Here is a 57,671-nt window from a genome sequence, read left to right on the forward strand (position 1 = left end):
GGTCGTACCGCAGGGAGATGATCTCCGCTGCGGTCAGATTCCACGTAACTGATAGGTGGGTGGTGGAACGGAGTAACTCGTGGACGATGCGGGCCCGGCGCAATGCAAGGGACTACGAACGTCTGATGACCCACGCGGAAGCTCACATCCAGTGGGCGTTCATCACGCTCATGTCCCGCCGCCTGTCCCGCCCCCAGCGCCGCTCCGAGACGGCCCCGGCCGGCCTCGCGTCAGCCGCCTGAGCTTGAAGTGCCCGGTGTGTGATCGTGTCCTCCGGCATACATTGGAGCACCGGCGAAACGGCGTTCTGAGCAGCGATGAAACGGTCGTCATTGTGATCACGGTGGCGGCCGCCGAGGATAACGTGGGCAATACTGCCGATCAACGGCCTTCGTCGGTACACCTGAGACGACCAAGAACCGAGTTCTGGCTCGTAAACGTCTACCGGCTACAACACAACCCCGACTACGCTCGCGCGACGCTCACGGAGAGGGACACATGAACTCGCGAGAGATCGTACATGTGCTGGGGCGGCGCCAGACGGTCAAGTACTTGGCGCTCGGCGCCGTGGCGGCGGTGGTATCCGCCTGCGCCGGCAAGAACAACACAGGCGAAAACGGCCCCAGCCCAGCCCCCATCATATCCCCCTCACTGCAGGAACCTGAAAGGAGCACAGCAACGACGCCAGGCACGGACGGCGGACTGAAAGGGCATGCGCTCAAGGCGTTCGTTGCCGGCTCATGGGACGTGCGGATGTTCCGCAATGACGGACGGGAAGACGCGCACAGGAGCACTGTCGAGGTGCTGAAGGACGGCACCTGGACCCTGACACCGCCGTCGGCCGATCCGGGCAGCATCTGGCATGGCACCTGGTCCTACCGACAGAAGACCCTGCAGATCGACTACAACATGGGAAACGGTGAAGGACCGTTCCGTATTCAGGATGCTCCGGACATGCTCGAGGACACCTTCTCCTACGCATTGCAGTCATCGCAGGATCCGCGCGGTGAGTTCTCCCGGATGACGTACGAGTGGGACAGCAAAACCCTCGTCATCAGCCAGTCCTCCGGCGGCACGTCCTTTCACTGCACACGCGCTTGATACGCCTCGCTCTCTCTGCGTGGAGCGCTGGTCGCAGCCCGCGACTGGACAGTGAGCTCTATGCCAACGGCCACCGCGCTGACCGAGACGGGCGGAGTGTCTGCGGCAACCTGAGGCCGAGACCCACCGGGCGGAGTGACGCGGCTCCCCGTCAGCGGAAGAGGAAGAAACTCCCCCGGGCCGAGCGGCCTCCTTCATGGCCGTAATCGCGCGGCGAATGCGTTCGGCGCCCACCCCCGCTCTCAGCGCGGTGATGTGGAAGGCACGAGGCAGGCTCTTGGCCAGGCGGAAGCGTCCGTCATCGGGACTATGCAGGGCGTCCACGGCCTGCGCATCATCATCGGCGACGCCCAGGAAGAGCCGGAGAACTGACTTGCCGTTCGGGCCACCGTCCATCGACGCCGAACCGAACGGCAAGTAGGATCACCGCCGGACCTCATGACGTCGTGACCTGCGGAAAGAGGTTGTGACACAGCTTCTGAGCCGCCTTCGGGATTCGAACCCGAGACCTACGCATTACGAGGGCCTGCAAGATCGTGACGGGTGGTGTTGGGTGGTCACGCAAGATCCTGTTTGGCCTGGTCAGGGGTTTTCCGGCCTCCTGGACGTGACACCCGATCCAACGGGTGCTCCGTCGTCCGCTCACGCATCGCTCACGCACACGCTGTTCGGCTGGGGCCGTCAGGCACCCGGCGTCAGCTGCTTTGGGGTTCCCTCGAAGCGGCTCGCGTCGCGCTCACAACCTGCCACCGCGCCGCGTGGGGTGCTCCCCCGAGCCATCCGCGCCGTCAGCGACGAGATGACCCGTCCGGACCGCGAAGCCATAGACATCGAACTCCCCCTCCCATGAGCCGGACCTCCAGCTCAGCACAGCGATAGCCGCCGCCCCAGATGCTCGGAAGGCCGCTATCACCATCCCTGCGGGTGAAGATCACCAACAGCAGCCGGGATTGCGCCAGACCCGGATTCAGCCGACGCCGGAAGCTGGGCTGCTTCCACGGAGACGGCTGTCTGCGGCTGGACCGCCGAAGCTTGGTCGTCCCCTGCGCCTCGTCGCGGCTGCGGGACGTAGGGGCACCTGCGGCACCTGGGGAAAGCGCTTCCAAATCTACTGGCGTATAGGGAAGATGGAGCTGACCGCCCCCCACGGGCTCTGTGTCGGCTCGCTGCTGTAGCGGGCCTGGACCGTGCAGGAGGAGTGGTCTTGGGCATACGTATCTGGAACAGCAGCGCGTCGAAGAAGACGGTCCGAGACACCCAGGGGCGATGCTCCTGGTGCGGGAATCGCGTCGAGTGGCGCGACTCCTTCGAATCTACAAGGGTTCCACTCATACCCGTCGAATTCCCAACGTCAGCTGTACCTCCCCGCTACCGATGGCACTTGGACAACGGCATTGCGATGTTGGGAGCGAATCCCCGCGACTACGGGCGCTGCCGGATCAAACATTCCTCGGTCTGCCCGGCAATGACTCATGACGACCTTGATCCAGCTATGGAAAGCATCGTTCGCGCGCTGGGTATCCGGATGCGGAAAATGATCGATTCTGGGTCCTTTGCCCCTGCTGCTGTGGCTCCCCGCAGTGAGGCTGAGATCCAGGAACCCGACCCCCCGACGGCCGCCGACGAGGGCGGTATCCGTCACGTGCTCCACCACAGTGGTGTGCTGAAGATTGCTCCAGGGGCCCTGGAAGCACTTGAGTGCGTGGCCGCCGCAGACGACGGAAGTCGATGCGCGAACTCCGTCATGGACGTCACCGAAGGCAAGTGGACACAGGTCGAGATCCCGTACGCCCCAGGAAGGGCCCACCAACAGATCCTCAACTCGACCGGAGGCTTAATGTGGGTGTGGGCTCTCAACTGTCCGGACTTCACTGACCTGTTGCGGTGGCTTCGCCAGCGCTGCCCGGCCCACAACCACGCATCAGCGCGCGAGGCGTGCGACATCGAACTCGTCACCTTCGACCCCTTGCGACACAGCGACTTCATCCTCGCCCGTCCACCGGAGGGCTACGAAGCCGCACATGAGGCTGCACATCAACCCTTCGAGGTTCCTGCGCCTACTCGGGTCATCTGCGCCGACGACGGGTGCACGAACGGAACTGTCTTATGTGTGGAACCAGGGTGGAAGTGCTACAAGTGCGCTCGACGGGCGCAGCGACGGCAAGCGACGCACGAACGCTGGTTGGGGAAGGGCTCCTAGGGGCAACGCCAAGTAGACCGCCTCGCAGGTGGCCTACAACTTCCCTACCTCGTCACGGACATGCACCCCCGGCTCGGCCGGAAGCGCAACCTCGGTACCGCTATCGCTCATGACGAGCGAGCTGCTCACTACTCCAACTCGACCTCGCCCAAGCCCCTGTTGCGGACAAGCCAGTCGCAGTTCTTCAGCGCGATGGCGTCTCTTCAGTCACGAAATCGAGGCTACTGGAAGCGGAGATTGCCCGGGGGCTTTCACAGCGCTCCATGAGCTTCCAACTACAGGCGTACTTCGCCGTGGTGGCTGAGTGGAGCGCGAAGAGAGGGACGAGGCGTGCCGGATCGGCGGTCTGGGCGGGTCTCGTCGAGGCACTATAGGCGGTGCCCTGTCCCCCCACAAGCCGCGGGCATCGCACACAGGGCGGTGAAGCAACGCAAGCAGCCGGGTAAGGAGCAGAGCACATGGCCGAGCGAACTATCCACCTCGACTCAGACCCACGGGACTGGAGCTCCCGGAAGATCCACGTCCATGCCTCTCGCTGGTATGCCACGGTCCGCCTAGACCGCGATGGGTACGTCGACGCTGCGAACTCGCGAGGACACATTCCCGAGCTGCCCGCCGCCTACACGGAAGCCGTCGACAGGGCATGCGACGCGTTCACCGACCGCATCTGGTACGACGGCTACCCAGGCAGCTTCTCGTTAGGGAGGGGCCCACGCTGGGTCGAACTGGCCGTCCAGTTCTCACACGTCGAAGCGACAGTGGAGGCGCTGCGTGCAGCCGAGCTCGACGGCGACTTCAGCGGGCTCCATGTGCTCGCCGACCGGCTGGCGCTGCCCGTCGATGACTGGCTTGGTCCCGGTGAACGGGAGCTGGTTCGCGGTATCGACTTCGGCTCGCCGCCCCGCGCATTCCTGAGGTTCCTGCGCGGTAAGGCCAGGGAACGGGGGGTTCGCCTCAACGGTCGGGCAACAGCGGGGAGTGTGTGGGTTCGGCCGACGCTGTCGTCCGCTGAGAAGCAGCTCCGTGAGATGTTCCCCGACCGGTACCCCGGGTGGGTGGACCGCTGGACCGGGTACGTCGAGTCGGACGATGCGCCCATCCGACCCTGGGTAGGCGGCAGGAATCAGAACCTCAGTTACGGCGCCATCCCCGTCCAGTTCCGCACTGCGGAGACGCCGAGCAACGGCCATTGCCCCTGTGGCATGAGCCTGCGGGAGCCTTGGGGCGAAGGCGAGCAGCACACCGCTCACCACGCGGCGTGGGCGTTAGGCATCCGGGCACCCAAAAACTTGGAGTGGTGGGGCGACCTGGCCATCGTGACGACACAGTCGCCCGTCACGTGGCGGAAGTTGGCCTACCAGGTGGCTTGGATGCCGCAAAAGGAGAACGGCTACGACTTTCGCTCGTGGTCCCACCTTGGTGAGCCTGAGGTGACCTCGGACAACATGCGGGCATACCTGTTGAAGGCGAATGGGTACGCCGTCGGCTATCTCGCCGCCCATGACACCAGTCAGCACCTCCGCTGGGATCTGATCGACGGGTCACGGTACGGCAACCAGGACGACACCCTGCGGCCGCGCATCATTCTGATCTGGGTGGCGGGCTCCTATCGCCGCCGAGGGGTCGGCGCCACACTCGTTCGGGCACTCGCCGACGACTTCGGGTGCCAAGTCGCCGATGTGTCCTGGTCGACCCCGATCAGTGACGCGGGCCGACGCCTCGCACGCCGGGTCTCACCCGGGGGCGTCTGGGTCAGCTGACCCGTCGACAGGCTTCCGTGTCGCCGATCAGCGGGCACCGGCGGGCAAGACCGAAGGTCCTTTACTCCAGATACCCGTCCTCCAAAACCACCGACGCCGCCTCCGCGAACAGTGAGATCATCAACCTCTCTGAAGGTCTTCCACAACCAGTGCGGCCATCCAGCGTGTGGGTTCAAGGCGAGGGCCTTCGGGATGGGTGGCCGGAGTCAGGATCTCCGCGCAGACGAACAAGGTTATTAGCCGCCCGTCCCGACACTCCAGATCGTTGCGCCGTTCACGACGGACGCGCTCAGCCAGAGCCGGGACAGCAAGGGAGTTGCCCCACAACGGCACAGCATCCAGTCCTTGAGGTGCCATGCCCCCGTCCTCTCAGTCGAACAGGCAGAAGTCCGGCCTGGTCACGTCGCCCAATTGAGATCCGCGTGCGCCGGCCGCCACTGTTTCACCGCCATGTCGACACCATCCGGGAGAAAGCGGGGTATCGCTTCAGCGACACAGCTCTGCGTGATTACCGCTGCGCCCGGGGTGGCGACACGCCTCGTGTGCTACTCGGCCAACGCATTCAGCGACCTATTGAATGCCTGCCGCCAGTCGTCGGTCCGACAGAGCGGGTTCGGCGGCCAGAACGCTGCTGCCGACGGGCGCACTGGGCAGAAGGTCCGTCTCATCAGCCCGTCACCTGAGTCCACAGGCGTCCCTCCCCGGGCAGATCCATCGTGCTGGCCTCCACGATGGCAGAGGTCGCTGACAACGCCGCCGAGCCGACTCCCGTCCTGGATCAGTGCGGCATGGGGCCCAGCGCGTCCCATCCGGAGGGCGGTTTGGGGTCCTGGGGCAGTCGTTTGCCGCCGGGGTTGCCGTCCGGATGCTGATTGATCCACGACAGGCCGCCCAGGTCGAGGCTGTGCCGGGCTCGGGTGACAGCGACGTAGGCAAGGCGGGCCTCAGCGTCATCGATGTCACCGGGCAAGGGATCGCCGTTCTCGTCGGTCTCTTCCGGGTCGAGCGGTTCCTCGAAGTCCTCGCCGATCCGTACGGAGGCCCATTCGCGGCCCTTGGCCTTGTGGGCGGTGGACACGACTATCTCGGCCCCTTGCTCGACCGCTAGCCGGTCCACTGCCTCCAGGATGACGTCTACCCCGTGTTCGTCAACCAGGTCGACCAGCGGCAGCAGGTCGCGTCCAGACGGGTCGTACTCGGCGTACTCCTGGAGTTCGCCCCAGGTCTCGAAGAGTATGAGTTCGGGGTGGGTGCTGCGTCTGCCGGCCTTCAGGTCGCGGGCGGCCCGGGCAAGGGCCCGAAGGGCGTCACCGCCACCTACCAGAGCGACGCGACGGCCGGCTTCGAGCTGACGCATGACTTCGAGCATGGCCCCGACGTTGGACCGGCACAAGATCGCGTCCGGCTCCTCAATGCGTTCGAGCCGGGTGTTGATGACCGGTGTGCCGGTCAGGCGGATCGGGGAGTTAACGATGTGCAGCCATCGGTTGGCTTCATCGGCCAAGGCGGCACCGAAGCGGAACGACTGGGACAGAGCCAGCTGGGTGCCATCAAAGTCGCTCATCACGTCCCTAGCCCCGCGCCAGCCGTAGATGGCCTGGGCGGAGTCACCCACCATCACCAGCTGGCAGTGGTCTCGCTGGGCGTTGAAGATCTGCTCGACCACAGGGTTGGTGTCCTGGGCCTCGTCCAACAGCAGGAAATCCGCTTCGATCCTCGGCTCGGTCAGTGCCCAGATCTTTAGGTAGTGGTCGTGATCGAAGCGGACAACGCCTTCCTGCGGGTTCTGGAGGTCGTCCCATGCCTTGGCTGCGTACGGCAAGACGATGTCTACGAGTTGGGCGTGCAGGCCTTCAGCCTCGACGCCTCGCAGGCGGGGAACGTGGTGGCGTTTGAAGGTGCGGTCCGCGGACTGGCAGAAGCGGGTGACGGTCCGAAGCACGGTGTAGGAGAGTGCCTTGTTGGTGACATTGCGTTCGCCGATCCGGACCTTCATGTTCATGGCGATGCCCAGAGAGGCGCCGGTCTTCCAGCCCGGCACCCGGGGCGCGTTCATCCGGGGGCCGTACTTGTGACCCACGGCTGCGAATGCAAGCGAGTGCGCGGTCTTACACAGCACATTGCCAGGGAACTTGCGAGCTGCGTCGTTCGCGATCGACTTGTTGAACGCTACGTACCTGCCGTGTCTGGTAGTGCTGGCCGCGAGCATCGCTAGCGTCGTCGTCTTCCCGGTTCCCGCGCCGGCCTGCAGGACCAAGTTGTCGCCACGTTGGAAGGTATCGACGGCTGCGCTCTGCTCAGGGGTAGGTGCGGGCATTGTGCTCCTCACAAGGGCGGGTGCGGCTTCATAGCGCAATCGCACGGTGACACGTGGAGAGGGCGTATGTCTGGCGATCCCGAAATCCGCTACATCTTCTGCCGTACCAGCCTCAGGAGCGCGGGGCAGCCAGGACGGCCGCGGCACCGCCGGCACTCTCGCTATTGGTCGTAAGACGTGCTCTTGAGCGCTGGGATGACATTGGCGCACCGCACTCGAAGCGCTGGCAAAATTATGACGGGTAGTGACACGCGATCAAGTTCGAACCCACTTTTACCTGGTCAGCGCCCCAGGGCGGCTTCGCCGCCCGCCGTGCGGCGGACAAATCGAAGACGCCAGGGGCTTGATGACCTTGGAACTGATCTATTTGCGCGTCAGAGACTTGTCTACCTCAGTGGCGTAACCCTCTCTGACAGTCTCGGCTGAGACACCCGGTTTGTCGGGTTAGTCTGGATGGGCGAGACAGGAGATCCGCATGCTGTCCCGTCCGCTCCGGCAATCCCGCCCTTCGCACAAGGTCAGGAGTCGGGCTTGAGCTGCTGCTGCATCTCCTCAATGCGGCGTCGCGTTGCCTCCGCCTTTCGCTCTTCGCGTCGGAGCTTCTCTTGCGCGGCAGCCAACTCCCCCGCTAAGCGCTCTCGATCCGCCTCCGCACGTTCAGCCTGGACTACCTCGTCGCTGTACGCCGGTCCCACGCGAACGCTCTGCACGACACCGCGGCGCTCGCCGCACTCCGGGCAGTCGACGACGCGAGCTGACACGTGATCGTGCTCACGGTGCTGGATGTGCTGGGCAACGTGGTCGCACGTCAGCGTCAGATCCCAGGTGTCAAGATCCTTCTTACGCTCCTCCTTCGAGGGCAAGGTGGCGCAGAAGTCCGCGAGTTTTCTGAGCGTTTGGGGGCTCAGTGGAGGCGGCGGGCAGCAGCTAAAGCAGTGGGTGACCCGAGACCCGCTGTAGCTCCAGCGCGAACTTGCACAGTTCCGATGCTTCTCTTTGAAGCGCGCTTCAGCGGCGTCGTATTCCCGCCGCCCTTCCTCTGACAGCTTCATCAACGGAGGCCAATCGCCCAGGCTGTCGTGCATCGGCTCCCCACAGCCCCTACAGGGTTCGCCGGCCATAACCTCTTCCCAGGGCAGGCGCATCCCTTCCCGTGCCCACCTCTCGCGTCGCTCATTGTCCCGCTGGTCTTCTTGCTCAGCTGCAAGAGCCTTCTGTCGGGCACGGGCGGCGGCGCGCTGCTGGCGCTGTTCCTCGGTCAGTTTGGTCACGGCTCCCCTCCGCGCATGGACAACTCCGTCGTCACACAAGTCCACGACGTCATCCTGCGGCGAGCCGCCGCTGGATATGCCCAGCTTGCGTTTTCGGAAGGGAGCCTGACCAAGTCAGATCAGATGCGCTCACTGCCGACCGGTTCCGTCCGCACCTTCAACTGTGCAGCCGCAGAGTGCCTCCTGCTGCCCCAGGCCCGTCCCCTGCGGGGGCAATGGCACGGCTATGGCGCCTGTGCCGGGACTCACCCCGCGCCATACGCTTCCGACGCCGCCGACTGCTTCCACGTCCCGTCCGCCAAGGCCGCCAGGACGCGACGCTTGATCTCGGCGCGCTGCGGGCTGGTGACGAGCGAGCTGGGCAGAAAGCCATCGCGCGCTTCGTGGGACCGCAGCACGGCGCGGACGTAGGCGTACTCGGACGGGTACCCCTCGATAAGAAACTGGCTGGCCGCGGCCCTTGCTTCGGCCGAAGCGATGACGTGGGGGCTTTCACGTTCCCGCTCGCTCAGCGCCTGGGTGATCTGACGGACGTACCGCTTGTACTCAAGACGCCGCTGCTGGATGGCTGCGAGGAATCGGCGGGCGTTGAGCACCGCCATCGCTTCCTCCATGGGGAGGGTGTAGAAGTCGTCCGGGAGGGTTCCCAACCCATGAGGAGTTTCCACGCGCGCTCGCCCTGCTGTGCTCTCCCCAAGTTCTCTCAGAGCGTTCTCCCACCGTCCCAGCATCAGGGGATGGCGCAGTGCCATGTTGCGTTCTTCTTGGTCCTTGGCGTCTTCGGCAGCAGCGAGCCGTACGGCAGCGTCATCGGCACCGAGCAGCGCCTCGGCTTCCGGAGTGCGCGGCGCGGCGATCTGACCTTGCTCATAGGCATACTTGATCTGCTCGTGCACGTTGCGGAACGAGGGTCCCTCGGCTTCGTCGCCGACGTTCCGGCGGGCGCGCTCCTGCTGAAGAAGCTCCGCATACTCACCCGGGAACGCATTCCGTAACCAGCTCAGAGCGGTGAGGTGGGAATTCGTGCCGCTCTTACGTTCGGCGCTCTTGTTGAAATCGTTGCTGCGTAACTTCTTGGCCAGCACACCGGCCTCGTGTGCGCGGTTGCGGACACGGCGCAGCCGGTGCTCGGTGCGTTCCAGACGAGGGTCACCGGTGTAGCGCATCCGTTCGACGGCGACCTGGAGTTCTCCGCAGGCACAGAGCAGGGCGTCCTGCCAGTCCAGCCGCCATTCTGCCTTGCGCAATAGGCGACGGGTGCGTTGTGGGATGTAGCCGTTGGTGGCTTCCGCAATGGCTACTGTGACGAGGTTGTCGAAGCTATCGGTGATCAGCGGTACAAGCTCGTCCGTCGGCACGTGCTCGACGTCGGCAAGCCTCAGCCTCTCCCCCAACCAACCTTCCCTCGGCACCCCTTGAATCCGGCGCGGCCGCACCGCCACCACCCCCCTCCAGCCAAAGCAGCCTATCGAGAAGGACGTTGGACGGGGGCGTAATAGCTCCACGGACAGCGATCTGACGGATAGGCCAGCCACATGCGGGTGCGCCCGTGGCCAGCGAGGCTCTCGACGACGGTTGAACTCTGACCCTTTGACGGTCTGCTGGGCTGGGACGCAGCGTGAACCTGCCATCAGCGCAGGAACCCCGCTGCTGGCTCGGTGAACCTCACTGGTGCCGGAACGGCCATCCACCGCGGCGATGACGGCCGGGCCGCCTACGGCCGGCCCGGCGATCCTCCTCGTCGGCCGGAGACAGGGCCGGACGATACGGTTCGTCACCGAGGAGGATCGAGTGCCAGACCCGCTCCTGGAGTTCCCGGATGCAGGGTCCGCAGGCGTACATCGGCGCCTGGGCGCCGGCCACGGTCGCGGGACCGATCCATAGAACGCGGGTCCACTGCTGGCCGCAGTACAGCCAGCAGAAGCCGTCGACCCAGTGGTTGCCGTCGTCCGTGGCGACCGGGGCAGGCCGGCCGCCACGGACGAACTCGGCGATACCCGGTATCACCATGTGCGGCACAGCCCCGGTCAGCATGAGCCCACATCCTCGGTCGGCTTCGGGAGACTCGGTGTGCATTCCAGGGCGATGCTGACTGCGGAGGCGACTCGTTCTCGCAGCGGCTCCGATGTGACCAAGGGGGCGGCCTTGTCGAAGGCGGGTACGGCTGCTTGCAGGAGGCGGCCCTGTTCGGCGAGGTAGTCGGCCAGGAAGGCGCGGACGGGTGGCGCGGTGCCGTCGAGGACGGCGGCGCTGTAGATCGCGGTAAGGGAGAAGGCCCAGCAGGCGTGGAGGAACCCGAAGGCGGGCCGCGTCGTCTCGCGCCACGGTGAGTAGAAGGTGACGTCATCCGGCAGCGAGACCGACGCCATGGCGAGGGCTTCGTTGAACCAGTGATGGCCAGCCTCGTGGATGAGGTCACGCGCGACAACTTCCGCGGCGTCAACGTCGACATAGTCGGTGAATACGGTGCCAGGGAGTCGCGTAATGCTCCAGCTGAAGAGTGTGTCACGCAGCTCCCGTCGCTCGAGCAGGCAGACGATCGGCGCGTGCTGATCTACCAGGTCACCGAAGCCGTGCTTGCGGGCAGAGTCCAGAGCCGCCTCGAACAGCGTGTGTAAATCCGCCGGGGCGGGCGCGGTCTCCGGCGCGACAAGGTAGTAGGCCGTCTCCGAAAGTGGCGACTGCAGGAGCTGCCCGCGTTCCGGGTTCAGCAACAGGTGTGCCCCATTGGGGGAGTTCGCGGTCGTCAGGTACGCGAGGTCGCGTAGTTCGGTGCGCCGGTACCAGGACAGCAGCTCGCCGTCACGGTCGATGGCGGCCTGCTCGGCTCCCTCAAGAAGGTGATGCGCGACCGCGTGGGCGATGGCTCCGCCGGTTGGAGCGTGGCCGTCGAGCTTGCTGCCGAGAAGCTCCGCGATGCGCCGCGTTCGCTGCGCCTTGCGCTCCTGAAGGCCGGGCAGATGGAAGAGCTTGCCAATCAAGGGTTCGGGCATCCGCGTCTCCTCGAGAAGCGATGGGTCCGGCGCGGACCGTATGATCCACGCCGGACCCACCAGTTGCTGTGATGGGTTACTGCTCGGTGTTGTCAGTGGGCGCCTCAGCGGTCCGGCTCGGCCGGGAGGCGTTCCAGCCGTGTGGCGAGGCGTTCGAGGTGTGGGCGGTGATCCGCACCGGAGCGTCATCGCGCAGGGCTTCCACGGCTTCGACGAACTCGCTGAACTGGTCGGTGTTCTCCATGGGTCCTCCTCGCAAGTGGATTGATCGAGAGGGAGTCGGGGCGGTAGCGGAGGACCGCGGCTCCAGTGCATGGCTGGCTCACCGAGTCCCATGGGGTGCTGGGGTTTCGGCGGTCAGAAGGGTGAGGAACTTGCGCACCCGGCCGGCGGTTACGGGTTCGGTGCCGTGGATGAGCTGGCTGCCGAAGATGAGCAGGGTGCCGCTGGCAGGCCGCGCGGTCCAGCGGGTGCGCTTCACTGAGCTGAACCAAGCGGAGGAGCCGTCGGTGCCTTCCGAGATGAACCGCATGCCGGGTGCGTAGTCGGCGTGGGGCTCCGGGGACGGCGGAGTCCAAGGGGCCTCGCTCCCACTGGTCTCGACGTAGAAGTCGCCGCTGCCGTCGGGCGCGAGTTCGATGGTGACGCTTGCCGCGGCGATCTGGCGGGGCCAGGCGCCGGGATCGGGGGCGATGCCGTCGGCGTGAGCGCTGATGTACTGACCGGCCTGGTACTCCAGGAAGATCCAGGGACGGTGGCCTTCCACAGACGGCATGTTCCGCCTGATCGAGGCGTGGCTGCGTTCCAGTGCGGTGTCCAGGATGGCCAGGGCGGCGGCCGGAACGTCGGTCATCTCCACACGGCCGACCGGTTCGTACAGAGCGCGGGCCTGGTCCGAAGTGAGTCCGGGGACCTCGTGAATGGTGGAGGTGCGGGCGTCGTCGAAGGAGTCGCGTCCGTGCTGGGCGAGGACAAGGTCCATGATCTCGTTGAGCCGCCTCACCTCGTGGGCGTCGAGGAAGTCCTCAACGGTGTGGATGCTCAGTGTCTCGGCGATGTGGATCACCGACGGACCTCCGTGAGATCGAGGAAGTGCGGGTGGGGGATCGGGGGCGGGCAGGCGCACCGGAATGGATCGTCGTCAGGCAAGTGGTGGTCGAGGCGGTCGACGAGCTCGGCGAGGAGCTGGCCGCCGATGGGGAGCGCGGCGAGGTAGTCGTTCGGGAAGCTGTCGGGCGTGGGTACGAGGCGTAGGTCCAGGACGGGGTAACGGTTTCCGGTGGCGGCGCAGGTCAGCAGGGCGCGTCCGAGGTCGATCGCGCAAGAAGGAGGTAGGGCGCCGTCGGCTCGCTCGGCGAGTCGGCACAGCCGAGCGGCAATCTCGGCGGCCTCGGTCCGGTTGCGCGGCAGGATGCCGACGGACAGTTCACGCTGCGGCGCACCAGAGGTGGCGGGGTGCCCCTGGCAGCTGTCGTAGGTGATGTAGCCCCAGCGCTCGGTGACAGCCTGTACAAGTGGGAAGATCCCCGGCTCGATGCCGTCGCGCCACTGAGGGTGCCTGGGGTCGAGGTCGTCCGCCTCGTGGACGCCGGGGAGGCCCGCAGTGTTGATGTTGCCGAGCGCGCTGGTGCGCAGGCGGGCTCGCTGCCGGGGTGTGAGTGGATCGTCCCAGCGGCGGAGGAACGCGCCGACGTCGTGCATCTGGTTCGGGTGGCGCGGGCGCCAGCGGAGTCGGGTGCACCAGACCGCTTCGGGGTGCTCCGGTTGCGCGAGCAGGGCAGCGACGCCGTCGACCAGTCGCATGCGGTGGTCGCAGTAGGCGTCGCCCAGGTCGGCGTGCGCATAGCGGAGGCGTACGGCCATGCAGCCGCCTCCGCAGGTGTCCCGGTAGTCACACGAGACGCACGGCGCGATGAGGGCGTGGGCGTCGGCGAGCAGCCGGGAGCGGTCCTGGGCTTGCCGCACGTCCTGCTGCGAGGTGAGGAGCGGGAGATGGGCCAACTGGGCGCTGGGCCATGGAAGTTCGTCACAGCCGCCGAATCGCCCGTCGGGGTACAGCGTGAAGATGTGGTCGCACTTGAGGTCGTCGTAGTGGCAGGAGCCGGTGCGCAGGCCCCGTAGACGGCGGAGCACGGATACGACTGGGTCCAGTTTAATCTTGCGGAACCAGCCAGCGCGAACCCAGTGGACAGCTGCGGCGAGGGTGAAGTCGGCGTACTGGGCAGGAGTGATGGCCCAGGCCGGACCAGCGGGTCCGATCGCCGCCGCCTGCATAGCCCTGCTGGTACCGACGCGCCTGGATAGTGCTCGTGTCGGCGAGACCACTGCGCTGTCGAAGCAGGGGACGAGGCTGATCGCCGTCACGGCCGGGAAGGAGGCCAGGTGGTCGATGATCTCGTCAGCCCGGCCGAGTACCTGCGGTGTGACGGCACAGATGACTGAGGCGGTCCGGTCGCGGCGTTCCAGCAGCCGCAGCGTCTCGACAACCCTGGGGTAGACGGGGGCTCCGTCGTAGCCGACTCGCCAGCTGTTCCCTCGGGCGTCGCCGTCGAGGGAGATGCCGATCTCCAACGAAGGCAGGTGCTCGTCGAAGAGGTCGAGCCAGGCGTCGTCGAGGAGCAGACCGTTGGTTTGGAGGCTGACTCGGATCACATTCGGGTTCGCCGCAAGAGCGCGCAGTACGTTGGCGACCGCGTCCTTGCCAGCGGTGAGAGGCTCGCCCCCGTGCAGTTCAACCGCGAGTGGCCGGCCTGCGAAGAGCGCCGCCAGGCGGTGCACCTGGGCGGCATCGACACGGCGTCCGCCGGGAGCTTCCTTGCGCTTCTCGAAGCAGTACAGGCAGTCGATGTCGCAGGTCTCGCCGCGCAGCTTGAGGATCACGGAAACGGCCCCGGTGCTGTCGGCGGGGTCGAGGCGTGCGTACAGGTTGTCGAGCTCGTTCGAGGGCGGGACGGTGGACAATGCTCACCTCCAGGTCGAGCGCCTCGGCGGTCAGGCTGTCGCGGGCTCCAAGCGCTTGGCCCAAGCGGTCAGGGCCGCGTCGGTGAGCGGTACGCGGTCGTCCGCGCGGCGAAGGAACCAGCCGTCGCTGTAGCACTGCGGCAGCCATCCCGGGCCGTCGACCGGCACCTGGATCCACTCGCCGCTGCTGTCGTTGACGGGGTGACAGGACAAAAGGGCACGGGTCAGCCGCCGCTGGACCGAGTGGAACCACTTCCAGGCCGGGTCGTGCCACAGCCCGGTCAGCGGAATGGAGCTCCATGGCCGCGTGACCGTGAGCGGGAGCCACTTCTCCCCGAGCAGGGGCTGTCCGGCGGCGGCGCACTCGGCCGAGGCGAGCGTCAGCGCCAGGCGTTCCAGGACCAGATCAGCCGAGGCGTACAGGCCGTCGTCGACCAGTCCGATGAGGTCCTCGGTCAGGCTCGCCACCGTCTCGGCGCGGTCGGCCACGGCCCAGGCACGGTAGACCTCGGCCTCGCCGGAGTCCGTGACCGGGATCCATTGGCCTTTCTGGTAGCGCTTCGCGGTCCGGAGGCAGGTCAGCTTCGGCAGGTCCTTGCGGACCTGGCGGAAGAGTACGAGATCGCCGTTGCGGACATCGAAGCCACGTAGGAGTCCGCGTAGCTCCGCCATTTGGTCCGGGGCGGAGATTTGGAGATCTATCCGCACTCCGTCGCTGAGCCACGAACGGGGCTCGGGGAGATCCGGACCATCTCCCAGTAAGCGCAGGTCGATGTCGCTGGCCGCATGGGCGAGCCCGCATGCCAGGGCTCCCTCCAACCAAACCGTCGCACCCGGGTGGTCGGACAGGAGCTGCTTGGCCGTCCGACTCGCGATGCGGAGGCGGTGCCGTATCGAGTCGCTGATCACTGGCCCTCCCGGTGAGCGGTGACCGCTGGACCGGCCGCCGGGCAGGTCGAGATCGAGGTGATGAGCTGGGTGAGCCAGGTGTCCAGTTCCTGACGGACGTCGGTGCGCTGGGCGCCGATGTGTGGCGTGAGCAGGAGGTTCCGCGAACCGGCTGCGAGGTGCACCAGCCGCACGTGCTCGGCTTCGATGGCGTCCAGGGCGAGACCACTGATCCGCTGCGCGTCGAGCGCGTGCAGGAAGGCGTCCACGTCGAGCGTCTCAATCCGTCCGGCGCAGATCACCAGCGGCTGGCGGGCGGCGACCCCTGTGAGGAACTCCTCGTCGAACAGTCTTCGCGTCCCGTCCCGCAGCGGCAGGGCTACGACGTGGACATCAGCGCACTCGACCAGAGTGTGAGCAGGAAGTTGCGGCAGCTCGGGAGGGCTGGAAGGCCAATAGGCGAAGGACACTTGGCGAGCGAAGGGGGCGAGCAGCCTGGCGGTCGATCTTCCGACCGGACCAGCACCCCACACGGCGACGTCGAGCTCGGACAGGGGCCTGCCCAAGCAGGCATCCTTCATGTGCCGACCCTGGGCAATGGCGTTGTGTCCCAAGGGAATGCGGCGGGCCAGGCTGAGTGCGGCAACGAGGCACCACTCGGCCACGGCGGCGGCACTGGCGTGTGGGTTGCGGTGCAGAGTGATGCCGCGCCGAGTGAGCTCGGGGACGTCGATGTTGTCGGTGCCCGAGCCGGCGCGGACGACGTGCTGGAGCAAAGGCAACCGGTCGAGTTGCCGGCGGCCCAGCCGTGCTCCGGAGCGCAGTGCGACGACGGTGGTCCGCTGAGCGGCTTCCGGAAGGGAGTCGAAGTCGGCCGTTTCCAGTAACTCGACTCCGCAACAGGCGCGTTGGATTCGGTAAAGGTCGGCAGCGCCCTTGGCGATGAGGACGGTGTGTGTCATCGGCCGGTTCCTCGCCGCACGGGGGACAGGAAGCGTCCGAAGGCGAGGTCGCCGTCGCCGATGACGACCTCGATCGGGGAGGGCGTGCCGAAGAAGTCGTCTGCGGCGCGCTTGACGCCGGGCAGACCGTCCCATGCCCTCGGGTTGATGGCGGTGTCCGCGTAGTCGTCCAGGAGGAGCACGCCGGCGGGAGCGAGCCTGGGTATGCAGGCTCGAAGGCCGGTGATGGTGGAGGCGTAGAAGTCGCCGTCCAGGTAGGCCAGGGCGACCGTGCCCGGGAGTTCGCCGGGCACGGTCTTCTCGAACCAGCCCGGGTGGATCGTCGGCGGTGTCCGGCCCCACCGGGCATGAGTGTCCAGGACATCCTGGGGAGCGGAGCGCAGTTCGCCTTCGGTGAGGTGATGGGAGTCGTGGTCGCTGGGGGCGGGCATGCCGGCGAAGGAGTCGAAGACGTGTATCTCGCGCCGGGTGTCGCCGAGGGAGTCCAGGACACAGCGCATCCACAGGGCCATCGCCCCGCGGTAGCAGCCGAGTTCCACAATCGCCCCGTCGGTGCCCTGGTCGACCAAGCGGCGGAGCTCGTCGGCGATGACGTTCAGTCGGTCGGCGCAGACCGTGTCCGCGTGTTCGGTGAGAAGCCACTTGCGCAGGTTGTCGTCCACTGCGGTCACCACCTGTCGATGAACGGGTCGTGGAGTCGGCCGTGGAGGGCGGCAACCAGCGGCTCGTTGATCCGGGGCAGCAGGAATGCCTCCGCGAGCTTGCCGATGGACGTCCACTCGAAGCCGACCTGGATCGGGTCGGAAGGGTCGGAGAATCGCGGAGTTGTATCGCCCAGCGGCTGTGCGAGGAACGTGAACTGGGTCTTCTGCACGGTCCCGAACTCGTCGTTCCAGGCCGCCGGCACGTACTCGGTCACCAGCAGGAGCCGGTCGACGACCACGTCGAGCCCCGTCTCCTGTCGGACCTTGCGATGGACCGCGTCGCGCAGGCCCTCTCCCTCCTGCGCCTTGCCACCGGGCAGGTTGTAGTGGAACCCGGAGTGATCGTTGTACGAGAGGAGCAGGACCTGGTCGTCGTGCTGTACCGCAGCCTTCACCGACACGCTGATGCGGGGAAGGGTCATAACAGGCTCCCTCGGGCGTGGGGTCAGACGCAGGACAGCGCGTCCGGCTCGCCGATCCGCAGCAGGTCGCCGACGGCCGCGAGCGGGGCCTCGGCGCTGGGACGAAAGGTGCCCTCGCGGGTGAACTGCCGGGCGGCGGCGCGCATGCCGGCCAAGGCGGCTCGGCTGAACTGGTTGGCGTAGATGCACAGGCGATAACCGGCCTGGCCCAGTTCCGTGGCGGTGAGCTGCGGGAAGGCGGTGGGCACAGTGACCAGCGGGATCGCGTGACTCCACCGAGCGGCCACCTCCAGAGGCTCACGGCCGGTCTGGTCCTTGGAATGGATCAGAACGGCTTCCGCACCCGCCTCGACGAAGCGCGCCGATCGGCCCATGGCCAGCTCCAGGCTCATCTTGGCGATCAAGGATTCGGTGCGGGAGATGACGACCAGGTCATCGCCGACGGTCTTGCGGATGCGCTCGATCTGCCGGACAACGAGCTCCGCGGAAGCGAGCTGCTGGACGGTGTGACCGGCGAAGCTGTTGCACTTGGGGTAGGCGCTGTCTTCCAGGCAGATCGCGGCAGCCCCGGCCCTGGCGAGATCAGCCGCGACGCGGGCAGCGCCTTCGACGGTGCCGCCCGCGTTGTCGATGTCCACGATCACCGGACGCTCGGTCACGCGACCGAGCGCGGTGACCACGTCGGCGAGGTCGCGGGCGCTGAGCACGTTGGCGTCGGGCAGGCCGAGGGAGGCGGACACCTCCAGCCCGCTCACCCAGAGGGCGTCGAACCCCTCCTCCACGGCCAGGCGGGCCGCCATGGCATTGACGGCCCCCGCCGCGAGTAACGGCCGTGCCGGAGCTCCCGAGTTGAGCGGCTCGCGCAGTTGGGCCACCCCATGAGGTGTCGGCATCAGCTCTCCTTCTCGTCATTGGCCGACAGGCCGGGGATGAGCCCGAGCCGTTCCAGCGCGGCCCAGGCCGAGCCGAGAACGTCCGCGGGGGTGCCGTCGGCGTCCAGGCGCACCACGGCGCCGAGCAACGGGAACGACTGCGGGGAACCGGTGACCTCCGCGTAGACCTCGTGCACCGCGGACTGCACGTGGTGCACGTCCCAGTCCTCTCGGACGGCGTCGCCAGCCCGGCCCTTGGCCCTCCGCATCGAGTCGGTGGGGGGAAGCTCGAGTACCAGCGTCGCGTCCGGGCCTTCCACCAGCCCTTCGGCCAGCGCCGCGTAGGTGTCCCCTGCCCCGGCACCGTGCTTGACCGCGAAGAACGCGAGCTCGCTCAGCAGCCACCGGTCCGCGATGACCGGTCGCGCCTGGCGCTGCGGCCGGACGAGCTTACGCAGCGTCGCGTTCTTGTCCGCGACGATGGCCGACAGGTAGGCGGCCTTGTTCTCCGGGGACGGCCGGTACTTCCCGTCGACGATCTGGCCGGCATGGTCCGGCGACAGGAAGTTCGTGGTCAGGAGGCACAGCGGGGTGACGTCGAACAGGCCCTGCCACAGTCGGAACAGTCCCTTGCGGAGCGTGGTCTTCCCGGTGCCGTCCAGGCCCTCGATAGCGATGAAGGGGGAACGGTTCGTCATCACTCGGCCTGCCCTGCTCCCGTACCGCCCGCGTACTTGGTGAACTGGCCACGCCACACGGCAGTCGTGGTCACCAGGTCCACCAGACGCAATTCGCCCAGCTCGTCCAGCAACCCGGGCACCGACCGCTCCGCCTCGATGCCCGCCGTGATTGCCTCGCAGTAGGCGCGCCTGCCCCGTAGGTCGTCGTGCGCGGGCAGAGCGGCGGCCAGCACGCGGTCCGCCATGCCGTAGGACACGGCCTCTACCGCCCCCTCCAAGACCTGGGCGCGTACCGGTTCAGGGTTCGGCTCCAAGGTCACATGGCGCACGCCGCGATGCCTGATGACCGCGAAGAACCCCACCCACCACGCGCTGGCCTCGCACGCGGCGACCACGGCTTCACCCCACGGTGCCGCCGTGCCGTCGGGCACCAGACGCTTCCGCGCCCGCTCCGCCGCCCGCACGGTACAGACGGCGTTTGCGCCACCGTCCAGACCATGGCGTTGCGGGAGCGACCACCAGTACGCCAGACCCGCTTCTTCCAGCAGTGCCCGCGCCTCCGCACCGGGGACGCTGGCGGGACGGCGGGCAAGACCGCCGACCTCGACGGCGCTGACGTCGGGCAGGCTGTCCTGGGTCCGCACAATCTCGCGCCACTCCTCCACATGCAGATGCAGCCGCTGGATCAGCAGCCCGTCCGCCAGGGTCCGCCAGGCCGCTCTCAGCGACGGCATGGTGCCCTCCTCCACAGGACTTGTCGCTCTCATCACCCGTAAGTCCTTCCTGACGCAGGGCGGCAGTGGCGAGGTTCGCCGGGCCGGCTCGCGTGCGCTCCTCCTATAGTCACGAGCAGTACGGGCTGCGGTTATGGGCGTTTATGCGGGTCGCTACGTTGGCCGACCTGACGCACGAACACCGGGAAGAATGTTCGGCGTGGACAGCAGCCAACAGCGGCGGTGCGCCTCATGCGGCAACGCGTTGAGCCGTTACAACGCCGGTACCAGGTGCGGCCCTTGCCAACGTGGGTTACACATCGCGCCCGAGTTCTGGGAGGAGCCGCACGTCCGGCAGGCGGTGGCGGCTTGGGACCTGGGTTCGCTCTGCCGCCTCATCCGGCGCCACACTGGTGTGTCGCAGGCGACCTTCGCCCGGTTCGTCAACAGCGACCAGTCCGAGATCAGCCGGCTGGAGCGTGGACAGCGGGTCGTCAAGGACCGACGCCGGATGCTCCAGTGGGCCCAGGCGCTCAACTTCCCCGAACAGCTTGCCGGTCCGCTCCCCGCCGACCTTGAACACTCGTCCTCAACTCTCGAGCTCTCGCCTCTACGGCCTCGCGTCAGCACCACGGCCGGACCGAACCAGCTGCATCTCCCCACCGGCCAGAGCATCACCAGCACTGCCCTGCCCGCCCTGGTACTCGACGCCGACACCTTCCGTGGCAACGAGCTCCACATCAGCCGCGGCCCCGAGTTGGACGCCTGGACGAGAACGCCCACCCGCGCCCTCGTCATCGCGACTCGTACAGTCAACGGGACGAGCCGGCAGTTCGCCGTCGACGCCCGTTACGGAGGCCGAGCCAAGCGCGAAACAGGCGACCAGGACCGCATACTGCGCATTCCGTCCGCGTACGAACTCGACGACCTCACGTACGGGATCCTCTGGGCGGTCACCGGATTCGACGCGGCGCTGCTCGGTGACGACGCCGGCCTGCACGCCATCCTTCCGCTCACCAGCGGCGTCGACCTCGAACCGCTCGCCGCCGCCGTACGGAAGGAGGACCTGACGCCCGGCTCCCTCATGTTCATCGGCTCCCAGGCCAGCGCCCACTACATCCTCGACAACCGTGACGCGCTCGGCGACTCCCCGGTCTTCTGGACCCGCGAGCAGAGTGGGGAGGAGGCCGCCACCTGGCTCTTCTTCACGCACAAGTTCACCTACCTACGCCGAACGGCTCCGGTCACACCGGAGGCGAACACCGGGATCGGCCGTGCCTTCTGCATTCCGCCGGAGGCGGTCACCCGCTCCCCCAGCCACGAGCGAGTCCTGCTCTTCCTGGCGATCGCTCTAATGGAGTCCCTCGGCATCACGACCTGGATCACGGAGAACCTCGAGCTCGCCGAGACCGAGGGCTTTGTCCTGCTTCCCCGACAGCGCGCCGTCATCGCCAGCTGGGTGCGCGCGGAGGCGGTCTCCAAGCTCGGACGTACCACGAGACCGGCTGATCTACATGCCTTCGCCGACGCCGTCGGACACGCCGCCGCGCACTCCGCCACCGGAGCCCTTCTCGCTCGTGACCGCCTCATCGCCACCGCTGAGTACCTGGGACTGGACTGGACCTGGCTCTCCCGGCGTTGCCGTCAGCTCGCCTCGGTAGGTACCCGTGCTCTCGCCCGTCCCCGCAGCCGTCTGCTGGGGCTGGACGGTCTCGACACCGCATGCCAGTTCGTCGCCTCCCACCGTGTCGCATGAACCGATAGATTGCCCGGGGCACCCGGCCGCACGCTGTGCGAACCGCATACCGAGAGGGAGACAACGACGTTGAGCAAGAGGCAAGTTGCGATCTTCTCCCTTGGCGGAACCATCGCGATGACCACCGACCCGGCCACCGGCGGAGTTGTGCCTGCGCTGTCCGCCCATGAGCTGCTCGACGCCGTCCCCGCCCTGCAGGGCCTGGACGTCGATCTGCACGTCCACGACTTCCGACGTCTTCCCGGCGCCTCCCTCAGCTTCGACGACCTGAGCGCACTCGCCGGCGCCATCGCCGACACCTTCCAGGCCGGCTGCGACGGAGCAGTGGTCACCCAAGGCACCGACACCATCGAGGAGACCGCCTACCTCCTGGACCTCCTGCACGTCGGTGATCAGCCGATCGTTGTCACCGGAGCCATGCGAAACCCCACCCAGCCCGGGGCGGACGGCCCGGCGAACATCTACGCGGCCGTCATCGCCGCCGCTGATCCGGACCTGAACGGCGCCGGCACCGTGGTCGTCCTCGGCGATGAGATCCACGCCGCTCGTACCGTCCGCAAGTCCCATAGCACCAGCCCAGCCGCGTTCACTTCCCCGGCCACCGGGCCACTGGGACGCCTCTACGAGGGTCGCGCCCACGTCCACGGCTCGCTGGGCCCTCGCGTCACCTTCCCCGGATCGTTGGCCAACGCGACGCCCCGCGTCGGCCTGTACACCGCGACGCTCGGTGACGACGGAACCCTCCTCGCGGCGATGGCGGAGGCGTGCGACGGACTCGTCATGGCCGCGTTCGGTGTGGGCCACGTCCCCCAGAGTTTCGTGGCCACCCTGGAGAAGACGGCAGCCCGAATCCCCGTGGTTCTCGCCGGTCGCATTGGCAACGGGCCGGTGCTGGAGGCCACTTACAGCTTCCCGGGCTCCGAGAAGGACCTGCTTGCCCGGGGACTGATCCGAGGCAGTCACCTCGACGCCTACAAGGCTCGGCTCCTCCTGCATGTCCTGCTCGCCCAGAGGCGGAAGGCCGACGAGATCTCCGATGCCTTCCATGCCGTAGCTCACTGATTCCGTAGCCTTTCACCGCAGTTAGGACGAGCGATGCGCGCCAGTGAACTGACCCTCGGCCGGACGTTCGGCGTCACCTTCGAGCACGGTGAGGACTTCTTTGACGCCCTCGCCGAGTTCTGCAAGGACAACGACGTCCGGCAGGGCTACATACCCATGTTCATCGGCGCGTTCTCCGAAGCCGACATCGTCGGCACTTGCGACGGCCTGACCCACCCCGAACGGCCGCTCTGGGACCGCACTCGCGTTGAGTTCGTCGAAGCCCTCGGCGGAGGCACTCTTGCCCACGACCCGGCCACTGGCCTGGTCCTTCCCCACATCCACCTCGCGGCCGGCCTCAAGGGCGACCGAGCCGACGGGCGCACCAGCCATCTGCTGAGCGCCCGTGTGCAGTTCCTCAGCGAGCTGCTGATCGTGGAGGTCGCCGGGCCCACCATGACGCGGCCGCGCAACCCCCAGCTCTATGACGTGCCGCTCCTCACCTTCGGTCCTACGCCTTGAGCCTCCCCAACCAGGCGTGGTCAGGCAGCGCAAGCTCCAGGGCGCCCGTGAGCCAAGCTCGCTGGCCAGCGTCGAGGAGGGGCAGCACTCGCCCGAAGTCGATCTCGTCTTTCTCGCGCACGTTCTTCGCCTTGTAGAAGAGCTGCACCTCGGGACTCAGGTACGGAATGCCGGTCGAGGTCACCCGGCCGAGCTGCGCGAGGGGGCGCCGAATACGAGCGTCCCGACGTGAGACCCACTCGTCACCGTCGGCCTCGTCGAGCATGAGCTGGACCGACCACGGCTCGTCAGGTGCACGGCGGCACCACACGTCGTGCACCCGGCCCGGAAGAGCCTCGCCCTTCGACCAGGCACGCAGCGTCCCGGCACCAGGCGGATCGGCCAGGAAGAGATCCCACCCTCCGAAGTGGCGGCGAACCCTGGCCTGGTCGCGGTGGAGGACGAACACGTCGAGATCGCTGTGTCCGCGGTACGTCTCACCAACGGCCAGCTCAATCGCGTAGCCGCCCGCGATCCACCAGGGGAAGTCCGCCCCGGCCAGCAGCTCGGCTGCTTCTGGAGGTGAGAGCGGAGCCCACGGCCCCCGTGCGAGAACGGTCGCGTTTGTGTTGATCACGGTATCCATCCTGGCACTCCTTACCGGGCAGCCGGGCCCACCGGCCGCCCATAAACACGCATGGGGGAAGTGGGTCAGCGGTGCAAAGGTGGTCGGCACGGCTGGCGCTACCGAAGCCTGCGAACGTTCTCGCAGAGGAGGAAGCAAGTGCAGGTGCCCACATCGATCCCCAAGTTGAGCACCGAGCCTGCTCCGGACGGGCGCTCGTCGACGTCCACGCACGCCAGCTGGCGGCACCCGGCCATCCGATCCAGCGCCGGGGTCGCCCGACGCGAGACACGTTCGACGCTCGCGGCCTGGGACCTCGCCGCAGTCGCTGACGAAGCCGAACTCTGCGTGTCAGAGCTGGTGACCAACGTCATTACCCACATCCGGCATCCCGCCGCCACGTTCCAGCTCGACCTGTTCCGCCATAGGGACCGTCTCCGCGTCGCCGTCAGCGACGCCGACGTTTCCGCCATCCCGCAGCCACGCGAACTGGAAGAGAGCGACGAGCACGGACGCGGCTTGGTGATCGTCCGTGCGCTGTCGGCGGCTTGGGGCGTGGAGCTCGCTGACGACGGTCTCGGCAAGACCGTCTGGTTCGAGCTGGAGACGGCAAAGCACGACAAAGCATGGCGGCCATTGGCTTGATGACCGACCCGAGGCTGCTCAGTCAGCCCATGCAACGCCGGCGCCGATTGAGGGCGGGCCAGCCGCTTCTGGTGCCGCCCACGCGGTCACCACCTGCTGCGGCACCGATGGCCTACCAGCAGGTGACCTCGGCTGATCGGCAAGACGACCTCACTGGCATCAAGGTAGCTGGCGAGATCAACCCTCAGCCCGAAGGTGCTGATTCTCCTTCTCCAGGGCGGCGATTCGACGTTCGAGCTCAGCACGCGACGGCTTCTTCGGCCGTGGAGGAGCCGCTGGTGCGGGAGGGGGCGGTGGTTCACCGACCAGTCCGATGGGTTCGAAGGCGACGATGACCGCTGGGGAGAGGCCGCATTCGCTGCATGCCTCTTCGCCCCGAGGGCGGTCGTCGGGTCGGTCCTGGCTTGCGAGCCGTTCGACCTCCGTGATGTGTCCGCAGAAGAGGCGTACTCGCCACCGTGCGTACCTTCTTGGGGAAGAACCCGCGCTGCTGAGCAGTGCCTCGATTCTCTTGAGCTGCTCCGGGCTGAAGGGCGGTGCCTTGGCAAGCTGCTCTTCGACCCATCGAGCAATGCACTCTGCTTCTGCCTGACGGCGTCTGTCCGCACGGGACAACTCGTAGCGCTCCAGGGGTAACCCCTGGCTTTGATAGCGGACTGTCACCCTGGCGAAGATAGGGATCTTCTTGGCGTCCGGCAGCGGGTGCACCCTCTTTCCCGGCTCTTACGGGTGAACTGGTCGGCTTTTGCGTTCAGCGTCGTCGTGGTTGCGCTTCCGACGCTGGCCACCGCCGGGAGCCGCTCGTGCGAGGCGAACGGCTCCCGGCGGTTGTGATGCGTCTATCGGCGATGTTGGTGCTGCGGCTGGGGCGAAGGTGTAGCCGCTGCGGACAGGGGGTTCCGTGCGTGCTGGGTGGGAACGTGGGCCGCGATGGGCGAGCGTCGGCGGGCTGCTTCGGCGCGGCGGTTGGGTACGGGGTTACGAGCGGTGTGCTGAATGCGGGTGATGAGGACGCGGGCTGGTTGGCGGGCAGTGGTCAGTTCGCGCTGGGCGGCGGCTTCTTTCAGGAGTTGGTGGGGCTTGTGGCCACGGGACTCGGCATCGGCAAGGACAGTGGCGAGGGCTGGCCAGCTGGGGTCGGTGAGGATGCGCTCGGCGTGGTCGGGGACAGCTGCGCGTACGTCGTTGGCGAGCACGAGGCGGGCCTCTTCGCGGGGTGGGCGGGCTGCGAGTTCGGCGAGCAGCGGAGTCAGTGCGCGGTCGGCGGCAGTTTGGAGGTGCTGGACGGCTTGGCGGGCGGCGTCGGTCTGGTGGGCGTGGTTCTTGGCCTCGTGCCAGCGTTCGGCGACGATCGTGGCCCAGACGAGGGCTGTGAGCAGGGCAGCGAGGGCGCTGCCGTGGGGTCCGGTGGCGGTGTTGGCGATGTCGCGTGCTGCGCTGCGCAGGGCGTGTGCGGCTCGGTCTTCCGCCCGGATCTGGGATCGCTGGGCTCGGGTGAACGCCTTTGAGGCGGCTCGGAGTTCGGCGCGGAGGTCGGCGGGTGCTTTCTGTGCGGTGGCTTCGAGGAGTTCGCCTAGGGCAGTGATGTGGGCCTGGGCGTGTGTGTCGTCGGCGAGGTCGGTGCGGAGAATGTCGAGCGCGTCGGTGGCTTGATGCCAGGGGGTGTTCGGGTGGTTGCGGCGGGCGGTGGGGTGCTCTTCGGGCTGGCTGGATTCGAGGCGGGCCTTGAGTTTGGGCAGGGAGAGGTCGGGGGCGATCTTCCCGCCGGGGTGGTAGATCTGCTCGCCGCTTTTGTTGAGGTCGCCGGGGCGGCCGACGACGTACCCGAGGAGGTCTCCGGAAGGGCCGCGTCGGGCCTTGACCTCGATGCCGTCGGCTTCGAGGTAGGCGAGGAGTTCTTCGGCGGTCTTGGTGTGGGGGATGGCTGCGCGGATGCGGTCCTGGAGCCATTCGCGGCTGGTCTGTTCCCAGCCGAGGCGTTCGGCCTTGTGCATCTCAGCCTGGCTGGGCCGGCGGGTGCCGGTGCGGTCGCCCTTCTTCAACTGGCGTAGGCCGTAGTCTTTTTCGATCTGTCGGCATTCGTCGCCGACGCGGGTGCCGCTGTTGTGGAGGTTGGGGCGGCGGCCGTCTTCGCGGACGGTGGTGGCGAGGATGTGGATGTGGTCGTCGGCGTGGCGTACGGCGATCCAGCGGCAGGCGAGGTCGTCGCCTGCGGGGGCGATGCCGGCGGCCTGGACGATGCGCTGGGCGATCTCGCCCCATTCGGCGTCGGAGAGGTGGCGGTCTTCAGGTGCGGCGCGGACGGGGCAGTGCCAGACGTGGTCGGTGACCGTCTGGCCGAACTCGCTGTTGCGCAGGCGTACGGGCTCGTCGAGGTAGCGGGCAAGGTCAGTGAGGGTGGCGTTCTCGTCGCGGCCGGGGTCGGGCATGCCGAGCATCGCGAATCCGGCCACGATGTGCGGGTCGAGGTGCTCGTCGTGGCGTCCGGGGCCGTAGAGGTAGGCGAGCAGGCCGCGGGTGTTGGAGCCGCGCGGCTTTATGGCGGCGATCATGCGGCCAGGTCCTCCGTCGGGTCGGCGGGCTGGCGCAGGGCCTCCGCGATCACGGTGAGCAGGTGGTGGAGTTCGGCAAGACGCTGGCGGAGGTCGGGTGGGGTGAGGTCGCTGTTGAGGGCGCGGGCGATCTGGTTGACGTTGACGCCGATGCGGTTGAGCTGGCGCAGGACCTGGGCGCGGAAGACGTGGGTGCGGCGGCGGTCCTCGGACAGGGGGAGGTTGGCGGTGAACCGGCCGGTGAGGAAGGCGAGGACGATGTCGGCGGCGAAGCCGGACTTGCCCTTGTAGCCGTGCTCGGCGGCCATCTCCTGGAGCAGGGTCAGTTCGTCGGCGAGGAGCAACAGGGGGCCGACGCGCTTGTCGCGCTTGGTGCCGGTGAAGCGGCGGATCGTGGGCTGGACGCTCTTCACGCTGGGCTCGCCGGCGGTGGTCTCGACGGAGCGTGCGGGGCGGAGGATCTCGCGCTGGATGGCGTGGAGGGTGTCCGGGTCGGGGCTGCCCTCGGCCCCGACCCCATGGTCTGGCGCCCCCTGGCGCCGGACCGTCTCCGCCACCCCTGGGGCGGAGACCCCCGAAGACCGGCCTTGAGTCGGACTCGGGGTACTACTGGCTCCGCCAGGGGCTGCCCGTCCGAACGCGCGCCGCAAACGCCCCATCAGCGTAGGCGACTTCGCCAGCGGCATCGGCTCGTCGTGGGCATCGTCGGGATGGTGCGGGTCGTGCGTCACGGGCGGTTCTCCGGGAGGGGCGGGGCGGGAAGGCAGAGCAGATCGGCAGGGAGGGGCTGGCGAAGTGCTGGCGGTCGCCGCCCATCCACAGGTGTGGATGGGCGGGCGTCGGCGAGGCGGTGACCGGTTGGCCTGGGTGGCCGGAAAGGGTTCCGGCCACCCTGTAGGGGTTCCGGTCAGCCGCTGCCCGGACCGGTCTTGGCGGCGGCTTCGACCTCGGGCTCAAAGATTTTCATCACCTCGGTCACCCGGCTACTGGCAATCGTCAGGTCTCTGTCCTTGACGGCCTTTTTGAGAAGGGATCGGGTGAGCGCTCTGTGCTCGGCGAGAGCGGTCCGGCCGATCTCCACGAGTTCCTCGATCGGGGCTCCGGGCGGACGGCCGCCACGCGGCTTGCTCTCCGCAATCTCGGACGGTGGTTCCGGCAACCGGTCGGATACGGCGGCCTGTGGCTCCGCGGGCTGGACGGGTTCGGCCGGTGGCTCGGCGGGCTGGACGGATGTGGTGACCGGTGGTTCCGGCACCTGCGTGGAGCCTGGTTCCGGGTGGTCGGCAGGACGGTCGACGAGCTGGTGGATCTGCCGCATCAGCACGCCGAAGGCCAGCATCGCGGCGGTCGGGGGAACCGCGGCGACCACGTAGTCGAGGAACGGGACGGTGCTGGCGTTGCCCGTGCCGCTGACCCCGGCGACGTTCAGCGCGATGGAGCCGACCGCTCCGGCAGCCGTCAGGGCAATGGCCCAGCCGTCGGTGACCCGGCGCAGACCCGCGCGGAGCATGAGCAGTTCACCCGCGACGATGAACGCGTCCAGGGGCGCCGGCCACGCCCAGCGGCGGACCGGTGAAGTTCCCAGCCCGTGCTGGCCGGCGACGTCGGCCAAGTGCGCGTAGGAGAGCCAGAACGCACCGGCGGTCAGGGCGACGATGACGATGTCGGCCGCGATGAGCGCGTACCGCTCGGCAGCGTGCTTGGCCATCGCCGGCTGCACTTCGCCGGACTGGTCGCCCGGCCTCTGATGGTGCGGTGGATGAAGGATGGGGAGGGTGGTCAAGCGGGGTACTCCTGCGTTAGCGGTGTGGTGCGTCTTTGCCGTCTTGGCCGTTGCAAGCGCAGGTCAGGGCGGGTACGGCAGCGGCCTCGGCCTTCCGTCCTGGCGGGTGCTGTCGGCGTCTTGGTCCCGTCGCGAGGGGGCTCAGGCGGTTCGTCGTACTGGGCCCCAGCTCGGGGTGGCCCTGTCCGGCCAGGGCGGTGCCGATACGTCTTCCGTCTCGACGGACAGGGCTGTGACCTGCGCTGATACGGCAAAGACGCCTAGGACGTCGCAAGACGGATCCGGACAGCGTCTTGGGCGGGCAAGAGCGCCGGTCGTGATCGCGTTGCCGTCTTGGCCCCGGTTGCCGTCTTGGCTGCATGCCGTTTGACCTGCGAGATCACGGCAGGGACGGCAAGTACGGCAACCAGGGGCGGGCTCAGCCCTCGCTGTGGGCGGGTCCGGCGTCGACGGGGTGGACGGTGGGGCAGTACCGGCGCCAGGCGTCGAGGAACTTGTTGCGCATGTACCCCTTGCGCTGGGTCCGGTCGGCCATGCGCACATTGCCGGACGTGATCCCGAAATCGCGCAGCATCCTGCCCAGCTCACGGGCGGTCAGCCCGCTGCGTCCCCACTCGGCCCACGGGCTCTCGGGGTCCTGGCGCAGGTGGTGGAGGAGTTCCTCGGTGGACAGGCTGTCCACCTCGCGCTGGGCGACGAAGACCCGGCGGATGTCGGCGAGGATCCGCGCCCCGCTCGGGTGATCCTCCTCGGCCGCCGCTTCGGCTGCGACCATCCGCGCGCACGCGACCCGCACCAGACGCGGCCAGTGCCCACCGGCCAGATCGGCCACGATGACCAGGGGCTCCCAGGTATCCGCCGCGCGGTCCTCAACCGGCATGTCCGGCTCCAAGTTCGCAGCCTCGTCCACCAGCGGCCTGGCCCACGCGGCGATACGGTCGCGAAGATCATGCAGGGCCGGGATGTCGCGGCGGGAGCGGAAGGGCTTGACCTTCTCGCCCTCGGCCCGGCGCCTCATGCGGATCACCACCGCCCGGTCCATGACCGTGTCGGGCAGGTCACCGATACCCGCGATGGCCGCCATGGCGAAGGTGGCGAACCGATGAGGGGTGTGGTCGTTACCCACCACCCGGGTCACGTATCGGTTGCGCTGGTGACCGGCGTTGAGCAGGCCGCGCATCTCTTCGTTCTTCTCCGCCATCTTCGGGGTGCCGAAGATGGTGTCGGCCTCGTCCACCAGCAGCGTGGGCGGATCTTCCTCCTTGATCGACCGGAAGATGGCCGCCGGTGTGGTGTTGATGGTCAGCATCGGATCGTGGACCGTCTCGGTCAGCACGTCCAGCAGCCGCGACTTGCCGCACCGCTTCGCCGGCCCTACCACCGCCAGGCGCGGGGCGTGCTGCCATGCGGGCTGCAGATGCGTCGCCGCCACCCACAACGTGATCGCATCCAGAGCCTCCCGCGAGGGTGGAATAACGAACTGGGCGATCTGCGCACGCAGTTCGCCCAGCAACTCGGAGCCGTACGTCGGCTCCGCATCGGGTATCTCCTCCAACCCGCTCAGCGTCTCCGCCTCTTCGGCGCTGCGGCCAGGCGCATCGCCGCCACGGCCCGGATCGGCATCGCCAGCCTGCGCGGCGCGCAGGTGAGCGCCGGGCTGGCCGGGGATGGCCGCCGTGGGCCAGATCGCCTGGGCGGGGTCGGAATAGGACTCGGGGTTCTCGGGTTGCACGGGGCAGCTCCTCTGGCGGTGATGGGCTTGCACGCCCGTGCCGCCGGGTCGGTTCGCATCGGACTGGTGGGGAGTCATCGGGCCTCCGGCGTTGCACCGCCGGGGGCTCTCCCCTTTCTCGCGGGCGTTCGGGCACCGCGAGGGACCACGGACAGTACGTCCACGCCTGTCCACAGTCCAGCGCTTCTGTGTCAGCTCAGCGCAGAAGCGTCTGCTACGCACATGCCCTCTCACGCGGCCAGGCCCAACAGGTCCAGCAGATCCGCGGTCACCACCCGGTAGGCGTTGCCGAGCCGCAGCACCTTGCACGGGTACTGGCCCCGCTTGGCCAGCTCATACCCCTTACTCCGCCCCAGCCCCAAGGCCCGGTTTCCGGTCTCCAGGTCAACGGCCGCCGGCAGGGCGAGCAACTCCTCACGGCCCATCCCTCGCGACCCGCCAGCAGCGTCGTTTTCGCGCATACAGCACTCCACCCATGACTGAGCCCTCGGCGAACGTGACGACCACGCCCGGCTCCAGGCATGACATCAACGCTAGGCGAGCTAACGTGTCTCCATGACACAACATGATTCCGATGATGGATACGACGATGACGACGACGCCCCGGAGTGGGTGGACCAGGTCATGGCCACCGTGGCCGCCGAGGTCCGACGCAGGAGGAAGGAGTTGCGGATGAGCGCCCAGGACCTCGCGGACGCCTGCGCAGAGCTCGGCCACCCGATCCCGCGCAACGTGATCGCCAACATGGAATCCGGCCGCCGCGCCAACCTGCCCCTGGTCGACGTCATGGTCCTGGCCCAGGCGCTCAACACGGCCCCGATCTGCCTCATCTACCCCGTCGGACACGTCGAGGAGGTGCAGAAACTCCCGCTTCAGCACCCCACCTCAACCTGGCGCGCCCTGAGCTGGTTCACCGGGGAGTCCCACGAACTCGGCGCCGACGACGACATGCTGCGTTACTTTCGTGCCCACCACGCCGCCGAGGAGGAGCTCGGGAAAGCCCAGCAAGGCGAAGTGCTCGCCCGGCTCGAAGTGGACCGCCCTTCCGGCACCGTCTCGAAGGCCGAGGCCCTTCGCGCACAGGCGCATCACACCCAACGGGCCGAGGAAGCCAAGCACCGGCTGCGCACTATCCGCGCGTTCATCCGCGAAGAGGGCGGCACGCTGCCCTCTCTCTGGCCCGACCTCGCCGCCGAAATCGACCAGCCCACCGGCGCCCAAGAGGAGAACGACACGTGACCAGCACTGACCGCTTACGCCCTCGCCCACCGCACCCTGCCGCGGACGCCAACCATCCCGACCCCATAGAGGAGAATGACGTTTGAAGGGCTCCACCTATCGCCGCTGTTCCTGCCGCGACCCGAAGACCGGCAAGGAACTCGGCACCTCCTGCCCCAAGCGCAACAGCAGGAACCACTGCACGTACTCCATACGCCAGGAGCTGCCGCCCCGTGAGGACGGCAGCAGACGGTCCTTCGCCCGTGGCGGGTACGCCAACCTCAAGGCCGCCCAGTCCGATCTCGACCACGTACGCGCCCTCCTTGGCCTGGCCGAGTCGGACGATCCCGAGGGCACGGAACTGATCGCCGCCATGCTGACGGAAGTCAGCAGCGAGAAGACTCCCCTGCCCGACGTCGAGGAGACCCGGCGGCGTCTCAACGCCGGCCAGGACCTCATCGGCAGCCTGACCGTGAGCGAGTGGCTCGACCGCTGGTTGGAGGGCAAGCGCATACGCAAGTCCGGCCTGAGCCGCTACGAGACTGACATCCGCGTGCACTTGAAGCCGCGCATCGGGAACCGGCGCCTCGACCGGCTGCGCGTCAGCCACCTCAGCGAGATGTTCACGGAGATCCGCGACAGCAACGCCCAGATCCTGGAGCAGAACGCTCAACGGCGAGCCGCGATCGATGAGTTGGCGACCGTGCCGTGGAAGGGAGCGGAGAACCGTGCTCGTCGCAAGGCGATGAAGGCGGCGATCGACGAGATGCCACCCTTCCGTCGCATCACCGGCCCCGCCACGCGCCTGCACGTCAAGGCCACCCTTCGCGCGGCCCTGAACGACGCGATCGGGCAACAGATCATCACGTTCAACCCGGCGGCCCACGTCGAGATCGACCCCGTACGCAAGCCGAAGGCCCTCGTGTGGACGGACGAACGGGTCGCCAAATGGGAGCAGACGGGCGAGAAGCCGTCGCCCGTGATGGTCTGGACGCCCCAACAGACCGGCGCCTTCCTCGACTTCGTCGCCGAGGACCGGCTGTACGCAATGTGGCACCTGATCGCCTTCCGGGGCCTGCGCCGCGGTGAGGCGTGCGGGCAGCCGTGGTCGGAGACGAACCTCGACACCCACTCCCTCACCGTCTCCTCGCAGCTCGTGCAGGACGGCTGGGAGGTCGAGGCATCCGATCCCAAGACCGATAGCGGCTACCGCGTGGTCGCGCTCGACGACGACACCGTCAATGTCCTGAAGCAGCACCGTGAACGGCAGGATGCGGACCGCGCGGAGTGGGGCTCGGCTTGGGTCGAGACCGGCCACGTGTTCACCCAGGAGGACGGCTCCTGGCTCCACCCCGGCAAGGTGACCGACCTCTTCGAGCGGCTCGTCGCCGCTTCCGGTCTGCCGCCGGTCCGACTGCACGACCTGCGCCACGGCGCGGCCACCCTCATGCTGGCCGCCGACATCGACATCAAGATCGTGTCGGACACCCTCGGTCACAGTGACACCCGGATCACGCGGGACATTTACCAAAGTGTCCTGCCCCAAGTCGGCAAGAACGCCGCCGAGGCCACCGCCAAGTTGGTCCCGCTTCAGCGCAAGACCGAGGCAGAGAAGGCGGCCCGCAAGGCCGCGAAGGCCGCCAAGAAGGCCAAGACGAAGGACCAGGCCAAGCGAAAGAAGAGGGGCAAGGTGAAGAAGCCCAAGAAAGAAGGTTCTCTGTAGCGAGAGCTGTCTCCGGCATGGCCCGCGGGCCACGGCCCCGGACAGACCTCATCAGGTCTCAGCGGAGCCAAGGTTCACTAGCACCGCACCTGCAACTCGCTCATCGGCCGGTTCCCCCTCAGCACCACGGATCATGGCTCGCACGCGCCGCGGAAGCCGGCCCACCGGGCGGTCCGCCATTTCCCGTAGTTGTCCGCGAAGGCCACGTTCAGTTGAACTAAGCGGCGCTGCACCACGAGTCGTCTCATGATCGGCCCGCCTACGGTCATCCTCGCCGTCGTGCTGATGACGATCAACCCGGCTCGACTCCTTTGAGATGGCAGACCGGATCGGAAGCCTAGCCACTGCGGAAGGAGCTTCCGAAAGTTCCGCCTTCCCCTCAAGCTCCGCAAGAGCTGTCTGGTGCAGACTCAGCACCCTCCCGTAAGCAATATCCAGGCTTGGCGCACTGGATTCACTCCCATCACAAAGGATGCGATTCCAAGGACGACTGCGATGCTTCACATATCGCGAGCTCACGCGCGCTCCGCGAAGGGTCTGCTTGACAACCAGGGCCGACGCTATGGTGCATCCCAGCTGCCCCTCGGCGAAGGGGCCGTGGTCGCAGCCCAACCACGGCTTGCCTGGTCGAATCTGTGGCCAGTTGAGGTGGTTGTAGAAGACGTAGGCGGGGATACAGCCCGCCTTCATGGCGTCTTCGATCAGAAGATCATTCTGATACCTGTCGCCGTCGGGTCGATACCGCAGGTCGTATCCGCCATTCCGATTGGCACGCTTCGCTTGGACTCGCATGCCGAACCCCACGGCCCCAGAATGAAACCACCACTCCCAGTCCGCCCCATTCGAGCGCTCCTCGTCGCTCGTGAACGGACGGATCGCCACCCGGTCTCCATGGGCCCGATCGATGGCCCGGAGGTTTTCTTCGGTGTGCGTCACTTCGCTCGATGGCCAGCCCCTACGGTGTTCGGCAGCCAGAGCTTCGAAGGTCAGCTCGGCCCGCCGAGCAAGCGTTCCGCACAGTGAGCCGACCATAGATGTGCGTACACCACAGGCCCGGCAAAAAGTGTCATTCTCACCAACCTGCTGCCCGCAATCGCAACGCGCCAATGCGCCTCCACCCCTCGACGTTTCATCTGCCCAGCTTCGCCACTCTAGGCTGCTGCGGCCTTGCGTGAGCTGCCATCAGAGCACTGCAGATTGGATCTTCGAGCGCCCGATCGTGCCCCCTTAACGCTCGGCGGCACTCGTCACCCCAGGAATCCTCACCACAGGCATCCACCTCGAGCGTGAAGCGTGCGACCGAAGACTCTCAGCGGTGCGGCAGACGGATCGAAAGCGTGATGCATCGCTGCTCAGCGGGTCTCGCTGTTTGCCTGCCGTCGGCGTGCTGCGGCCGGCCCCTACTAGGCCGGTCCGCTCACGCATCGCTCACGCAAGCAAAGTCGCGGCACCCAGGCCGCATGATGTCGCATGCCCCGAGCAACAGAAAACCCCAGGTCACGGGCTATGTGGCCTGGGGTTTGACTGAGCCGCCTTCGGGATTCGAACCCGAGACCTACGCATTACGAGTGCGTTGCTCTGGCCAACTGAGCTAAGGCGGCAGGCTGCCGGCCAAGGGTGGCATCGGCAGCGCCGCTAAGTCTACACAGTCCCCGAGGGTGCTCCGTACACGGTTTCGCAGAGGCCGAAGCCGCTGGTCAGGAGCAGCGCTGGGCGGCCGGTGGCGGGGTCGGGCCGAGGAGGTAGGTGTTGACGGCGGTGTCCACGCAGGTGCTGCCCCGGGTGTAGGCGGTGTGGCCGTCGCCGTCGTAGGTCAGCAGGCGGCCGGAGGAGAGCTGGGAGGCGAGGGCGCGCGCCCAGGGATAGGGGGTGGCGGGGTCGCGGGTGGTGCCGATGACGAGGATGGGGGCGGCACCGCGGGCCTTGATGCGGTGGGCGCGGCCGGTGGCGTGGGCGGGCCAGTAGGCGCAGCTCAAGCCGGCCCAGGCCAGGTTCTCGCCGAGGACGGGGGACACCTTCTCGAAGCCGGGAATGGCGCGCCGGACGTCGGACGGGCCACGGAAGGCAGCGGGGAGATCCAGGCAGTTGACGGCGGCGTTGGCGGCCATGAGGTTGGTGTAGGAGCCATGGGCGTCCCGCTCGTAGTAGGCGTCCGAGAGGGCGAGCAGGATGGAGCCGTCACCGCCCCGCGCCAGTGCCAGGGCCTTGCGGAGGATGGGCCAGGAACCCTGGTCGTACATGGCGGCGATCACACCGGTGGTGGCGAGGCTCTCGGTGAGCGGGCGGGATGCGCCGGTGGGCAGGGGGTGGTCGTCGAGCCCGGCGAGGAAGGACTTGAGGCGGTTGCCCATGGCCGCGGGGCCGGAGGAGCCCAGTGGGCAGTCGGTCTGCCGGGCGCAGTCCCGGGCGAAGGAGTTGAAGGCGGTCTGGAAACCCGCCGCCTGGTCGCGGTTGGCCCGTACGGCGCCCAGGGAGGGATCCAGTGCGCCGTCGAGGACGAGCCGGCCGACGCGGGCCGGGAAGAGTTCGGCATAGGTGGCGCCCAGGAAGGTGCCGTACGAGGCGCCGACGTAGTGCAACTTGTCGTCGCCCAGGAGGGCACGGAGCACATCCATGTCGCGGGCGGCCTCGACGGTGGAGACATGGTGCAGCAGGCGGCCCGAGTGGGCGGCGCAGCCGGTGGCGAATTTCTTGAAGGCGACGACCAGTTGGCGGACCTCGGCCTGGTTGTGCGGGGTCTGCTCGACCTGCGCGTAGTCGTCCATCTCGGTGTCGGAGAGACAGCGGACGGGCTCGCTGCCGGCCACGCCGCGCGGATCCATCGCCACCATGTCATAGCGCGCGCGAACCCGTGCCGGGTAGCTCTTGGCCGCGTACTGCTGGAGATAGCCGATCGCGGAGCCGCCGGGGCCGCCGGGGTTGACCAGCAGCGAGCCCAGGCGCTTGCTGCGCGGGCCGGTGGCCTTCCTGCGGGAGACCGCGAGCCTGATGTCGCCGCTGCGCGGTGCGGCGTAGTCCAGCGGCGCCCGGATGGTGGCGCACTCGAAGCCGGAGGCCTTGGCGCAGACGTGCCAGCCGAGCTTCTGCGAATAGTACGAGCGCAGGGAGCGCGCGGAACCCTGCCCGTATCCGGCCTGGTACTCGGCGGCGTATGAGCCGGAGTCCGCGCGGGCCCGTGGTCTGGCCGATGCCGAGGCGCCCGGCAGGGCACTGCCGGCGACACCGGCGGAGATCAGCAGGGCCGCGGTGGCGACCACGGTGCCGGAGGTACGGAGCAGGCGGCTGGTGTCCATCGGCTGGTCCCTCTGTCGAGTGGCGGACAGCTGGGCATGGGAAATGACAGGAACATGCGGGGGCATTGCGGGAACGCGCGGCGGCATATGACGGATACACAGGCATACGGCGCCCCACGCAGGACTACGCGGGCATACGGAGCGTATCCGGCCGGACACCCGACTCCCTCGGCCTTTGGGCTCGGGTCGCCTCGTACGAGTGAGAATCACCCGGGCTGCGGCGTACCGCCCCTGCCCTGTGGTCTCATCCCGCGCGCAGCGCCACCGTCATCGCCTCGACCGCCAGCAGCGGGGCCACATTGCGGTCGAGCGCCCGGCGGCAGGCGGTGATCGCCTCGATCCGGCGCAGCGTGGCCTCCGGCCGGGAGGCGCCGGCCACCCGCTTCAGCGAGTCATGCGCGTCGGCGTTGGCGAGCTCGACCCGCGAGCCGAGCTGTATCGCCAGGACGTCGCGGTAGAAACCGGTGAGATCGGTCAGGGCGAGATCGAGGCTGTCGCGTTGGGTGCGGGTGGCGCGGCGCTTCTGCTTGTCCTGGAGCTCCTTCATCGCGCCCGCCGTGCCGCGCGGCAGCCGGCCGCCGGTGCCCGCCGCCGCGCCGAGCGCCGCGCGCAGCTCCTCGGTCTCCTTGGTGTCGACCTCCTCGGCGACCTGCTTGGCATCCTCGGCCGCGGCATCGATCAGCTCCTGGGCCGCTTTGAGGCAGCCGCCCAGGTCATCCACGCGGAGCGGCAGTCCGAGCACGGCGGCGCGACGGGCGCGGGCTCGCTCGTCGGTGGCGAGGCGGCGGGCCCGGCCGATGTGGCCCTGGGTGGCGCGGGCCGAGCAGGCCGCGAGCTCGGGGTCGATGCCGTCCCGGCGAGCCAGGACGTCCGCCACGGCGCCGACGGAGGGCGTCCGCAGGATGAGGGAACGGCAGCGGGACCGGATCGTCGGCAGCACATCCTCGAGGGAGGGCGCACACAGCAGCCAGACGGTGCGCGGAGCGGGCTCCTCCACCGCCTTGAGCAGCACATTGCCCGCACCTTCGGTCAGCCGGTGGGCATCCTCCAGGACGATCACCTGCCAGCGGCCTCCGGCGGGCGACAGCTGGGCGCGGCGGACAAGGTCGCGGGTCTCCTTGACGCCGATGGAGAGCAGGTCGGTGCGGACCACCTCGACATCCGCGTGCGTGCCGACCAGCGCGGTGTGGCAGCCGTCGCAGAAGCCGCAGCCGGGGGCACCGCCGAGCGCCCGGTCGGGGCTGACGCACTGCAGGGCGGCGGCGAAGGCGCGGGCCGCAGTGGCCCGGCCGGAGCCCGGGGGTCCGGTGAACAGCCAGGCGTGCGTCATCCGGGAGCCAGTCGAGGCAGCGGCAGCGGACTGCCCCCGCGCGGCGGACTCCCCCGCGGTGACCAGCGCATCCGCATCCCGCGCGGCAGCGGTGAGCTGCTCCGTCACCCGGTCCTGGCCGACCAGGTCGTCCCACACCGCCATGGCTGTCCTCCCCACCGTTCGTCCTGCGGTCCACCCGCGGCTACCCCATTGTGGGACACGCCACTGACAACGGGCTCCGCCTCACTTGCCGTCGCGCCGGGCACCGCCCGGACCGCCGTCCCGGCGGCCGAGGAGGTCGTCCGCGAGCGTGGGGGCTTCGGCGTCGTCGTCCCGCGGGGTGCCCTCCGCCCACTCCGGGCGGCGCCACGGCTTGCGCGCCGCGGCGTCGGGCCGGTTCGCCGGCCCGGTGTCGACGGGCGGCAGCTCTCGGGTGCGCTCGCTGTCCGGATCCGCCGAAGCGGCCCTCCGCTCCTCCGACTCCTCCGGCTCCTCCGGCCGGAAGAGCCAGTCCGGCACCCGGTCGACCGGATCCTCGGACTGTCCCGGCTTCCCGGCCTGCGGAAGCACGGCGGTTTCCGCGGCCTCCGAAGCCCCGGACCGCCCCGAGGGCCCGGAGCTCTCCGAACTCTCCGGGCGCTCCGGCGTCTTCGGCTCGATGCCCCAGGTGACCCGCCGGCTCGCCGGTTGGGCCACCGGCACCGGCGGCAGCACCGTCGTCTCCTCCTCGGCCCGCGCGGCGGCCGCCCACGGTCCGTCCATCCGGCGTGGGTCCGGCTTGTGCACCATGGGCGCCTGGACCGTCAGCGTCTCGTCCAGGTCACCGGTCACCACCGTCTCGTCACGCGGGTCGGGCCGGTGCACCGGCGGAACCTGGAGCACCTCTGTCTTCTCCGGGTCAATGGCTGCGCCATCAGATGCGCCAAATGCGCGAGACGCGTCGGGTGCGTCGGGTGCGTCGGGTGCGTCGGGTGCGTCGGGTGCGTCGGGTGCGTCGGCAATGGACGCATCGGAGGGCCTGGACCGTGACATGCCGGGCTGGGAGATGGAACCGGCGGTGGCCGCGACGGCTTCGGCGGCGACCCGCGCCTCCTCCGCACGCAGCAGGGCCTCCTCCGCCTTGCGCTGCTTCTCCAGCCGCCGTTCCTCCGCCTCCGCGCGCAACCGCGCCTCCTCGGCGGCCTGCTTGCGCAGTCGTTCCTGCTCGGCGGCCCGGGCGCGCTCCTCCGCCGCGCGCCGCCTGCGCTCCTCCGCCGCCTGGCGACGGGCCTCCTCGGCGCGCTGCCGGGCCTCCTCCGCCTGGCGCTCGGCCTCGAGCCGCTGGGCCTCCTCGAGCTCGCGGCGCTTGCGCTCCGCTTCCTCGGCGCGCAGCTTGGCGAGCTGCTCCTGGCGCTCGCGCTCCAGCCGCTCCTCCTCCGCCTTGCGCGCCGCTTCCTCCTCGGCCTTGCGGCGGGCCGCTTCCTCGGCGGCCTTGCGGGCCTCCTCGCGGGCCTCGATCTCGGCCGCGGAGAGCGGCAGCAGCTCGTCCAGCCGGTGCCGTACCACCGTGGTGACGGCCTCCGGCTCCTGCCCGGCGTCCACCACCAGGTAGCGCGCCGGGTCGGCGGCCGCCAGGGTCAGGAAGCCGGCGCGCACCCGCTGGTGGAACTCCGCCGGCTCGGACTCCAGCCGGTCGGGGGCCTCCGTGAAGCGTTCCCGCGCGGTCTCGGGCGAGACGTCCAGCAGCACCGTCAGATGCGGAACGAGCCCGCCCGTCGCCCAGCGGTTGATGCGCGCGATCTCGGTCGGTGAGAGGTCGCGCCCGGCGCCCTGGTAGGCCACGGAGGAGTCGATATAGCGGTCGGTGATGACGATGGCGCCGCGCTCCAGGGCGGGCCGCACCACGGAGTCGACGTGCTCGGCGCGGTCCGCCGCGTACAGCAGGGCCTCCGCCCGGTCCGAGAGGCCGGCCGACGAGACGTCCAGCAGGATGGCGCGCAGTCGCTTGCCGATGGGCGTCGCGCCGGGCTCGCGGGTGACCACGACCTCGTGCCCCTTGCCGCGGATCCACTCGGCGACCGCCTGGACCTGGGTGGACTTCCCGGCGCCGTCACCGCCCTCGAAGGCGATGAAGAAACCGTTGCTCGTGGGCGCCTGCCGCGGGTCGCCGCCGCGCACCGCATCCAGCAGGTCGCGGTGGAAGGGCACCCCGTGCCGGTCGTCGGTCTTGCCGAGGACCAGCGCGGCGACGGGCAGCAGCAGCGCCCCGACCAGCATCAGGGTGAACGCCGCACCGCCATGCGCGAAGACGAAGCTGCCGCTGGTCAGGCGGTGCGGGCCGATGACGGCCGCCAGCACCGGTGCGAGGACCGCAGCCAGCGCCACGGTGACGCGGACCACGGCGTGCAGGTGCTCGGTGGTACGGGCCCGGCGGCCCTCCTCCGCCTCCTGGTCGAGCAGTGCGTGACCGGTGTTCGCCACCACCCCGGCGCCCACCCCCGCGAGCAGTGCCAGCAGCAGCACCGTGGTGGTGTCGGGCACCAGTCCCGCGGCCAGCAGCGCCAGGCCGGTCACCGCCAGCGCCAGCGCCAGCAGGCGGCGCCGGGAGAAGCCGGGCAGCACCCTGGTGGCGGTGCGGACGCCGATGACCGGCCCGCCGCCGAGCGCGAGCACCAGCAGCGCGAAGCCCACCGGGCCGCCACCGAGGTCCACGGCCTGGAGCACGGCGACACCGACTGCCGCCGCGATCGCTCCGGCCACCGCCGCACAGGCCGGTACGAGCACCGGGATCGCGCCCGTGCGGCCCCGGTCCGGCCCCTGGGCGGTCTTCGGGCGGCGCATTCCCTCCAGCGGGGAGCGCACGGGCCCTGGCTGTGTGCCGGGCAGGACGAGGAAGTGGACGATCACGGCGGACGCGGTGAACAGCGCGGCCGCCAGATAGGTGCCGAGGGCCGCCTGGTGCAGGTGGAACCAGTGGATGCCGGAGCCGAGCAGATTGCCGAACAGCGTGACGACCAGGAGCGCCGCCGCAGCCGTGGGCAGCGCCACGAAGGAGGTGCGGAGCGACAGCCGGCGCAATGCGTCCAGGTGGTCCGGCAGGGGCCGCACGGCGGCGCCCTCGAGCGGTGGGGCGGGCAGCAGCGCGGGGGCCGCGCCGTCCTTGGCCACGGTCCACACCCGCTCGGCGACACCCAGCAGGAAGGCCGTGACCAGCAACACGGCGAGTGCCTTGGCCCGGGTGAAGTCGATCCACACCGGTGCGACGGCCAGCAGCAGCGCCCGTATGGCGTCCGCGCCGACCATGGTCCAGCGGCGGTCGAGGGGGCCGCCGGGTGCCATCAGCGAGGAGAGCGGACCGAGCAGGACCGCGCCGAAGAGCAGCGTGGCCAGCAGTCGCGCGCCGATCACGGCGGCGACGGCCAGGGCGGCACCCCGGTAGCCGCCGCCGAAGGAGCCCGCCGCGCCCGCCGCCTGCAGCGCCAGCAGCAGGAGTACGAGTACGCCGAGGGCGTCCCCGACCCCGCCCGTGAGCTGGGCGCTCCACAGTCGCCTGAGCGAAGGGATGCGCAGCAGGGCGCGTATGGCACGCTCGCGGGAGTCCGCGGCCAGTGCCTCGGATTCGGAGGTCACCTCGGTTGGCTGCTCGGCTCGCGTCATCCTGCCAGCCTATCCGGAGCGACCGCTTACCGACCGCCAGTGCGAACGGCTGGGTGGGCGCCGGGGGCGGTGCACCGGAAGCCCGGTGCACCGCCCTCGCTCGTCGCCTCCGGCTTCGCCACCCGGCGTCACTCGGCCTTCGCGGCCGCCGTCTTCTTGGCGGCGGTCTTCTTCACGGTGGTCTTCTTGGCCGCCGCCTTCTTGACGGTGGTCGTCTTCTTCGCCACGGTCTTCTTCGCCACGGTCTTCTTCGCGGCGGCCTTCTTCGCCGGTGCCTTCTTGGCGGTCTTCTTGGCCGGGCCCTTGGCGCGCTTCTCGGCGAGCAGCTCATAGCCGCGCTCGGGCGTGATCGTCTCGACGTCGTCGTCGCGGCGCAGCGTCGCGTTGGTCTCGCCGTCCGTGACATACGGGCCGAAGCGGCCGTCCTTGACCACCACCGGGCGCTCGCTGACCGGGTCGGTGCCCAGTTCCTTGAGCGGCGGCTTGGCGGCGGCCCGCCCGCGCTGCTTGGGCTGCGCGTAGATGGCGAGGGCCTCCGCCAAGGTGATGTCGAAGAGCTGGTCCTCGCTCTCCAGCGACCGCGAGTCGGTGCCCTTCTTGAGGTACGGGCCGTAGCGGCCGTTCTGCGCGGTGATCTCCACGCCTTCGGCGTCGGTGCCGACGACGCGCGGCAGCGACATCAGCCTGAGCGCGTCCTGGAGGGTGACGGTGTCCAGGGACATCGACTTGAAGAGCGAGGCGGTGCGCGCCTTCACGGCGTTCTTGCCGGTCTTTGGAGTGCCCTCGGGCAGGATCTCGGTGACATACGGGCCGTAGCGGCCGTCCTTGGCGACGATCTGGTGGCCGGACTCCGGATCGGCGCCCAGCTCGAACTCGCCGCTCGGCTTGGCGAACAGCTCCTCGGCGTAGGCGATGGTCAGCTCATCGGGGGCCAGGTCGCCGGGGACGTCCGCCCGCTGGTGGCCCTCGGTGTCCTTCTCCCCTCTCTCGACATATGGCCCATAGCGGCCGACGCGCAGCACGATGCCCTCGCCGACCGGGAACGAGGACACCTCGCGGGCGTCGATCGCACCCAGGTCGGTGACCAGCTCCTTGAGGCCGCCGAGGTGGTCGCCGTCGCCGTTGCCCGCCTCGGCGGCACGGCCGGAGGTCTCCGCGGAACCCTCGCCGAAGTAGAAGCGGCGCAGCCACGGCACGGCCTGGGCCTCGCCGCGGGCGATGCGGTCGAGGTCCTCTTCCATGGAAGCGGTGAAGTCGTAGTCGACGAGCCGGCCGAAGTGCTTCTCCAGCAGGTTCACGACCGCGAAGGAGAGGAAGGACGGGACGAGCGCGGTGCCCTTCTTGAAGACATAGCCGCGGTCGAGGATGGTGCCGATGATCGAGGCATAGGTCGACGGGCGGCCGATCTCGCGCTCTTCGAGCTCCTTGACCAGCGAGGCCTCGGTGTAGCGGGCCGGGGGCTTGGTGGCGTGGCCGTCGGCCGTGATCTCCTCGGCGGTCAGTGCGTCGCCCTCGGCGACCTGCGGGAGTCTGCGCTCGCGGTCGTCGAGCTCGGCATTGGGGTCGTCGGCGCCCTCCACATAGGCCTTCATAAAGCCGTGGAAGGTGATCGTCTTGCCGGAGGCGCTGAACTCGGCGTCCCGCCCGTCGCCGGAGCGGCCCGCGATCTTCACGGTGACGGAGTTGCCGACCGCGTCCTTCATCTGGGAGGCGACGGTCCGCTTCCAGATCAGCTCGTAGAGCCGGAACTGGTCGCCGGTGAGCCCGGTCTCGGCGGGGGTGCGGAAACGATCACCCGAAGGACGGATCGCCTCGTGCGCCTCCTGGGCGTTCTTGACCTTGCCCGCGTAGGTGCGCGGCTTGTCCGGCAGGTAGCCGGCGCCGTACAGCTGGGTGACCTGGGCACGGGCGGCGCCGACCGCGGTGTCGGACAGCGTGGTGGAGTCCGTACGCATATAGGTGATGAAGCCGTTCTCATACAGCTTCTGGGCGACCTGCATGGTCGCCTTGGCGCCGAAGCCCAGCTTGCGCGAGGCCTCCTGCTGCAGCGTGGTGGTGCGGAACGGGGCGTACGGCGAGCGGCGGTACGGCTTGGACTCGACCGAGCGCACCGCGAAGGACGACTCGGCGAGCGCGGCGGCCAGCGCATGGGCCTGGGCCTCGTCCAGGTGCAGGACCTGGGAGGCGTCCTTCAGCCGCCCGTTCGAACCGAAGTCGCGGCCCTGGGCGACGCGGCGGCCGTCGACCGCGTTCAGCCGGGCGGTGAGGCTGCCCGGGTCGGAGGCGTCGCCGCGGCCGGATGGGGGTACCCCCTGCTCGAGCGGAGCCGAGAGCTTGGGGGAAAAGGTGCCGGTGAGGTCCCAGTACTCGGCGGGGCTGAAGGCGATGCGCTCCCGCTCGCGCTCCACGACCAGGCGGGTCGCCACCGACTGCACCCGTCCGGCGGACAGCCGCGGCATGACCTTCTTCCACAGGACCGGGGAGACCTCGTAGCCATAGAGGCGGTCGAGGATGCGCCGGGTCTCCTGGGCATCGACGAGCTTCTTGTTCAGCTCTCGCGGATGGGCGACGGCGGACCGGATCGCGTCCTTGGTGATCTCGTGGAAGACCATCCGGCGGACCGGGACCTTGGGCTTGAGAACCTCTTGGAGGTGCCAGGCGATGGCCTCGCCCTCGCGGTCCTCATCGGTGGCGAGGAAGAGCTCGTCGGACTCGGCCAGCAACCCCTTGAGCTTCTTGACCTGGTCCTTCTTGTCCGCGTTGACCACATAGACGGGCTGGAAGTCGGCATCGACATTGACCCCGAGGCGGGCCCAGGGCTCGCCCTTGTACTTGGCCGGGACCTCGGCGGCACCGTTCGGCAGGTCACGGATGTGCCCGACGCTCGCCTCGACGACGTATCCGGGGCCGAGGTAGCCCTTGATCGTCTTCGCCTTGGCAGGCGACTCGACGATGACGAGTCGGCGGCCGCCGTGTGCGGTCTCGCTGGTCGGGGACAACTTCGCTCTTCTTCCGGTCGGCACTCGGTACGGGAGTTGCGGTGACGCTGCGGAGTGTGACGGTACATCCCGCCCCCGTGTCAAACGGAGGAAGCCCGTAACTCCACTCGAACGGTAATGTACGTACCAAGCCGTACACTAGCCGGTCTCATTCTCCGAAGGTCTTAATGAAGGCTACGTCCACCCGGGGTCTGATGCCCGAGGTACCTGAGGCTTCGGTGACCGGTGTGGCGGCAGGGGAGGCTCTGGAGGGCGTCGGCGCCCTCCCGGCGCAAGGGCCGCGGAACCGGCCCGCGCCCGGCAGCACAGACGACCGGGCCCCCGCGGCTCTGACTGACGAAGCGGCCGGCGAGTCCGGCCGGCGGCCCGGACGGTGATCGTCAGACCGTCGCCTCAAGGCCGCGCCACCCGCGCGCCGTACGGCCCCGCCCGGCCGGAGGCGGTATCCGTCAGTCGGCCACCGGCGTCAGAAAGCCCTGTTCGACAAGCATCCGGATGGCCTCCGGCGTACGGTCGCGCAGCAGCACCGGATCCTCCCCGACCAGCTGGGCGATGGCGTCGAGGATCCGGCCGGCGCTGAGCGTCCCGTCACACACCCCCGCGAAGCCCGCGCCGACCGTGTCCACCTTGGTGGCCCGGCGCATGCCACGGCCCTGCCGGAGCACCACATGCTCCGGATCCTCCGCGCCCGGCAGCCCGACCTGCTCCTGCGCCACCTCCTCGGCCAGCCGGAAGCGCGCGCCCAGCAGCGCCGCATCGTCATGGGTGCGCAGGTAGTCCTGCCGCTCGAAGTGGGACCGGATGTACCCGCCGAGCGGCTGCTCGACCGGGTGCGGCCACTCCTCGACCGTCACCGACGGCCGGTCCGAGCCCGCCTTGCGCAGGGTGATCCAGCCGAATCCGACGCCCTTGGTCTTGCGGGCCTCGAACTCCTCCAGCCAGGCGTCATAGCGGGCCGCATACTCCTCGGGGGTGGTGCGGTGGTCTCCCGCATCACGCAGCCACAACTCGGCGTACTGCGCCACGTCCTGCACCTCGCGCTGGACGATCCATGCGTCACAGCCGCCCGGCACCCAGGACGCCAGCCGCTCGCGCCAATCTTCCCCCGCCACATGCTGCCAGTTGGCGAGGAGCTGGCAGTAACCGCCGTCGTTGAGCCGGGCGGCGGACTGCCCGACCAGCGCGCGGCACAGGTCGTCGCCGCCCATGCCGCCGTCGCGATAGGTGAGCCGGGCGCCGGGGGAGATGACGAACGGCGGATTGGACACGATCAGATCGAACGTCCGGTCACCGACCGGCTCGAAGAGCGAGCCCCGGCGCAGCTCGGCCTCGGCGGCACCGGACAGCGCAAGGGTGAGCCGCGCGATGCGCAGGGCGCGCGGATTGACATCAGTGGCGGTGACCCGGGTGGCGTGCCGGGCAGCGTGCAGGGCCTGGATGCCGGAGCCGGTGCCGAGGTCGAGCGCATCGGCGACGGGCGTGCGCACGGTGATCCCGGCGAGCGTGGTGGAGGCACCGCCCACGCCGAGGACCAGCTCGGAGCGGTCCACCCCGGCCGGGCCCCCGGCGATGCCGCCGGCTCCGCCGACCGCACAGCCGAGGTCGGAGACGATCCACCAGTCCTGCCCCTCGGGCCCGCCGTACGGGCGGACGTCCACGCTCGCCCGGACCTCTTCGCCATCCCGGACCAGCCAGCCGCCGGCCAGGCACTCCGCCACCGGGAGCGCGGCGGCGGCCCGCCGCTGGGCGACCGGGCGCTGCAGCAGGAAGAGCCGGACCAGGGTCTCCAGCGGGCTGTCCCCCCGGGTGGCGCGCAGCGCGGGGACGGTCTCGCTGCGGGCGAGCGCGGCGTAGGCGGGGGCGCCGAGCAGGTCGAGAAGGCCGTCGGCGGTGAAGCCGGCGGCGAGCAGGGCGTCGCGCAGCCGGGCGGTGCGCGCGGGATCGGCGGTGGGGAGCGTACTCACGCGGTCCATTGTCGGGGGCGCCACTGACAAAAGGCGAAAGCCCGGTACCGCCCCCTTGGCGGGGCCGGTACCGGGCGTCTCACCGAGCGCCCGCGGCGGCTACTTCTTGGACGGCGTCGGCTGCACCGATGCGTTGCAGCCGGGCTGCTTCTTCATCGCCTTGCCGATGTCGCCGGACTGCAGCTCGTTCAGGGCGTTTTCGCTCTTGCTGACGAGGCTGCTGATGCCGCCGCGGATGTTCTGGAGGCCCTGGCCGAACTTGGCGTGGTCCTTGGTGTTCAGGCCCTCCACCTGCTTCTTGAGCCCGGTGTACGCCGCGGAGAGGCCATTGAGCGCACTGACGGCGTTCTTCTGCTTGGTCTCCCCGTCCTTGCCGGGCGGCGGGCCGGCGTTGTCCACGGCCGAGGCGAGCGCCTTGTAGGCATCGGAGTTGGCCTGGAAGGCCGCCGAGTCGGTCTGCTGAACCTTCTTGGAGTCCTCCTCCGACTTCAGGGCGGCGATCGAGGAGTTGGCGTCCTGGATCTTCTTCACCTGCGGCTGCACCTGGTCGCAGACCTTCTTGGCCCAGCCGTCGAGCTTCTTGCCGCTGTCCTCACCGCCGCCGCAGCCTGTCAGTGCCAGGACAAGCACCGCACCGCCGGACAGTGCGGCCACAAGCTTCTTGTTCACCGGTTCGGTCCCTTCAGTGGCTCTCGGCCCCGGAACTTACACGTCCGACGGGGAAGGGCCGCGAGCCGGGCAACCCATATGAGACTTTTATAGCCATTTGCACCAAGCGGGGGGTGGCGTTCACCGCATTCTCCGGCCGCCACGGCCACGGGTGGACCGTGCGCGCCCTGGCGCACGGTCCACCCGTGGACCCGGTCCGGGTCAGGACACCACCGCGGGATCGACCGGTTTCGCCGCCGGTTCGGTGTTGCCGTCGTCGCCGTCCATGGCGACCCCCCGCCGCTTGGAGACGTACACCGCACCGACGATGACGACCGCGGCCAGTGCGGCGATGCCGATCCGCAGGCCCCGGTTGGCGTCGTCCCCGTAGGAGAACTTCACCACCGCCGGAGCGATCAGCAGCGCCACCAGGTTCATGACCTTCAGCAACGGGTTGATCGCGGGACCGGCGGTGTCCTTGAACGGATCGCCGACCGTATCGCCGATGACCGTCGCCGCGTGCGCCTCGCTGCCCTTGCCGCCGTGGTGGCCGTCCTCGACCAGCTTCTTGGCGTTGTCCCAGGCGCCGCCGGAGTTGGCCAGGAAGACCGCCATCAGGGTGCCTGCGCCGATCGCCCCGGCCAGGTACGAGCCGAGCGCGCCGACCCCCAGGGCGAAGCCGACCACGACGGGGGCCAGCACGGCGAGCAGTCCGGGTGTGGCGAGTTCGCGCAGTGCGTCCTTGGTGCAGATGTCCACCACCCGGCCGTACTCCGGCTGCTCGGTGTGGTCCATGATCCCGGGGTGCTCGCGGAACTGCCGCCGCACCTCGTAGACCACCGCCCCCGCCGACCGCGACACCGCGTTGATCGCCAGCCCCGAGAAGAGGAAGACGACGGCCGCGCCGAGGATCAGGCCGACCAGGTTGTTGGGCTGGGTGATGTCCGGATTCAGCCCCAGCGTCCCGGGCTTCGCATGGAAGTCCCTGACCGCCGTGGCGATCGCATCGCGGTACGAGCCGAACAGCGCGGACGCCGCCAGCACCGCCGTGGCGATGGCGATCCCCTTGGTGATCGCCTTGGTGGTGTTGCCCACCGCGTCGAGGTCGGTGAGCACCCGCGCGCCCGCGCCCTCCACATCGCCGGACATCTCGGCGATGCCCTGCGCGTTGTCGGAGACCGGGCCGAAGGTGTCCATGGCGACGATGACCCCGACGGTGGTCAGCAGCCCCGTCCCGGCGAGGGCGACGGCGAACAACGCCAGCATGATCGATGAACCACCGAGCAGAAACGCCCCGTACACCCCCAGGGCGATCAGCACCGCCGAGTAGACCGCCGACTCCAGACCCAGGGAGATCCCGGACAGGACAACGGTCGCGGGACCGGTCAGCGAGGTCTTGCCGATGTCCCGTACGGGCCGTCGGCTGGTCTCCGTGAAGTAGCCCGTGAGCTGCTGGATGAGCGCCGCGAGCACAATGCCGATGGCGACCGCGACCAGCGCGAGCACCCGCGGGTCCCCGTGGTGGCCACGGATCGTGGCATCGCCGAGACCCTTCAGATCCGCGTAGCTGGACGGCAGATACGCGAAGACCGCCACCGCCACCAGCACCAGCGAGATGACGGCCGAGATGAAGAAGCCCCGGTTGATCGCGGTCATGCCGCTGCGGTCGGCGCGCCGCGGCGCCACCGCGAAGATGCCGATCATCGCGGTGAGCACGCCGATGGCGGGAACCAGCAGCGGAAAGGCGAGACCGTCATTGCCGAAGGCGGCCTTGCCGAGGATCAGCGCGGCGACGAGCGTCACGGCGTACGACTCGAAGAGATCGGCCGCCATGCCCGCGCAATCGCCCACATTGTCGCCCACGTTGTCCGCGATGGTGGCGGCATTGCGCGGGTCGTCCTCGGGAATGCCCTGCTCGACCTTGCCGACCAGATCGGCGCCGACATCCGCGGCCTTGGTGAAGATGCCACCGCCGACGCGCATGAACATGGCCAGCAATGCCGCCCCGAAGCCGAAGCCCTCCAGCACCTTGGGCGCATCGGCCGCATAGACGAGGACCACGCAGGAGGCGCCCAGCAGTCCGAGGCCGACGGTGAACATGCCGACGACCCCGCCCGTACGAAACGCGATCTTCATGGCCTTGTGCGCCACGACCGTCAGATCCTTTTCGGGCTCGCCCGGGGCGGGTGTCGCCTCTCGCGCCGCAGCGGCGACGCGCACATTGCTGCGCACCGCGAGCCACATGCCGATATAGCCGGTCGCGGCGGAGAAGAGCGCGCCGACCAGAAAGAACGCCGAACGTCCCATCCGCTGCGACCAGTTGTCGGCCGGCAGCAGCATGAGCAGAAAGAACACGATCACGGCGAATACGCCGAGGGTGCGCAACTGCCGGGCCAGATAGGCATTCGCGCCTTCCTGAACCGCCGCGGCAATTCTCTTCATGCTCTCGGTGCCCTCGTTGGCGGCAAGCACCTGCCGCACCAGCAACACGGCCACCAGCAGGGCCGCGAGCGCGACGGCCGCGATGACGATCACGATGGTGCGGTTGCCCTGGGTCAGCTCAACCGCGAGTCTCTGAGTGGAGTCCACCTGTTCAGGGGTGAATTGCCCCGCCATTCGTCCTCCTTGACGTTTGGCACATGGGCGTGCAGCCGGTCCGCGACCGCGGAACAGCCGCCACGCTCAGGCGTCCTGAGCTCAAGATGGACGGATTGTAGGGAGCTTGGTGAGATCAAAACAGAGCGCGGGAAACGGAACGAGCCTGTGCAAGTGAAGATCAAATGGACGATCCGCAGGCCGGCCGAATCCATCGGTGAAGATCCGCACCGGGAAATCCGTGCGGTGACGATCTCCGACGATCTCCAGTGAAGATCGAGAATTGTCCTGCGGCAGACGACGGAATTCCGTCACCGCACAGGACTACGCCCAAAAGCGCAGGTGCGGCTCCGGCGAAAAGCGGTGCCGGACTACGGCAGCACCGGCGCCGGGTTCGTCGGCCAGCTCATCCGGATCAGACCGCCGTCCTCGCCCGCGGTCACCTCGACATCGTCGACCAGGCCGCTGATGACGGCGAGGCCCATCTCGTCCTCACCGTCCGCACCGTCGTCCGGCACGGCGGAACCGGCACCGGAGCCGCCGGTGGAAGCGGCCTCGATGACGACCGCACGCGGCGCGTCGTCCCCCACCTCGATGGAGAACTTCTTCTCGTCCTCGGTCAGCACCACCCGCACCGGGGTGGAGATGTCATTGCTGACATGCAACCCGACCGCGCGCGAGCACGCCTCGCCCACGGCGAGACGCACCTCGTCCAGCACGGCCTCGTCGACCCCGGCCCGGCGTGCCACCGCGGCCGCCACCAGACGGGCGGTGCGGACATGCTCGGGAAGGGCACTGAAGAGCAGTTCGACGGTGGCCATGCCATCCCCCTCAGTCGTACGTGCCCTCTTCCCCGGAGAAGAGGGCATGCCCTCTCCCGGAACAGGGCGAACTCACGAAGGGACCGAGCCGTCCGGCCCGGAGCCCCCCGCGTGGCGATATCGTCCGGCGGCCGTCAGTCGGTCGCCGACACCGCGTCATCGACCGAGGTGTGGATCGGGAACACCTTGGTGAGGCCGGTGATACGGAAAATCTTCAGAATGCGCTCCTGGTTGCACACCAGGCGCAGCGAGCCCTCATGTGCACGCACCCGCTTGAGCCCGCCCACCAAGACGCCGAGACCGGTCGAGTCGAGGAAGTCGACCCGCTCCATGTCCACGACAAGGTGATAACTGCCATCGTTGACAAGCTCGACCAACTGCTCACGCAGCTTGGGCGCGGTGTACACATCAATCTCGCCACCGACCTCGACAACCGTACGGTCGCCAACGGTTCGGGTCGACAGGGACAGGTCCACGGATCCTCCAGCACCTTGCATCGAGCGGTCGCCCCCCATGGATCGGCAGCCGCGATGGCATTCAATCACTTACCGGCAGGCGCGCACGACGCCTTGGGGCCATTGTCCGTCACGCCAGTGACACACTCGATGTCGATGGCTCACGATCAACTCCCGCCGGAGGCGGGCGTACATCCCCCTCCCCGGGCGGTCCTCGAACGACTCGCCGCCTGGGGAGGCCGGGCTGCACGCATCACTCATACGGAGCACTTGCCCCCTCGCCCGGGACGTCATGCCCCCTGGCCCGAGAAGATCCGGCCGGAAGTGACCGACGCCATCCGGGCCGCCGGCATCGCCCGGCCCTGGGCTCACCAGGCGCTGACCGCCGAGCACGCGCTGCGCGGCGAGTCGGTGGTGGTGGCCACCGGCACCGCCTCCGGCAAGTCGCTCGCCTATCTCGCCCCGGTGCTGAGCACGCTGCTGGACGGCTCCGAGGCCCCCAACGGTCGCGGCACGACCGCCCTCTACCTCGCTCCCACCAAGGCGCTCGCCGCCGACCAGCGCCGCGCCGTACGGGAACTCGCCGCGCCCCTCGGCAAGGCCGTCCGGGCCGCCGTCTACGACGGCGACACCCCCGTCGAGGAGCGCGAGTGGGTGCGTCAGTACGCCAACTACGCGCTCACCAACCCCGACATGCTGCACCGCTCCGTCCTGCCCGCCCACCCCCGATGGTCCTCCTTCCTGCGCGCCCTGCGCTATGTCGTCGTCGACGAGTGCCACACCTACCGTGGGGTCTTCGGCTCGCATGTGGCCCAGGTGCTGCGCCGGCTGCGCCGCGTCTGTGCCCGCTATGGCTCCGATCCCGTCTTCCTGCTCGCCTCCGCCACCGCCTCCGACCCGGCGGCCTCCGCGAGCCGGCTCACCGGAGTCCCGGTCACGGAGATCACCGACGACGCCTCCCCCCGCGGCGAGCTCGTCTTCGCCCTGTGGGAACCCCCGCTCACCGAGCTGTACGGCGAACGGGGCGCCCCCGTCCGCCGTACCGCCACCGCCGAGACCGCGGACCTGCTCACCGGCCTGGCCGTCCAGGGCGTACGCACCGTCGCCTTCACCCGCTCCCGGCGCAGCGCCGAACTCGTGGCGCTGATAGCCCAGGAGCGGCTGGCAACAGTGGACCGCTCCCTCCCCTCCCGCATCGCCGCCTACCGGGGCGGCTACCTCCCCGAGGAACGCCGCGCCATCGAACGTTCCCTGCACACCGGGGAACTGCTCGGCCTCTCGGCCACCACGGCCCTGGAGCTCGGAGTCGACGTCGCCGGCCTCGACGCCGTCCTCCTCTCCGGGTATCCGGGCACCCGCGCCTCCCTGTGGCAGCAGGCCGGCCGCGCAGGCCGTACGGGCCAGGGGGCACTGGCGATCCTCGTCGCCCGGGACGACCCGCTGGACACCTATCTCGTCCACCACCCGGAGGCGCTCTTCGAACAGCCCGTCGAGTCCACCGTCCTCGACCCGGACAACCCCTACGTCCTCGCCCCGCATCTGTGCGCGGCCGCCGAGGAGCTGCCCCTCACGGAGAACGACCTGTCGCTGTTCGGTCCCGAGACCCCGGGGCTGCTCGCCCAGCTCGAGAACCGCAAGCTGCTCCGGCGCCGAGGGACCTCCTGGCACTGGACCCGGCGTGAGCGCGCCGCGGACCTCACCGACATCCGGGGCGAGGGCGGACAGCCCGTCCAGGTCGTGGAGGAGGGCACGGGGCGGCTGCTGGGCACCGTGGACGCCTCCGCCGCGCACACCACCGTCCACGACGGGGCGGTCCATCTCCACCAGGGCCGCAGCCATCTCGTCCGGCGGCTGGATCTGGCGGACTCGGTCGCCCTGGTCGAACGGGCCGACCCGCCCTACTCGACGACCGCCCGGGACACCACCGCCGTCTCCATCCTGGAGACCAGTACGGAGATCCCCTGGGGGGACGCGCGGCTGTGCTTCGGCTCGGTCGAGGTCACCAGTCAGGTCGTCTCCTTCCTCCGTCGCAAGCTCATCACCGGGGAAGTCCTCGGTGAGTCCAAGCTGGACCTGCCGCCTCGTACGCTGCGCACCCGCGCCGTGTGGTGGACGGTCACCGAGGACCAGCTCGACGAAGCCCGCATCCATCCGGAGGCCCTGGGCGGGGCGCTGCACGCCGCGGAGCACGCCTCGATCGGCATGCTGCCGCTGTTCGCCACCTGCGACCGCTGGGACATCGGCGGTGTCTCCGTCCCCCTCCACCCGGACACCCTCCTGCCCACCGTCTTCGTCTACGACGGCCACCCCGGCGGGGCCGGCTTCGCCGAGCGGGCCTTCCATACGGCCGCGTCCTGGCTCGACGCCACCCGTCAGGCGATCGCCGCCTGCGAGTGCGCGACGGGCTGCCCGTCCTGCATCCAGTCGCCCAAGTGCGGCAACGGCAACGACCCGCTCGACAAACGGGCCGCCATCCGCCTGCTCGCCCGCCTGCTGGCCGACGCGCCCCGCCGGGCCCCGGCCGGTCCGTCCGCCGATTGAACCGGCCGAGGAGCGCGGCGCAGCCGCGCCCGGTGGCTCGGTGACGGAGCCCCTGGACACCCCGGCAGCAGCGAGGCCGGGGCACAAGCCCCGGGTCCCGGCATCCGCACCGGTCCGGAGACCTCACCGCGCGGGGCCGTCGAGCGGCCGCGCCGACGAGCCGGCGTAGGGTCCGGCCTCCACCGCGGCGGGTCCCGCGCGGGACCGGGCCCGCACGACATACGGTCCGGCCCGCGCCTCGGCCGCCACCTCGGCGATCTCCCCCTGCACCGCGCACCGCACCACACTCGCCCGCTGAGCTGCGGCCACCCGACGGGCGAGGCCGCAGGCCGCGTCCTCACCGAGGAGGGCGTGATCGGCGGCCGCCAGGACCGCCAGATCCGCCGCGCCGCCCGCGCGATGACGGGCCAGCACCGCCTGGCCCATGGCCAGCAGCAGCGCGAACACCGCACAGAACGCCGTCGCGGCGATCGCCACCCACACCGTGGCCATGCCCGTGTCAGCCCACCGTCTCTTCCGCAAGAGCCACCGCCTCTCCGCCCAACCGGACCGCGAGCGGCCCGGGCCCGGCCGACCGGGCCTCGACCCGCACCCTCACCAGGTCCCCCTCTCTCGTCACCGCGATCCTGGCCCCCGCGGGGGCCGCCGACCTGGCCGCGGCGACGGCCCGGGCCGGCGGGTCCGACCGGGCCACCGCCCGCGCTCCCACCCGGGCCGCGTCCACGCACTGGATCTGCGCGGACGCGGCCATCAGGCCCCAGATCAGTGCCATGCCGAACAGCACCAGCGTCGGGAGCGCGAGTGCGGCCTCGGCCGTCACATAGCCGCCATCAGGCCGCCGCATGGAGCGCCTTCTCGATCAGACCCTGCAGCGCCGCGCTCACGGCCCCGCTGGTGACGATTTTGTAGAGCACCGCGGCAAGGGCGCAGGCCGCGATCGTCCCCACCGCATACTCGGCCGTCGACATCCCGGCCTCCCGGACAGACCTCGCCGAAGCACACCGCCGCGACCACCACCGCATGACCATCTCTGCCTCCTTCAAATGAATCTGACATTTCGTCATTTACCTGCTGTGAGCCCGCCGGCGAGCCCGACGACCATGGGGACCACGCCGACCGTCAAGAAGGCGGGCAGGAAACACAGCCCCAGCGGGGCCGTCGCCAGGACTCCGGCGCGCCGGGCCCGGATGCCCGCCGCCCGGCCCTGCGCGGCCCGCAGCCGATCGGCCAGCCTGGACATGGACTCCACTGCCGGAACACCCGACTCATGAGCTCGCTCCAGGCACAGCGCCACCCCTCGGGTACCAGGGAGGCTCCCCAGCCGGCCCCAGGCCTCCGTGGGCTCCGCGCCGAGGCGCACCTCCGCGGCGGCCCGGGCCAATCGCTCGCCCACCAGGCCACCGAACGACTCCCCGGTCGCCTCGGCCGCGCCACACGGCCCGGCTCCGGCGGCCAGGCAAGCAGCCAAGAGGTCCGTCACAAGAGGCAGTTGTCGCAGCACTTCCTCCGCAGAGGGCGCAGAGGCTTCACCGGCCACCCGCTTCAAGCTCTGCCACCAGCGCCACACGCCATAGGCAACGACGCATCCCACCACGCACCCGGCGGCTCCACCGACGAGAACGATCCCCGTGATCCCGGCTCCGGCCGCCGGCAGACCGCCCCGGGCCGCGGTGACCCGGCGCGCCCACTCGCGCAACCGGCTCACCGACCCCGCCGCGACACACCCACCGAACAGCCGCGCCACCCGGCGGCGCGCCGACTTCTCCCTGCGCGCCCCTCTCAGCCCGGCCACCGCGCACACCGCGGCCACCACCAGCGGGACCGCCAGCTCCAGGCCGTGGACATACTCCTCGCTCACTCCTCCCCCTTCCCATCGGCCGCCCGTACGATCCGGCGTGTCCAGCTGAGCCCGGCGTACTCAAGCAGTCCGCCGAGGACCAGGCAGCCGAGCCCCGCCGGGGTGTGCAGCAGCACCCGCAGGGGATCGGCGCCGAGCGCACTGCCCATCAAAAGGGCGAGGACGGGCAGCAGGGCGAGCATCACCGCGGTGGATCTGGTCCCCGCCAACTGAGCTCGCAGTTCCTCCCGTTGATCCCGCTCGGCGCCAAGAGCCGCCCCCACCCTTTCGAGCCCTGTGGCGAGCCCGGCCCCGCCGTCGACGGCGACCTGCCAGCAGGCGGCCACTCCGATCAGCCCCTCGGCCCCCGGCCACCGGCCCGCCCTCCGCAGGGCGGCGGGCACCTCCCCGCCGAACCGCGCGGCCGCCGACACGGCGGACCAGGCCGGACCGAGCCCCTCCGGCGAAGTCCCCGCCAGCGCTTCGCCGGGCTGCCGACCGGCTCGTAACTCACCCGCGACGGAGCCACAGAACTCGATCACGGCCGCTTCCCGCCGCTCCCGTTCGCGCTGTCGCCGCCGCGCGGCCAGCCGACGCCGCACCACCGGCACGGCCGCCACCGCCCCGAGCAGTGGAACGACCGACTCGCCCAGCAGGGCGACCACACAACCGATCGGCAGACACACCAACTCGCGTCTTCCACAGGCTGCCCGGCTCAACCGGCCGACCACTTCACCGAGCCATGCCGACCAGGAAGCGTCACCCGGCCCGATGGCCCCGCCGCCCGCGAGCAACGCCCTTGCCCTGCGCAGCTCCTGCGCCGACCGCATCGGCAGCCGCCAGGCCATGGCCCCACAGAGCAGCACAGCACACCCTGCGACTATCGAGAACATCACCACCGGTGGACTCATGGCGAACCCCCGCCACGCCCGCACAATGCCGCCAGCCGCCCCCAACCGGGCGCCCGCGCAAAGCCTTCCGGACCCCATACGGCCGCCGGTACCGTGGTGACGAACCCGGCACGGTCGCGGTCCAGCACATGCACCTCGGCGATGCGCCGCCGGCCACCGCGGTCGCGCACCAGGTGAATCACCACCGACAGCGCGGCGGCCAACTGGCTGTGCAGCGCGGCCCGGTCGAGTCCCGCCGTGGACCCCAGGGCCTCCAGCCGGGCGGGCACGTCCGCCGCGGCATTCGCGTGCACCGTGCCACACCCGCCCTCATGGCCGGTGTTCAAGGCGGCCAGCAGATCCGTGACCTCGGGCCCGCGCACCTCGCCGACGACCAGTCTGTCCGGCCGCATCCGCAGCGCCTGGCGCACCAGGTCCCGCAGGGTGACCAGGCCGGTGCCCTCCTGATTCGCGGGTCTCGTCTCGAGCCGCACCACATGGGGGTGGTCCGGGCGCAACTCGGCCGAGTCCTCGGCGAGCACGATCCGTTCGTCCGGTGCGACAAGGCCCAGCAACGTCGACAGGAGCGTCGTCTTGCCCGAGCCCGTCCCACCGCTGACCACAAAGGAGAGCCGGGAGTCCAGCACCGCGCGCAGCAGCCACTGCCCGCCCGGCGGTACGGTGCCCGCGGCGGTCAGCTCGTCCAGGGAGAACGCCCTGGGGCGCACCACCCGCAGCGACAGACAGGTCGAACCGACCGACACCGGAGGCAGCACCGCGTGCAGACGGGTGCCGTCCGGCAGGCGGGCGTCCACCCAGGGCCGGGCATCGTCGAGTCTGCGCCCGGCGATCGCGGCGAGCCGCTGTGCGAGTCTGCGCACCGCGGCCGCATCGGGAAAGGCCACTTCCGAACGCTCCAGCCCTGCCCCACGATCCACCCACACCTGGTCGGGCGCAGTGACCAGGACGTCGGTGACGTCGGACTCGGCGAGCAGTGGCTCCAGCGGGCCGGCGCCGATCAGTTCAGAGCGCAACCGGGCCACGATGCCGAGCACCTCGGTGTCGCCAAGGAGTCGCCCTTCCTCGCGCAGCGCCTCGGCGACCCGGGCGGGGGTCGGCTCCGCTCCGCTGTCCACGAGCCGCAGCCGTACGGCGTCCAGCAGCGCGACGCTCATACCGGCACGCCCTCGTCGTCGACGAGAACCTGCTCCCAGAACTCCGCGCAGAACCTGGCGAGCGGTTCCCGCTCGCCTCCTCCCG

Annotated in this window: 48 protein-coding genes and 1 tRNA gene (1 of these 49 running past the window's edge); 10 read left to right on the forward strand and 39 right to left on the reverse strand. The window is 69.2% G+C overall.

Translation table 11 applies throughout. The annotated features are described in order from the left end of the window. Positions 1-498: 498 nt before the first annotated feature. The 3 genes from ABCR83_RS13425 to ABCR83_RS13435 all read left to right on the forward strand — a co-directional run bounded on the left by ABCR83_RS13425 (position 499) and on the right by ABCR83_RS13435 (position 5,061). Entirely contained in the window at positions 499-1,101 is a 603-nt protein-coding gene (locus ABCR83_RS13425; RefSeq protein ID WP_462695181.1) for a hypothetical protein, read from the forward strand. 1,198 nt (positions 1,102-2,299) lie between these two features. Next, entirely contained in the window at positions 2,300-3,301 is a 1,002-nt protein-coding gene (locus ABCR83_RS13430; RefSeq protein ID WP_462695182.1) for a DUF6083 domain-containing protein, read from the forward strand. A gap of 458 nt (positions 3,302-3,759) precedes the next feature. Beyond that, positions 3,760-5,061: a GNAT family N-acetyltransferase gene (locus ABCR83_RS13435; RefSeq protein ID WP_462695183.1), complete on the forward strand. Its 1,302-nt coding sequence runs from the start codon at positions 3,760-3,762 to the stop codon at positions 5,059-5,061. Positions 5,062-5,839: 778 nt separating this feature from the next. Here the strand turns inward: ABCR83_RS13435 and ABCR83_RS13440 are convergent. The 15 genes from ABCR83_RS13440 to ABCR83_RS13510 form a co-directional block, all read right to left on the reverse strand. Beyond that, positions 5,840-7,378 (reverse strand): UvrD-helicase domain-containing protein, encoded by a 1,539-nt coding sequence (locus ABCR83_RS13440; protein ID WP_462695184.1) that lies wholly within the window; start codon positions 7,376-7,378, stop codon positions 5,840-5,842. 518 nt (positions 7,379-7,896) lie between these two features. After that, a complete protein-coding gene (locus ABCR83_RS13445; RefSeq protein ID WP_462695185.1) occupies positions 7,897-8,649 on the reverse strand; it encodes a hypothetical protein in 753 nt (250 codons plus the stop codon). Between the two features lie 245 nt (positions 8,650-8,894). Further along, positions 8,895-10,043, reverse strand: a complete 1,149-nt coding sequence (locus tag ABCR83_RS13450; protein WP_462695186.1) for a hypothetical protein — start codon at positions 10,041-10,043, stop codon at positions 8,895-8,897. A gap of 271 nt (positions 10,044-10,314) precedes the next feature. Continuing rightward, complete coding sequence (locus tag ABCR83_RS13455) at positions 10,315-10,683, reverse strand: hypothetical protein (RefSeq protein WP_462695187.1); 369 nt, start codon at positions 10,681-10,683, stop codon at positions 10,315-10,317. Beyond that, positions 10,677-11,642, reverse strand: coding sequence for an aKG-HExxH-type peptide beta-hydroxylase (locus ABCR83_RS13460; protein ID WP_462695188.1), 966 nt, complete (start codon positions 11,640-11,642; stop codon positions 10,677-10,679). Before ABCR83_RS13460 ends, ABCR83_RS13455 begins: the two co-directional genes overlap by 7 nt. A 76-nt stretch (positions 11,643-11,718) precedes the next feature. Next, positions 11,719-11,886, reverse strand: a complete 168-nt coding sequence (locus tag ABCR83_RS13465; RefSeq protein WP_462695189.1) for a hypothetical protein — start codon at positions 11,884-11,886, stop codon at positions 11,719-11,721. 78 nt (positions 11,887-11,964) lie between these two features. Beyond that, positions 11,965-12,708, reverse strand: coding sequence for a hypothetical protein (locus tag ABCR83_RS13470; protein WP_462695190.1), 744 nt, complete (start codon positions 12,706-12,708; stop codon positions 11,965-11,967). Next, the gene (locus tag ABCR83_RS13475) at positions 12,705-14,603 is read right to left on the reverse strand and encodes a radical SAM protein (protein ID WP_462695191.1); all 1,899 of its coding nucleotides are present in this window, start codon (positions 14,601-14,603) and stop codon (positions 12,705-12,707) included. Before ABCR83_RS13475 ends, ABCR83_RS13470 begins: the two co-directional genes overlap by 4 nt. A gap of 30 nt (positions 14,604-14,633) precedes the next feature. Beyond that, positions 14,634-15,275 (reverse strand): hypothetical protein, encoded by a 642-nt coding sequence (locus tag ABCR83_RS13480; protein ID WP_462695192.1) that lies wholly within the window; start codon positions 15,273-15,275, stop codon positions 14,634-14,636. Positions 15,276-15,508: 233 nt separating this feature from the next. Then, the gene (locus ABCR83_RS13485) at positions 15,509-16,453 is read right to left on the reverse strand and encodes an NAD(P)-dependent oxidoreductase (protein ID WP_462695193.1); all 945 of its coding nucleotides are present in this window, start codon (positions 16,451-16,453) and stop codon (positions 15,509-15,511) included. Next, a complete protein-coding gene (locus ABCR83_RS13490) occupies positions 16,450-17,124 on the reverse strand; it encodes a TylF/MycF/NovP-related O-methyltransferase (RefSeq protein ID WP_462695194.1) in 675 nt (224 codons plus the stop codon). The genes ABCR83_RS13485 and ABCR83_RS13490 overlap by 4 nt, the downstream gene beginning before the upstream one ends. Beyond that, complete coding sequence (locus ABCR83_RS13495) at positions 17,121-17,579, reverse strand: NUDIX domain-containing protein (protein WP_462695195.1); 459 nt, start codon at positions 17,577-17,579, stop codon at positions 17,121-17,123. The genes ABCR83_RS13490 and ABCR83_RS13495 overlap by 4 nt, the downstream gene beginning before the upstream one ends. 23 nt (positions 17,580-17,602) lie before the next feature. Beyond that, entirely contained in the window at positions 17,603-18,472 is an 870-nt protein-coding gene (locus tag ABCR83_RS13500) for an isocitrate lyase/phosphoenolpyruvate mutase family protein (protein ID WP_462695196.1), read from the reverse strand. After that, positions 18,472-19,149 (reverse strand): dTMP kinase, encoded by a 678-nt coding sequence (locus ABCR83_RS13505; protein WP_462695197.1) that lies wholly within the window; start codon positions 19,147-19,149, stop codon positions 18,472-18,474. The genes ABCR83_RS13500 and ABCR83_RS13505 overlap by 1 nt, the downstream gene beginning before the upstream one ends. Continuing rightward, complete coding sequence (locus ABCR83_RS13510) at positions 19,149-19,865, reverse strand: hypothetical protein (RefSeq protein WP_462695198.1); 717 nt, start codon at positions 19,863-19,865, stop codon at positions 19,149-19,151. Before ABCR83_RS13510 ends, ABCR83_RS13505 begins: the two co-directional genes overlap by 1 nt. A 190-nt stretch (positions 19,866-20,055) precedes the next feature. On the opposite strand from ABCR83_RS13510, the gene ABCR83_RS13515 reads away from it, so the two are divergent. From ABCR83_RS13515 to ABCR83_RS13525, 3 genes are all read left to right on the forward strand, one after another. Further along, on the forward strand, positions 20,056-21,600 hold the full coding sequence (locus ABCR83_RS13515) for a helix-turn-helix domain-containing protein (RefSeq protein ID WP_462695199.1): 1,545 nt from the start codon (positions 20,056-20,058) through the stop codon (positions 21,598-21,600). 69 nt (positions 21,601-21,669) lie between these two features. Further along, positions 21,670-22,662: an asparaginase gene (locus tag ABCR83_RS13520; protein WP_462695200.1), complete on the forward strand. Its 993-nt coding sequence runs from the start codon at positions 21,670-21,672 to the stop codon at positions 22,660-22,662. Between the two features lie 33 nt (positions 22,663-22,695). Beyond that, positions 22,696-23,163, forward strand: a complete 468-nt coding sequence (locus ABCR83_RS13525) for a PPC domain-containing DNA-binding protein (RefSeq protein WP_462695201.1) — start codon at positions 22,696-22,698, stop codon at positions 23,161-23,163. Here ABCR83_RS13525 and ABCR83_RS13530 read toward each other — a convergent pair. Continuing rightward, on the reverse strand, positions 23,153-23,788 hold the full coding sequence (locus ABCR83_RS13530) for a nucleotidyltransferase domain-containing protein (RefSeq protein WP_462695202.1): 636 nt from the start codon (positions 23,786-23,788) through the stop codon (positions 23,153-23,155). The two genes, ABCR83_RS13525 and ABCR83_RS13530, sit on opposite strands and share 11 nt — an antisense overlap. A gap of 138 nt (positions 23,789-23,926) precedes the next feature. Between ABCR83_RS13530 and ABCR83_RS13535 the strand changes: the two genes are divergently transcribed. Then, positions 23,927-24,412, forward strand: a complete 486-nt coding sequence (locus ABCR83_RS13535) for an ATP-binding protein (protein WP_462695203.1) — start codon at positions 23,927-23,929, stop codon at positions 24,410-24,412. An 839-nt stretch (positions 24,413-25,251) separates the two neighbouring features. Here ABCR83_RS13535 and ABCR83_RS13540 read toward each other — a convergent pair. The 5 genes from ABCR83_RS13540 to ABCR83_RS13560 form a co-directional block, all read right to left on the reverse strand. Then, entirely contained in the window at positions 25,252-26,964 is a 1,713-nt protein-coding gene (locus ABCR83_RS13540) for a relaxase/mobilization nuclease domain-containing protein (protein WP_462695204.1), read from the reverse strand. Beyond that, positions 26,961-27,521, reverse strand: coding sequence for a MobC family plasmid mobilization relaxosome protein (locus tag ABCR83_RS13545; RefSeq protein ID WP_462695205.1), 561 nt, complete (start codon positions 27,519-27,521; stop codon positions 26,961-26,963). The genes ABCR83_RS13540 and ABCR83_RS13545 overlap by 4 nt, the downstream gene beginning before the upstream one ends. 350 nt (positions 27,522-27,871) lie before the next feature. Then, entirely contained in the window at positions 27,872-28,672 is an 801-nt protein-coding gene (locus ABCR83_RS13550) for a DUF2637 domain-containing protein (protein ID WP_462695260.1), read from the reverse strand. A gap of 493 nt (positions 28,673-29,165) precedes the next feature. Then, entirely contained in the window at positions 29,166-30,479 is a 1,314-nt protein-coding gene (locus ABCR83_RS13555) for a DUF3631 domain-containing protein (RefSeq protein ID WP_462695206.1), read from the reverse strand. A 230-nt stretch (positions 30,480-30,709) separates the two neighbouring features. Further along, positions 30,710-30,940, reverse strand: coding sequence for a hypothetical protein (locus ABCR83_RS13560; RefSeq protein ID WP_462695207.1), 231 nt, complete (start codon positions 30,938-30,940; stop codon positions 30,710-30,712). A 94-nt stretch (positions 30,941-31,034) separates the two neighbouring features. Here ABCR83_RS13560 and ABCR83_RS13565 point away from each other — a divergent pair, with 94 nt between their 5' ends. Then, entirely contained in the window at positions 31,035-31,718 is a 684-nt protein-coding gene (locus ABCR83_RS13565) for a helix-turn-helix domain-containing protein (protein WP_462695208.1), read from the forward strand. 82 nt (positions 31,719-31,800) lie between these two features. After that, positions 31,801-33,420 (forward strand): tyrosine-type recombinase/integrase, encoded by a 1,620-nt coding sequence (locus tag ABCR83_RS13570; protein ID WP_462695209.1) that lies wholly within the window; start codon positions 31,801-31,803, stop codon positions 33,418-33,420. 51 nt (positions 33,421-33,471) lie between these two features. On the opposite strand, the gene ABCR83_RS13575 is transcribed toward ABCR83_RS13570, so the two are convergent. From ABCR83_RS13575 to bldG, 11 genes are all read right to left on the reverse strand, one after another. Then, complete coding sequence (locus ABCR83_RS13575; protein WP_462695210.1) at positions 33,472-34,452, reverse strand: DUF6615 family protein; 981 nt, start codon at positions 34,450-34,452, stop codon at positions 33,472-33,474. Positions 34,453-34,947: 495 nt separating this feature from the next. Further along, positions 34,948-35,021: transfer RNA gene (locus ABCR83_RS13580), tRNA-Thr, on the reverse strand. Between the two features lie 96 nt (positions 35,022-35,117). Next, positions 35,118-36,713, reverse strand: a complete 1,596-nt coding sequence (locus tag ABCR83_RS13585) for an alpha/beta hydrolase (protein ID WP_462695211.1) — start codon at positions 36,711-36,713, stop codon at positions 35,118-35,120. A 244-nt stretch (positions 36,714-36,957) separates the two neighbouring features. Then, a complete protein-coding gene (locus ABCR83_RS13590; protein WP_462695212.1) occupies positions 36,958-38,187 on the reverse strand; it encodes a DNA polymerase III subunit delta' in 1,230 nt (409 codons plus the stop codon). Between the two features lie 81 nt (positions 38,188-38,268). Further along, positions 38,269-41,661, reverse strand: a complete 3,393-nt coding sequence (gene tmk / locus ABCR83_RS13595) for a dTMP kinase (protein ID WP_462695213.1) — start codon at positions 41,659-41,661, stop codon at positions 38,269-38,271. A gap of 128 nt (positions 41,662-41,789) precedes the next feature. Continuing rightward, positions 41,790-44,660: a type I DNA topoisomerase gene (gene topA, locus ABCR83_RS13600; protein ID WP_462695214.1), complete on the reverse strand. Its 2,871-nt coding sequence runs from the start codon at positions 44,658-44,660 to the stop codon at positions 41,790-41,792. Positions 44,661-45,109: 449 nt separating this feature from the next. After that, positions 45,110-46,633, reverse strand: coding sequence for a DUF7059 domain-containing protein (locus tag ABCR83_RS13605; protein WP_462695215.1), 1,524 nt, complete (start codon positions 46,631-46,633; stop codon positions 45,110-45,112). Positions 46,634-46,723: 90 nt separating this feature from the next. Beyond that, positions 46,724-47,293, reverse strand: a complete 570-nt coding sequence (locus ABCR83_RS13610) for a small secreted protein (RefSeq protein WP_462695216.1) — start codon at positions 47,291-47,293, stop codon at positions 46,724-46,726. A 201-nt stretch (positions 47,294-47,494) separates the two neighbouring features. Then, a complete protein-coding gene (locus tag ABCR83_RS13615) occupies positions 47,495-49,888 on the reverse strand; it encodes a sodium-translocating pyrophosphatase (RefSeq protein ID WP_462695217.1) in 2,394 nt (797 codons plus the stop codon). A gap of 350 nt (positions 49,889-50,238) precedes the next feature. Further along, positions 50,239-50,688: an ATP-binding protein gene (locus ABCR83_RS13620; protein WP_462695218.1), complete on the reverse strand. Its 450-nt coding sequence runs from the start codon at positions 50,686-50,688 to the stop codon at positions 50,239-50,241. 134 nt (positions 50,689-50,822) lie between these two features. Beyond that, positions 50,823-51,164, reverse strand: a complete 342-nt coding sequence (bldG, locus tag ABCR83_RS13625; protein ID WP_049716377.1) for an anti-sigma factor antagonist BldG — start codon at positions 51,162-51,164, stop codon at positions 50,823-50,825. A gap of 54 nt (positions 51,165-51,218) precedes the next feature. Between bldG and ABCR83_RS13630 the strand changes: the two genes are divergently transcribed. After that, positions 51,219-53,684 (forward strand): DEAD/DEAH box helicase, encoded by a 2,466-nt coding sequence (locus tag ABCR83_RS13630; protein WP_462695219.1) that lies wholly within the window; start codon positions 51,219-51,221, stop codon positions 53,682-53,684. Between the two features lie 123 nt (positions 53,685-53,807). Here the strand turns inward: ABCR83_RS13630 and ABCR83_RS13635 are convergent, their stop codons facing one another. The 7 genes in view from ABCR83_RS13635 to ssd are tightly spaced (at most 32 nt apart) and all read right to left on the reverse strand, a layout consistent with a single transcriptional unit that may run on beyond the window. Then, positions 53,808-54,176, reverse strand: coding sequence for an Rv3654c family TadE-like protein (locus tag ABCR83_RS13635; protein ID WP_462695220.1), 369 nt, complete (start codon positions 54,174-54,176; stop codon positions 53,808-53,810). A gap of 7 nt (positions 54,177-54,183) precedes the next feature. Beyond that, the gene (locus ABCR83_RS13640) at positions 54,184-54,528 is read right to left on the reverse strand and encodes a TadE family type IV pilus minor pilin (protein ID WP_462695221.1); all 345 of its coding nucleotides are present in this window, start codon (positions 54,526-54,528) and stop codon (positions 54,184-54,186) included. Then, a complete protein-coding gene (locus ABCR83_RS13645; protein WP_462695222.1) occupies positions 54,515-54,712 on the reverse strand; it encodes a DUF4244 domain-containing protein in 198 nt (65 codons plus the stop codon). Before ABCR83_RS13645 ends, ABCR83_RS13640 begins: the two co-directional genes overlap by 14 nt. Before the next feature lie 32 nt (positions 54,713-54,744). Continuing rightward, a complete protein-coding gene (locus ABCR83_RS13650) occupies positions 54,745-55,542 on the reverse strand; it encodes a type II secretion system F family protein (protein WP_462695223.1) in 798 nt (265 codons plus the stop codon). Next, a complete protein-coding gene (locus ABCR83_RS13655) occupies positions 55,539-56,432 on the reverse strand; it encodes a type II secretion system F family protein (protein WP_462695224.1) in 894 nt (297 codons plus the stop codon). The genes ABCR83_RS13650 and ABCR83_RS13655 overlap by 4 nt, the downstream gene beginning before the upstream one ends. Further along, positions 56,429-57,586: a TadA family conjugal transfer-associated ATPase gene (locus tag ABCR83_RS13660; RefSeq protein ID WP_462695225.1), complete on the reverse strand. Its 1,158-nt coding sequence runs from the start codon at positions 57,584-57,586 to the stop codon at positions 56,429-56,431. Before ABCR83_RS13660 ends, ABCR83_RS13655 begins: the two co-directional genes overlap by 4 nt. After that, positions 57,583-57,671, reverse strand: the 3' end of a protein-coding gene (gene ssd, locus ABCR83_RS13665; protein WP_462695226.1) for a septum site-determining protein Ssd. It continues 1,021 nt past the right edge of the window; only the last 89 of its 1,110 coding nucleotides appear in the window; the start codon falls outside the window, past its right edge; it ends in the stop codon at positions 57,583-57,585. The genes ABCR83_RS13660 and ssd overlap by 4 nt, the downstream gene beginning before the upstream one ends.

This window comes from Streptomyces xingningensis (assembly GCF_054957865.1).

Excerpts from the sequence above, each read along its gene's own strand:
- ABCR83_RS13565 (WP_462695208.1), top strand. The coding sequence starts at position 31,035 with ATGACACAACATGATTCCGATGATGGATACGACGATGACGACGACGCC.
- ABCR83_RS13560 (WP_462695207.1), bottom strand. The coding sequence starts at position 30,940 with ATGCGCGAAAACGACGCTGCTGGCGGGTCGCGAGGGATGGGCCGTGAG.
- ABCR83_RS13615 (WP_462695217.1), bottom strand. The coding sequence starts at position 49,888 with ATGGCGGGGCAATTCACCCCTGAACAGGTGGACTCCACTCAGAGACTC.
- ABCR83_RS13530 (WP_462695202.1), bottom strand. The coding sequence starts at position 23,788 with ATGGATACCGTGATCAACACAAACGCGACCGTTCTCGCACGGGGGCCG.
- ABCR83_RS13635 (WP_462695220.1), bottom strand. The coding sequence starts at position 54,176 with ATGGCCACGGTGTGGGTGGCGATCGCCGCGACGGCGTTCTGTGCGGTG.
- ABCR83_RS13480 (WP_462695192.1), bottom strand. The coding sequence starts at position 15,275 with ATGGCGGAGCTACGCGGACTCCTACGTGGCTTCGATGTCCGCAACGGC.
- ABCR83_RS13640 (WP_462695221.1), bottom strand. The coding sequence starts at position 54,528 with ATGCGGCGGCCTGATGGCGGCTATGTGACGGCCGAGGCCGCACTCGCG.
- ABCR83_RS13660 (WP_462695225.1), bottom strand. The coding sequence starts at position 57,586 with ATGAGCGTCGCGCTGCTGGACGCCGTACGGCTGCGGCTCGTGGACAGC.
- ABCR83_RS13460 (WP_462695188.1), bottom strand. The coding sequence starts at position 11,642 with ATGCCCGAACCCTTGATTGGCAAGCTCTTCCATCTGCCCGGCCTTCAG.
- ABCR83_RS13435 (WP_462695183.1), top strand. The coding sequence starts at position 3,760 with ATGGCCGAGCGAACTATCCACCTCGACTCAGACCCACGGGACTGGAGC.
- ABCR83_RS13645 (WP_462695222.1), bottom strand. The coding sequence starts at position 54,712 with ATGGTCATGCGGTGGTGGTCGCGGCGGTGTGCTTCGGCGAGGTCTGTC.
- ABCR83_RS13525 (WP_462695201.1), top strand. The coding sequence starts at position 22,696 with ATGCGCGCCAGTGAACTGACCCTCGGCCGGACGTTCGGCGTCACCTTC.
- ABCR83_RS13605 (WP_462695215.1), bottom strand. The coding sequence starts at position 46,633 with ATGGACCGCGTGAGTACGCTCCCCACCGCCGATCCCGCGCGCACCGCC.
- ABCR83_RS13505 (WP_462695197.1), bottom strand. The coding sequence starts at position 19,149 with ATGACGAACCGTTCCCCCTTCATCGCTATCGAGGGCCTGGACGGCACC.
- ABCR83_RS13440 (WP_462695184.1), bottom strand. The coding sequence starts at position 7,378 with ATGCCCGCACCTACCCCTGAGCAGAGCGCAGCCGTCGATACCTTCCAA.
- ABCR83_RS13425 (WP_462695181.1), top strand. The coding sequence starts at position 499 with ATGAACTCGCGAGAGATCGTACATGTGCTGGGGCGGCGCCAGACGGTC.
- ABCR83_RS13515 (WP_462695199.1), top strand. The coding sequence starts at position 20,056 with ATGTTCGGCGTGGACAGCAGCCAACAGCGGCGGTGCGCCTCATGCGGC.
- ABCR83_RS13620 (WP_462695218.1), bottom strand. The coding sequence starts at position 50,688 with ATGGCCACCGTCGAACTGCTCTTCAGTGCCCTTCCCGAGCATGTCCGC.
- ABCR83_RS13630 (WP_462695219.1), top strand. The coding sequence starts at position 51,219 with ATGGCATTCAATCACTTACCGGCAGGCGCGCACGACGCCTTGGGGCCA.
- ABCR83_RS13575 (WP_462695210.1), bottom strand. The coding sequence starts at position 34,452 with ATGGTCGGCTCACTGTGCGGAACGCTTGCTCGGCGGGCCGAGCTGACC.
- ABCR83_RS13590 (WP_462695212.1), bottom strand. The coding sequence starts at position 38,187 with ATGGCGGTGTGGGACGACCTGGTCGGCCAGGACCGGGTGACGGAGCAG.
- ABCR83_RS13540 (WP_462695204.1), bottom strand. The coding sequence starts at position 26,964 with ATGATCGCCGCCATAAAGCCGCGCGGCTCCAACACCCGCGGCCTGCTC.
- ABCR83_RS13465 (WP_462695189.1), bottom strand. The coding sequence starts at position 11,886 with ATGGAGAACACCGACCAGTTCAGCGAGTTCGTCGAAGCCGTGGAAGCC.
- ABCR83_RS13485 (WP_462695193.1), bottom strand. The coding sequence starts at position 16,453 with ATGACACACACCGTCCTCATCGCCAAGGGCGCTGCCGACCTTTACCGA.
- ABCR83_RS13585 (WP_462695211.1), bottom strand. The coding sequence starts at position 36,713 with ATGGACACCAGCCGCCTGCTCCGTACCTCCGGCACCGTGGTCGCCACC.
- ABCR83_RS13500 (WP_462695196.1), bottom strand. The coding sequence starts at position 18,472 with ATGCCGACACCTCATGGGGTGGCCCAACTGCGCGAGCCGCTCAACTCG.
- ABCR83_RS13510 (WP_462695198.1), bottom strand. The coding sequence starts at position 19,865 with ATGCCGTCGCTGAGAGCGGCCTGGCGGACCCTGGCGGACGGGCTGCTG.
- tmk (WP_462695213.1), bottom strand. The coding sequence starts at position 41,661 with ATGACGCGAGCCGAGCAGCCAACCGAGGTGACCTCCGAATCCGAGGCA.
- ABCR83_RS13455 (WP_462695187.1), bottom strand. The coding sequence starts at position 10,683 with ATGCTGACCGGGGCTGTGCCGCACATGGTGATACCGGGTATCGCCGAG.
- ABCR83_RS13550 (WP_462695260.1), bottom strand. The coding sequence starts at position 28,672 with ATGGCCAAGCACGCTGCCGAGCGGTACGCGCTCATCGCGGCCGACATC.
- ABCR83_RS13655 (WP_462695224.1), bottom strand. The coding sequence starts at position 56,432 with ATGAGTCCACCGGTGGTGATGTTCTCGATAGTCGCAGGGTGTGCTGTG.
- ABCR83_RS13495 (WP_462695195.1), bottom strand. The coding sequence starts at position 17,579 with ATGACCCTTCCCCGCATCAGCGTGTCGGTGAAGGCTGCGGTACAGCAC.